General features: G+C 62.7%; 59 protein-coding genes and 1 pseudogene (1 of these 60 cut by a window edge). 35 read left to right on the forward strand and 25 right to left on the reverse strand.

Translation table 11 applies throughout. From position 1 onward, the window contains the following. Positions 1–791 (forward strand): transposase (locus NKJ35_RS07135; protein WP_352645855.1); only part of this gene is annotated, 791 nt, incomplete at its 5' end. A gap of 80 nt (positions 792–871) precedes the next feature. Here the strand turns inward: NKJ35_RS07135 and NKJ35_RS07140 are convergent. Continuing rightward, on the reverse strand, positions 872–1,045 hold the full coding sequence (locus tag NKJ35_RS07140; protein ID WP_023674088.1) for a hypothetical protein: 174 nt from the start codon (positions 1,043–1,045) through the stop codon (positions 872–874). 236 nt (positions 1,046–1,281) lie between these two features. Here NKJ35_RS07140 and glyS point away from each other — a divergent pair, with 236 nt between their 5' ends. After that, a complete protein-coding gene (gene glyS / locus NKJ35_RS07145; RefSeq protein WP_352645857.1) occupies positions 1,282–3,876 on the forward strand; it encodes a glycine--tRNA ligase subunit beta in 2,595 nt (864 codons plus the stop codon). A gap of 35 nt (positions 3,877–3,911) precedes the next feature. On the opposite strand, the gene NKJ35_RS07150 is transcribed toward glyS, so the two are convergent. Beyond that, entirely contained in the window at positions 3,912–4,301 is a 390-nt protein-coding gene (locus NKJ35_RS07150; RefSeq protein ID WP_352645859.1) for a hypothetical protein, read from the reverse strand. A gap of 201 nt (positions 4,302–4,502) precedes the next feature. On the opposite strand from NKJ35_RS07150, the gene NKJ35_RS07155 reads away from it, so the two are divergent. The 3 genes from NKJ35_RS07155 to NKJ35_RS07165 all read left to right on the forward strand — a co-directional run bounded on the left by NKJ35_RS07155 (position 4,503) and on the right by NKJ35_RS07165 (position 7,666). Next, on the forward strand, positions 4,503–5,474 hold the full coding sequence (locus NKJ35_RS07155) for an L-threonylcarbamoyladenylate synthase (protein ID WP_352645860.1): 972 nt from the start codon (positions 4,503–4,505) through the stop codon (positions 5,472–5,474). A 9-nt stretch (positions 5,475–5,483) separates the two neighbouring features. Continuing rightward, positions 5,484–6,914 carry an FAD-binding oxidoreductase gene (locus tag NKJ35_RS07160; RefSeq protein WP_352645862.1) on the forward strand — a complete coding sequence of 477 codons (1,431 nt, stop codon included), beginning with the start codon at positions 5,484–5,486 and terminating at the stop codon, positions 6,912–6,914. Between the two features lie 185 nt (positions 6,915–7,099). Then, entirely contained in the window at positions 7,100–7,666 is a 567-nt protein-coding gene (locus NKJ35_RS07165; RefSeq protein ID WP_352645864.1) for a DUF6101 family protein, read from the forward strand. On the opposite strand, the gene ubiA is transcribed toward NKJ35_RS07165, so the two are convergent. Beyond that, positions 7,667–8,650: a 4-hydroxybenzoate octaprenyltransferase gene (ubiA, locus tag NKJ35_RS07170; RefSeq protein WP_352646291.1), complete on the reverse strand. Its 984-nt coding sequence runs from the start codon at positions 8,648–8,650 to the stop codon at positions 7,667–7,669. A gap of 157 nt (positions 8,651–8,807) precedes the next feature. Between ubiA and purD the strand changes: the two genes are divergently transcribed. Next, the gene (gene purD, locus NKJ35_RS07175) at positions 8,808–10,085 is read left to right on the forward strand and encodes a phosphoribosylamine--glycine ligase (RefSeq protein WP_352645866.1); all 1,278 of its coding nucleotides are present in this window, start codon (positions 8,808–8,810) and stop codon (positions 10,083–10,085) included. Positions 10,086–10,106: 21 nt separating this feature from the next. On the opposite strand, the gene NKJ35_RS07180 is transcribed toward purD, so the two are convergent. Together NKJ35_RS07180 and NKJ35_RS07185 are read right to left on the reverse strand one after the other, a co-directional pair. Next, on the reverse strand, positions 10,107–11,267 hold the full coding sequence (locus NKJ35_RS07180; protein ID WP_502894245.1) for a glycoside hydrolase family 25 protein: 1,161 nt from the start codon (positions 11,265–11,267) through the stop codon (positions 10,107–10,109). Between the two features lie 121 nt (positions 11,268–11,388). Then, the gene (locus NKJ35_RS07185; protein ID WP_254818419.1) at positions 11,389–11,619 is read right to left on the reverse strand and encodes a hypothetical protein; all 231 of its coding nucleotides are present in this window, start codon (positions 11,617–11,619) and stop codon (positions 11,389–11,391) included. Positions 11,620–11,843: 224 nt separating this feature from the next. On the opposite strand from NKJ35_RS07185, the gene NKJ35_RS07190 reads away from it, so the two are divergent. Both NKJ35_RS07190 and NKJ35_RS07195 read left to right on the forward strand, forming a co-directional pair. Next, a complete protein-coding gene (locus NKJ35_RS07190) occupies positions 11,844–13,607 on the forward strand; it encodes an acyl-CoA dehydrogenase family protein (protein ID WP_352645868.1) in 1,764 nt (587 codons plus the stop codon). A gap of 52 nt (positions 13,608–13,659) precedes the next feature. Next, the gene (locus tag NKJ35_RS07195) at positions 13,660–14,412 is read left to right on the forward strand and encodes a crotonase/enoyl-CoA hydratase family protein (RefSeq protein ID WP_352645870.1); all 753 of its coding nucleotides are present in this window, start codon (positions 13,660–13,662) and stop codon (positions 14,410–14,412) included. Positions 14,413–14,484: 72 nt separating this feature from the next. Here the strand turns inward: NKJ35_RS07195 and NKJ35_RS07200 are convergent, their stop codons facing one another. The 4 genes from NKJ35_RS07200 to pdxH form a co-directional block, all read right to left on the reverse strand. Continuing rightward, the gene (locus NKJ35_RS07200; protein WP_352476647.1) at positions 14,485–14,700 is read right to left on the reverse strand and encodes a hypothetical protein; all 216 of its coding nucleotides are present in this window, start codon (positions 14,698–14,700) and stop codon (positions 14,485–14,487) included. 255 nt (positions 14,701–14,955) lie between these two features. Then, positions 14,956–15,249: a type II toxin-antitoxin system RelE/ParE family toxin gene (locus NKJ35_RS07205; protein ID WP_352645872.1), complete on the reverse strand. Its 294-nt coding sequence runs from the start codon at positions 15,247–15,249 to the stop codon at positions 14,956–14,958. Next, positions 15,246–15,491: a CopG family ribbon-helix-helix protein gene (locus tag NKJ35_RS07210; RefSeq protein ID WP_352645874.1), complete on the reverse strand. Its 246-nt coding sequence runs from the start codon at positions 15,489–15,491 to the stop codon at positions 15,246–15,248. Before NKJ35_RS07210 ends, NKJ35_RS07205 begins: the two co-directional genes overlap by 4 nt. Positions 15,492–15,563: 72 nt before the next feature. Then, the gene (pdxH, locus tag NKJ35_RS07215) at positions 15,564–16,181 is read right to left on the reverse strand and encodes a pyridoxamine 5'-phosphate oxidase (protein WP_352645876.1); all 618 of its coding nucleotides are present in this window, start codon (positions 16,179–16,181) and stop codon (positions 15,564–15,566) included. A 39-nt stretch (positions 16,182–16,220) separates the two neighbouring features. Between pdxH and NKJ35_RS07220 the strand changes: the two genes are divergently transcribed. Then, positions 16,221–16,682 carry an RT0821/Lpp0805 family surface protein gene (locus NKJ35_RS07220; RefSeq protein WP_352645878.1) on the forward strand — a complete coding sequence of 154 codons (462 nt, stop codon included), beginning with the start codon at positions 16,221–16,223 and terminating at the stop codon, positions 16,680–16,682. A 100-nt stretch (positions 16,683–16,782) separates the two neighbouring features. Beyond that, positions 16,783–17,709: a DnaJ C-terminal domain-containing protein gene (locus tag NKJ35_RS07225; RefSeq protein ID WP_352645880.1), complete on the forward strand. Its 927-nt coding sequence runs from the start codon at positions 16,783–16,785 to the stop codon at positions 17,707–17,709. A gap of 137 nt (positions 17,710–17,846) precedes the next feature. Here the strand turns inward: NKJ35_RS07225 and NKJ35_RS07230 are convergent, their stop codons facing one another. The 4 genes from NKJ35_RS07230 to NKJ35_RS07245 form a co-directional block, all read right to left on the reverse strand. After that, a complete protein-coding gene (locus NKJ35_RS07230) occupies positions 17,847–18,548 on the reverse strand; it encodes an adenylate/guanylate cyclase domain-containing protein (RefSeq protein ID WP_352645882.1) in 702 nt (233 codons plus the stop codon). Between the two features lie 165 nt (positions 18,549–18,713). After that, on the reverse strand, positions 18,714–20,261 hold the full coding sequence (locus tag NKJ35_RS07235) for a S8 family peptidase (RefSeq protein WP_352645884.1): 1,548 nt from the start codon (positions 20,259–20,261) through the stop codon (positions 18,714–18,716). Positions 20,262–20,270: 9 nt separating this feature from the next. Beyond that, positions 20,271–21,293 (reverse strand): phosphatase PAP2 family protein, encoded by a 1,023-nt coding sequence (locus tag NKJ35_RS07240; protein WP_352645886.1) that lies wholly within the window; start codon positions 21,291–21,293, stop codon positions 20,271–20,273. A gap of 84 nt (positions 21,294–21,377) precedes the next feature. Beyond that, positions 21,378–22,958, reverse strand: a complete 1,581-nt coding sequence (locus NKJ35_RS07245) for a hypothetical protein (protein ID WP_352645888.1) — start codon at positions 22,956–22,958, stop codon at positions 21,378–21,380. Between the two features lie 569 nt (positions 22,959–23,527). On the opposite strand from NKJ35_RS07245, the gene fabI reads away from it, so the two are divergent. After that, on the forward strand, positions 23,528–24,346 hold the full coding sequence (fabI, locus tag NKJ35_RS07250) for an enoyl-ACP reductase FabI (protein WP_352645890.1): 819 nt from the start codon (positions 23,528–23,530) through the stop codon (positions 24,344–24,346). A 31-nt stretch (positions 24,347–24,377) separates the two neighbouring features. After that, the gene (locus tag NKJ35_RS07255; protein WP_352476657.1) at positions 24,378–24,965 is read left to right on the forward strand and encodes a histidine phosphatase family protein; all 588 of its coding nucleotides are present in this window, start codon (positions 24,378–24,380) and stop codon (positions 24,963–24,965) included. Positions 24,966–25,028: 63 nt separating this feature from the next. Here the strand turns inward: NKJ35_RS07255 and NKJ35_RS07260 are convergent, their stop codons facing one another. Next, positions 25,029–25,292 carry a DUF1344 domain-containing protein gene (locus NKJ35_RS07260; RefSeq protein ID WP_023716902.1) on the reverse strand — a complete coding sequence of 88 codons (264 nt, stop codon included), beginning with the start codon at positions 25,290–25,292 and terminating at the stop codon, positions 25,029–25,031. Between the two features lie 275 nt (positions 25,293–25,567). Here NKJ35_RS07260 and aroC point away from each other — a divergent pair, with 275 nt between their 5' ends. Together aroC and ribB are read left to right on the forward strand one after the other, a co-directional pair. Next, on the forward strand, positions 25,568–26,668 hold the full coding sequence (gene aroC, locus NKJ35_RS07265) for a chorismate synthase (protein ID WP_352645892.1): 1,101 nt from the start codon (positions 25,568–25,570) through the stop codon (positions 26,666–26,668). 105 nt (positions 26,669–26,773) lie between these two features. Beyond that, positions 26,774–27,874 (forward strand): 3,4-dihydroxy-2-butanone-4-phosphate synthase, encoded by a 1,101-nt coding sequence (gene ribB, locus NKJ35_RS07270; RefSeq protein WP_352645894.1) that lies wholly within the window; start codon positions 26,774–26,776, stop codon positions 27,872–27,874. Positions 27,875–27,933: 59 nt separating this feature from the next. Here ribB and NKJ35_RS07275 read toward each other — a convergent pair whose 3' ends face one another. Further along, positions 27,934–29,157 (reverse strand): MFS transporter, encoded by a 1,224-nt coding sequence (locus NKJ35_RS07275; protein ID WP_352645896.1) that lies wholly within the window; start codon positions 29,155–29,157, stop codon positions 27,934–27,936. Positions 29,158–29,276: 119 nt separating this feature from the next. On the opposite strand from NKJ35_RS07275, the gene NKJ35_RS07280 reads away from it, so the two are divergent. The 6 genes from NKJ35_RS07280 (at position 29,277) to dxs (ending at position 34,545) form a co-directional block, all read left to right on the forward strand. Next, positions 29,277–29,930 (forward strand): TetR/AcrR family transcriptional regulator, encoded by a 654-nt coding sequence (locus tag NKJ35_RS07280; RefSeq protein ID WP_352645898.1) that lies wholly within the window; start codon positions 29,277–29,279, stop codon positions 29,928–29,930. A 132-nt stretch (positions 29,931–30,062) separates the two neighbouring features. Continuing rightward, a complete protein-coding gene (locus NKJ35_RS07285) occupies positions 30,063–30,989 on the forward strand; it encodes a histone deacetylase family protein (protein ID WP_352476662.1) in 927 nt (308 codons plus the stop codon). Between the two features lie 3 nt (positions 30,990–30,992). After that, on the forward strand, positions 30,993–31,244 hold the full coding sequence (locus NKJ35_RS07290) for an exodeoxyribonuclease VII small subunit (protein WP_031211056.1): 252 nt from the start codon (positions 30,993–30,995) through the stop codon (positions 31,242–31,244). A gap of 109 nt (positions 31,245–31,353) precedes the next feature. Continuing rightward, the gene (locus NKJ35_RS07295) at positions 31,354–31,620 is read left to right on the forward strand and encodes a DUF2277 domain-containing protein (RefSeq protein WP_352540105.1); all 267 of its coding nucleotides are present in this window, start codon (positions 31,354–31,356) and stop codon (positions 31,618–31,620) included. Between the two features lie 9 nt (positions 31,621–31,629). Further along, positions 31,630–32,550, forward strand: a complete 921-nt coding sequence (locus NKJ35_RS07300; RefSeq protein WP_352645901.1) for a pirin family protein — start codon at positions 31,630–31,632, stop codon at positions 32,548–32,550. 81 nt (positions 32,551–32,631) lie between these two features. Further along, a complete protein-coding gene (gene dxs / locus NKJ35_RS07305) occupies positions 32,632–34,545 on the forward strand; it encodes a 1-deoxy-D-xylulose-5-phosphate synthase (RefSeq protein WP_352645903.1) in 1,914 nt (637 codons plus the stop codon). Positions 34,546–34,790: 245 nt separating this feature from the next. On the opposite strand, the gene NKJ35_RS07310 is transcribed toward dxs, so the two are convergent. Next, complete coding sequence (locus NKJ35_RS07310) at positions 34,791–35,192, reverse strand: GFA family protein (RefSeq protein ID WP_352646295.1); 402 nt, start codon at positions 35,190–35,192, stop codon at positions 34,791–34,793. A gap of 174 nt (positions 35,193–35,366) precedes the next feature. Here NKJ35_RS07310 and NKJ35_RS07315 point away from each other — a divergent pair, with 174 nt between their 5' ends. The 3 genes and pseudogenes from NKJ35_RS07315 to NKJ35_RS07325 all read left to right on the forward strand — a co-directional run bounded on the left by NKJ35_RS07315 (position 35,367) and on the right by NKJ35_RS07325 (position 37,829). After that, on the forward strand, positions 35,367–36,146 hold the full coding sequence (locus NKJ35_RS07315) for a TlyA family RNA methyltransferase (RefSeq protein ID WP_352645905.1): 780 nt from the start codon (positions 35,367–35,369) through the stop codon (positions 36,144–36,146). Continuing rightward, positions 36,143–37,384 (forward strand): class I SAM-dependent RNA methyltransferase, encoded by a 1,242-nt coding sequence (locus tag NKJ35_RS07320; RefSeq protein ID WP_352645907.1) that lies wholly within the window; start codon positions 36,143–36,145, stop codon positions 37,382–37,384. The genes NKJ35_RS07315 and NKJ35_RS07320 overlap by 4 nt, the downstream gene beginning before the upstream one ends. 97 nt (positions 37,385–37,481) lie before the next feature. Then, positions 37,482–37,829 (forward strand): annotated as a pseudogene (locus tag NKJ35_RS07325) (DUF2384 domain-containing protein). Positions 37,830–37,868: 39 nt separating this feature from the next. Here the strand turns inward: NKJ35_RS07325 and NKJ35_RS07330 are convergent. The 5 genes from NKJ35_RS07330 to NKJ35_RS07350 all read right to left on the reverse strand — a co-directional run bounded on the left by NKJ35_RS07330 (position 37,869) and on the right by NKJ35_RS07350 (position 41,174). After that, positions 37,869–38,258, reverse strand: a complete 390-nt coding sequence (locus NKJ35_RS07330; RefSeq protein WP_352645909.1) for a type II toxin-antitoxin system VapC family toxin — start codon at positions 38,256–38,258, stop codon at positions 37,869–37,871. Further along, a complete protein-coding gene (locus NKJ35_RS07335) occupies positions 38,245–38,520 on the reverse strand; it encodes an AbrB/MazE/SpoVT family DNA-binding domain-containing protein (RefSeq protein WP_254818449.1) in 276 nt (91 codons plus the stop codon). The genes NKJ35_RS07330 and NKJ35_RS07335 overlap by 14 nt, the downstream gene beginning before the upstream one ends. Before the next feature lie 132 nt (positions 38,521–38,652). Continuing rightward, positions 38,653–40,065 carry a metalloprotease TldD gene (tldD, locus tag NKJ35_RS07340; protein WP_352645911.1) on the reverse strand — a complete coding sequence of 471 codons (1,413 nt, stop codon included), beginning with the start codon at positions 40,063–40,065 and terminating at the stop codon, positions 38,653–38,655. 82 nt (positions 40,066–40,147) lie between these two features. Beyond that, a complete protein-coding gene (locus NKJ35_RS07345) occupies positions 40,148–40,639 on the reverse strand; it encodes a GNAT family N-acetyltransferase (RefSeq protein WP_352645912.1) in 492 nt (163 codons plus the stop codon). Positions 40,640–40,649: 10 nt separating this feature from the next. Next, the gene (locus NKJ35_RS07350) at positions 40,650–41,174 is read right to left on the reverse strand and encodes an invasion associated locus B family protein (RefSeq protein ID WP_352645914.1); all 525 of its coding nucleotides are present in this window, start codon (positions 41,172–41,174) and stop codon (positions 40,650–40,652) included. A 371-nt stretch (positions 41,175–41,545) separates the two neighbouring features. Here NKJ35_RS07350 and coxB point away from each other — a divergent pair, with 371 nt between their 5' ends. The 11 genes from coxB (at position 41,546) to rnhA (ending at position 50,660) form a co-directional block, all read left to right on the forward strand. Further along, positions 41,546–42,424: a cytochrome c oxidase subunit II gene (gene coxB, locus NKJ35_RS07355; protein ID WP_352646297.1), complete on the forward strand. Its 879-nt coding sequence runs from the start codon at positions 41,546–41,548 to the stop codon at positions 42,422–42,424. A 38-nt stretch (positions 42,425–42,462) separates the two neighbouring features. Further along, the gene (ctaD, locus tag NKJ35_RS07360) at positions 42,463–44,115 is read left to right on the forward strand and encodes a cytochrome c oxidase subunit I (RefSeq protein ID WP_352645916.1); all 1,653 of its coding nucleotides are present in this window, start codon (positions 42,463–42,465) and stop codon (positions 44,113–44,115) included. A 76-nt stretch (positions 44,116–44,191) separates the two neighbouring features. Continuing rightward, positions 44,192–45,136, forward strand: a complete 945-nt coding sequence (locus NKJ35_RS07365; RefSeq protein WP_352645918.1) for a heme o synthase — start codon at positions 44,192–44,194, stop codon at positions 45,134–45,136. Further along, a complete protein-coding gene (locus tag NKJ35_RS07370; RefSeq protein WP_023674135.1) occupies positions 45,133–45,300 on the forward strand; it encodes a cytochrome c oxidase system small membrane protein in 168 nt (55 codons plus the stop codon). Before NKJ35_RS07365 ends, NKJ35_RS07370 begins: the two co-directional genes overlap by 4 nt. A 7-nt stretch (positions 45,301–45,307) precedes the next feature. Continuing rightward, positions 45,308–45,940 (forward strand): cytochrome c oxidase assembly protein, encoded by a 633-nt coding sequence (locus NKJ35_RS07375; protein WP_352476673.1) that lies wholly within the window; start codon positions 45,308–45,310, stop codon positions 45,938–45,940. Between the two features lies 1 nt (position 45,941). Then, complete coding sequence (locus NKJ35_RS07380; RefSeq protein ID WP_254818455.1) at positions 45,942–46,823, forward strand: cytochrome c oxidase subunit 3; 882 nt, start codon at positions 45,942–45,944, stop codon at positions 46,821–46,823. A gap of 82 nt (positions 46,824–46,905) precedes the next feature. Next, positions 46,906–47,292 carry a DUF983 domain-containing protein gene (locus NKJ35_RS07385; protein WP_352645920.1) on the forward strand — a complete coding sequence of 129 codons (387 nt, stop codon included), beginning with the start codon at positions 46,906–46,908 and terminating at the stop codon, positions 47,290–47,292. After that, positions 47,289–48,044 (forward strand): SURF1 family protein, encoded by a 756-nt coding sequence (locus tag NKJ35_RS07390; protein ID WP_352645922.1) that lies wholly within the window; start codon positions 47,289–47,291, stop codon positions 48,042–48,044. The genes NKJ35_RS07385 and NKJ35_RS07390 overlap by 4 nt, the downstream gene beginning before the upstream one ends. 107 nt (positions 48,045–48,151) lie before the next feature. Further along, positions 48,152–49,156: a 4-hydroxy-3-methylbut-2-enyl diphosphate reductase gene (gene ispH / locus NKJ35_RS07395; protein ID WP_254818458.1), complete on the forward strand. Its 1,005-nt coding sequence runs from the start codon at positions 48,152–48,154 to the stop codon at positions 49,154–49,156. A gap of 5 nt (positions 49,157–49,161) precedes the next feature. Next, complete coding sequence (locus tag NKJ35_RS07400) at positions 49,162–50,124, forward strand: homoserine kinase (protein WP_352645925.1); 963 nt, start codon at positions 49,162–49,164, stop codon at positions 50,122–50,124. Next, complete coding sequence (gene rnhA / locus NKJ35_RS07405) at positions 50,121–50,660, forward strand: ribonuclease HI (protein ID WP_352645927.1); 540 nt, start codon at positions 50,121–50,123, stop codon at positions 50,658–50,660. The genes NKJ35_RS07400 and rnhA overlap by 4 nt, the downstream gene beginning before the upstream one ends. Before the next feature lie 18 nt (positions 50,661–50,678). On the opposite strand, the gene NKJ35_RS07410 is transcribed toward rnhA, so the two are convergent. The 3 genes from NKJ35_RS07410 to NKJ35_RS07420 form a co-directional block, all read right to left on the reverse strand. Continuing rightward, positions 50,679–51,158, reverse strand: a complete 480-nt coding sequence (locus NKJ35_RS07410; protein ID WP_352645929.1) for a DUF2938 domain-containing protein — start codon at positions 51,156–51,158, stop codon at positions 50,679–50,681. A 148-nt stretch (positions 51,159–51,306) separates the two neighbouring features. Further along, positions 51,307–51,807, reverse strand: coding sequence for a peroxiredoxin (locus tag NKJ35_RS07415; protein WP_352645931.1), 501 nt, complete (start codon positions 51,805–51,807; stop codon positions 51,307–51,309). Between the two features lie 82 nt (positions 51,808–51,889). Beyond that, positions 51,890–52,696, reverse strand: a complete 807-nt coding sequence (locus NKJ35_RS07420; RefSeq protein WP_352645933.1) for a protein-disulfide reductase DsbD domain-containing protein — start codon at positions 52,694–52,696, stop codon at positions 51,890–51,892. Between the two features lie 147 nt (positions 52,697–52,843). Between NKJ35_RS07420 and NKJ35_RS07425 the strand changes: the two genes are divergently transcribed. Beyond that, positions 52,844–53,452, forward strand: a complete 609-nt coding sequence (locus tag NKJ35_RS07425; RefSeq protein WP_254818656.1) for a YqgE/AlgH family protein — start codon at positions 52,844–52,846, stop codon at positions 53,450–53,452. 24 nt (positions 53,453–53,476) lie between these two features. Here the strand turns inward: NKJ35_RS07425 and NKJ35_RS07430 are convergent, their stop codons facing one another. Then, positions 53,477–54,934 carry the 3' portion of an EAL domain-containing protein gene (locus NKJ35_RS07430; RefSeq protein WP_302895658.1) on the reverse strand. 1,431 nt of this gene lie beyond the right edge of the window, so 1,458 of the gene's 2,889 nt are visible here — the last part of the coding sequence; the start codon falls outside the window, past its right edge; it ends in the stop codon at positions 53,477–53,479.

A 54,934-nucleotide genomic window follows, 5' to 3' on the forward strand; every position in this document is an offset into this window, starting at 1 on the left:
TCGTCTATGAGCCGACCGGAGCTTACCATCGCGGGTTTGAGTGCCGGCTCGCCGAGGCCGGACTGCCACTGGTCAAGGTCAATCCGCGCCAGGCACGCCGCTTCGCGGAGGCGACCGGCAAGCTGGCCAAGACCGACCGATGCGACGCCGCCATGCTGGCGCGCATGGGGGCAGTGCTGGCGTTGACGGCGCGGTCGCCTCGCAGCGCCCTCCTCAATGAACTCAAGGATCTGCACATGGCCCGTGCGGCTCTGATCAAGGACCGCACCGCAGCCAGGAACAGAGCCAAGACCCTGACCCTTGCCCTGCTCAGGCGCCACAACGGCGAGCGGCTGAAGCAGATCCAACGTCAGCTCGCCGATATCGATCAGACGATCCTTACTCTCTTCAAAGCCGATCCCGACCTTGCCCAGCGCATCGACATCCTGACCAGCATACCCGGCGTCTCGCACGTCACCGCATTCGCGCTCATCATCGATATGCCGGAACTCGGAACCCTCGAGCCGCCAGAAGCCGCAAGCCTCGCCGGCCTCGCTCCGGTCGCCCGTCAATCGGGCAAATGGACCGGCCGCGCCTTCATTCGCGGCGGCCGGGCCAATGTTCGCCAGGCCCTCTACATGCCGGCCCTCGTCGCCATGCGCTTCAACCCCGACCTCAAGGCAAAATACCAGGCCCTAAAGGCGGCAGGAAAACCCTCCAAGGTCGCCATCACCGCATTGATGCGAAAGCTCATCATCCTCGCAAACGCTCTCCTCAAGGCGCAGCGAAAATGGGCCCCTCAAACCCCTTGATCAAAACGGATACTTTAAGTTCTTGTTTTGATGCATGTCGTTATCGCAAAACCGCTGCACACTTTTGCGCGACATGCACATTAGCTCCAGGCGATTTCGACAGGAGCGCTGATTGGCAACGTACCTTGGCCGCTTGCACCGGCTATCGTCCGCAGCGCTTGCCTGACGCCGGGCATCGAGAACGTGCCATGCACCTGTGCTGTAAAACAGGCGCTGAGCGCGAGGATCTGCAGGAATGTCGATGCCGTTTTCATTCGTTCAGCCAATAGTTCTCTGCCTGAGCGTTGGTCGCTTCAGCGCTGCGTTCGGTTGATGGAAATCTTTGACCCAAGGACGGGCGGACCGCTTCGTGTCCGACAGGCGGATGAATTTTTTCGGAAATCGCCGTTGGATGCCGCGATCGTGCAGGCCCGACTTTGCTGGGAAGGGTGACAGCGGCCGGCCGAGTTGCTATGCCCCGCCCGGACCATTTGCCGCGTGAGCACACTCAATGCCCGACCTGCTTTTAGAACTCCGTTCGGAAGAGATTCCTGCTCGTATGCAGAGAAAAGCTGCCGGCGACCTGAAGAAGCTGCTGACCGACGGTCTGGTCGAAGCCGGGCTGACTTATGAGGCGGCGCGCGAATATTGGACGCCGCGCCGGCTGGCGCTCGACATCCGCGGTCTGACCGCCCGCTCGAAGGACATAAACGAGGAGATCAAGGGCCCCTCGACCAAGGCGCCCGAGCAGGCGGTGCAAGGTTTTCTGCGCAAGGCCGGCCTTGCCTCGATTGCCGACGCGCATGTTCATTCCGATCCGAAGAAGGGCGACTTCTATGTCGCCCATATTGCCAGGCCGGGCCGGCCGGCCGAGCAGATCATCGCCGAGCTGGTGCCGGGCATCATCCGCAACTTTCCCTGGCCGAAATCGATGCGCTGGGGGCCGGCTTCGGCCAAGCCCGGCTCGTTGCGCTGGGTGCGGCCGCTGCAATCGATCCTGTGCACCTTCGGCCCCGAAACCGAGGAGCCGGTGGTGGTCGATTTCGAGATCGACGGCGTCCGCTCGGGCAATGTCACCTACGGCCACCGTTTTCATGCGCCGGGCGCCATCACGGTGCGCCGCTTCGACGATTATGTCGCCAAGCTTGAGGCGGCCAAGGTCGTGCTCGATGCCGACCGACGCAAGGAGATCATTCTTGCCGATGCCAGGAACCTCGCCTTCGCCAGCGGGCTCGACCTCGTCGAGGACGAGGGGCTGCTGGAGGAAGTGTCGGGCCTGGTCGAATGGCCGGTCGTGCTGATGGGCGAATTCGAGCAGGATTTTCTGACCATTCCGGCCGAGGTGATCAGGCTCACCATCCGCGCCAACCAGAAGTGTTTCGTGACGCGGCCGCACAGTACCGGCGAAGACCTCTCCAACCGCTTTATCCTGACCGCCAACATCGAGGCCAAGGACGGCGGCAAGGAGATCGCCCATGGCAACGGCAAGGTGGTACGCGCGCGCCTGTCCGACGCGCTCTATTTCTGGAAGACCGACCAGGGCGACCTGCCGGATCTCGACCAGCTGCAGGCATCGGCGCAAAAGTTCGGGCTCGATCTAACCAAACCGCTCGACCAGCGCATGGCCCGCCTCGACCATCTCGGCGTCACCTTCCACGCCAAGCTCGGCACGCAGGGCGAGCGGGTGGAGCGCATCAAGCGGCTGGCGGAAGAACTGGCGCCGGTCGTGGCGAGTTCAATCTCCCCCCTTGAGGGGGAGATGGCCGGCAGGCCAGGGGGGGTCGCTTCGCGTGAAGCGCCGGCATCCTCTGCCCAAAATAGGAAGCCGCGTCAGGACGTGCCGACCCCCTCTGTCGCCTTCGGCGACATCTCCCCCTCAAGGGGGGAGATTCCCGCGCTGGCGCGTCGCGCTGCCGTTCTGGCCAAGGCCGATCTCACCACCGAAGTCGTCGGCGAATTCCCGGAACTGCAAGGCGCCATGGGCCGCAAATACGCGCTGCTGCAGGGCGAGCATCCGTCGGTCGCCGCCGCGATCGAGGAGCATTATAAGCCGCAAGGCCCGTCCGATAACGTGCCGACCGATCCGGTTTCGATCGCAGTAGCGCTTGCCGACAAGCTGGATACGCTGGTTGGATTCTGGGCGATTGATGAAAAGCCGACGGGATCGAAGGACCCTTATGCGCTGCGGAGAGCGGCCCTGGGGGTAACGAGGATACTGATTGAGAACGGGATTAGGTTGTCCCTGAAATCTGTGGCCAATGTCGCGTCCGAAAATATTGCTGATCACATACGCGATCCCGAACTCGACCGACAGTTCGAAATTGCTGCGGAGCTAGAGCAGCAACTCGGGGGAGATTCGCTTACCGATCTCGTCATCGAACGCGATTCCGCAATCTCAAACAACACCTTTGAGCGTTCTGGAGAAAGGCAGCAGCAAGAGATCAACAACCTCCTGTCCTTCTTCCATGACCGCCTCAAAGTCTATCTCCGCGATCAGGGCGCCCGGCACGACCTGATCGACGCCGTACTCGCGGCAGGTTCGCGCCCAATCTCCCCCCTAGAGGGGGAGATGTCGGCGAAGCCGACAGAGGGGGGCGCTGTCCCGCCAGCCTCTCATTCTGTCGCGCCCCCCTCTGCCCTGCCGGGCATCTCCCCCTCTAGGGGGGAGAGTGGCCTATCGCAAAACGACGATCTCCTGCAGATCGTCCGCCGTGTCGAGGCGCTTGGCTCCTTCCTCGACACCGAGGACGGCAGGAACCTGCTTGCCGGCACCAAGCGCGCGGCCAACATTGTGGCTGCCGAAGAGAAGAAGGGGACGGCGATCGCAACCAGCGTTGAGCCGGCTCTGTTCCGGGAGAACGCCGAAAAAACCTTGTTCGCCGCGGTGAATCAGGCCGAGAGGCAAGCCGGCGAAGCAATTCAAAACGAAGACTTTTCCGCCGCCATGCTGGCGCTTAGCGTGTTGCGCGAGCCAGTTGATTCATTCTTTGAGAAAGTCCTGGTAAACGATGAGGACCAGGCGGTGCGCGCCAATCGCCTGGCATTGCTCGCCCGCATCCGCGCGGCGACGGACCGGGTCGCCGATTTCTCGAAAATAGCCGGCTGACATCCGCGAAAAAATCATCGCTTGTGCTTCAGGCCCTATTTGGGCTGGTCGGGAGCTGCTAGCGGCGCAGGCTGCGGCGCTGCCGGCTCAGGGGTTTTGCTGGCGACCTTTGGATCGGCCTTGCTGTTCGCGGCGGGCGCGGCAGCGGTGGCCGGCGCGGCTTTGGGCGCGGGCGTTGCAAAGGCATCGCCGACGATACCGCGGCGAATGATCATCGGGCTTCTGTCGAAGCCATGACTCGGCTGGCTCGGGATTGCCGCGACCTTTTCATCGGTGACGGTTTCATTAACGTCAGGCAAGTTCTCGCCGAGCGCGACGATCGACGGTGTTTTCGCCCGTTCGAGCGCGCCGGCACTTACCACCGACGGCGTTGCGGTCGGCTGCCCGACAAAAACCAGCGATGAAGCCTGCGCCGTGCCGGCCATAACCGCCAGACCAAGCGCGCCAACGATACGCATCGAAAACATGATAGTTCCCCTTGTCCAAGAAGACGGCACCATAGCCGAGGGCAATTGATGCCGGCTTGCGAGGAAACATAGCATTTTAGCGATTTGCGATTCGCCAACGCCTGGGCTTGCCCGCCCGGCGTCGCCGTATTAGGCACCCGCATCCGTGAGGTGACGACAGTGGCTGAAATTCGTGCCGTCGGCGAGGCGATGGAAAGGGCGTTGGCGCTGCTCGAGAGCGGCGATGTCGTCGCCATCCCGACCGAGACCGTCTACGGGCTGGCCGGCGACGCGACCAATGGCGTTGCCGTGGCCCGCATCTTCGAAGCCAAGGGCCGACCTCGCTTCAACCCGCTGATCGCCCATATAGCCGATCCGGCGATGGCCGGGCGCATCGCGCTGTTCGATCCGCTGTCGGAAAGATTGGCGCAGATATTCTGGCCGGGGCCGCTGACGCTGGTGCTGCCGCAACGGCCCGGCAACGGCATTCATCCGCTGGTCACCGCAGGGCTGGACACAATCGCGCTACGCATGCCGAAAGGCTTTGGCGGCGAGCTGATCGCCAGGTTCGGCCGCGCGCTTGCGGCGCCCAGCGCCAATTCGTCCGGCAGGATCAGCGCCACGACGGCGGAAGCCGTGGCCGCCGACCTCGGTCCCAGGATCAAGCTTGTGGTCGATGGTGGCGCGACGCCGGTCGGGCTGGAATCGACCATCGTCAAGGTCGAGAGTGGAAAGCTGCGGCTGCTGCGGCCGGGCGGCATTGCCGCCGAAGAGATCGAAACAGTGGCCGGGGTGAAGTTGCTGCGCGGCGCTTCGGCCATCGAGGCGCCCGGCATGCTCGCCTCGCACTATGCACCAGGTGCGGCGGTGCGGCTCAATGCTGCGGAGGTTGCACCGGGCGAAGCCTTGCTGGCCTTCGGCCGCAGCCGTGCCGAAGGCTGGCACGATGCAGCCGCACTGCGCAATCTGTCGGAGACCGGCGACCTGCGCGAGGCGGCAAGCAATCTCTTCGCTCATCTGCAGGATCTCGATCGCAGCGGCGCCAAAACCATCGCTGTCGAGCCGATCCCGTTCGACGGCTTGGGCGAGGCGATCAACGACAGGCTTTCGCGCGCCGCCGCCCCGCGTGACAAGATGGATTGGGCACCATAGTTTCCACCCATGAACGACATTTCCCCCGACCTCGACCCCGCTGTCGTCGCGCGCTTTGCGACAATCGTCGGCGACAAATATGCGCTGCGCGATCAGCAGGACATCGCGCCTTACCTCACCGAGCGGCGCGGACTTTGGCATGGCAGGACGGCTTTGGTGCTGAGGCCGGGGACCGTCGAGGAGGTCAGCCGCATCATGCGGCTGGCGACCGAAACCGGCACGCCCATCGTGCCGCAAAGCGGCAACACCGGGCTGGTCGGTGCCCAGGTGCCGGACGCTTCCGGCCGCGAGATCGTGCTGTCGCTGTCGCGGCTGAACCGCATCCGCGAGATCGATACGCTGTCAAACACGGTGACGGTCGAAACCGGCGTCATCCTGCAGACGCTGCAGGAAGCGGCCGATGCCGCCGACCGGCTGTTTCCGCTGTCGCTTGCCGCGCAAGGTTCCTGCCAGATCGGCGGCAATCTCTCCTCCAACGCCGGCGGCACCGGCGTGCTTGCCTACGGCAATGCGCGCGAACTGTGCCTCGGCGTCGAAGTGGTGCTGCCGACCGGCGAAGTGTTCGACGACCTGCGCAAGCTGAAAAAGGACAATACCGGTTACGATTTGAAGAACCTGTTCGTCGGCGCGGAAGGCACGCTCGGCATCATCACCGCCGCCGTGCTCAAGCTTTTCCCCAAGCCGAAGGGGCGCGAGGTGGCGTTTGCCGGCCTGTCATCGCCGGAGGCGGCACTGTCGCTGTTCAGCCTGGCGATGGATCGTGCCGGTGCAGCGCTCACCGCCTTCGAACTGATCGGCCAGAGGCCCTACGACTTTACGCTTGCCCACGCGCAAGGCGTGGTGCGGCCGCTGGCCGGCGATTGGCCGTGGTATGTGCTGATGCAGATCTCGTCGGGCCGTTCGGCCGACGATGCCAGGGCCCTGATCGAGGAGGTGCTGGAGGCAGGCCTCGAGCAAGGGATCGTCGGCGATGCGGTGATCGCGGCAAGCATGGCCCAGGGCGACGCGTTCTGGAATTTCCGCGAGGTGCTGCCCGAGGCGCAGAAATCGGAAGGTGCCTCGATCAAGCACGACATCTCGGTGCCGGTGGCGTCAATTCCGCCCTTCATCGAGAAGGCCGCCGGCGCCGTGCAGTCGGTCAGTCCCGGCGCACGGGTAGTCTGCTTCGGCCACATGGGCGACGGCAATCTGCACTACAACATCTCCCGGCCGGTCGACGGCGATGACGAGGCGTTTCTCGGCCTTTACCACGTCATGAACAAGGCCGTGCACGATGTCGTGCGCTCGTTTCATGGCTCCATCTCGGCCGAGCACGGCATCGGCCAGTTGAAGCGGGACGAATTGATCGCGACGGCACCGCCGATGACGATCGAGCTGATGCGCAGGGTGAAAGCCGCGTTCGACCCGGCCGGCATCATGAATCCCGGTAAGGTTATCTGATCCTTTCGCCGGCCTGCGCCGGTTCGCAATCCGATAACCATCCGCCCCGGATCAGCAAAATTTAACCGACTTTCTTAAGCGCGAGGATAAGAAGCTCGCGCTAATGTTTCTCCACAACGAGGCTGGGAAAACCGGCCCGGAGAACCGGAAACACCGGCTCTCAGGAGAAACAGGAAAGGCACGACATGAACACTGGACTGAAGCCAGTCTGGGCCGGCCGCAATATGCGTCTCGACCCATTCCGCCTGCCGCAGGTGGTGAGCTACGCCACGCGCGACGACTATGGCGACGTTACCTTCACCATCGACCAGCGCGGCGCGGTTATCCGCCGCACGCTGGAGATGAGCGGCGTGCCCGCGATCATCGCTCTGCCCGCCAACGCGTTTCGCGGCGTCGCCGCCCGCGCCATGGAGGATCCGGATGGCAATGTCACAGTGACGCTCGAGCTTCTGCACAACGACCCGATGCTGTCGGTGCCGCTGCTGGTCGCCGACGATCTCGACGATGTCGCCGCCGACTGGCGCGCCTGGGCCGACGCCTACCGGCTGCCGATGCTGCTGATCGAGGCCGACGGCATTGCCCGCACGCTGGAAGAATCGCTCGGCGCCGCCATCAAGGCGCTACCGGCGCAGGACCGCCGCAAGGGTCGCATTTCGACCATGCGCCGCCCGCGCTTCCTCGCCCGCCGCCGCGCCGGCGATCTCGGCCTCAGGCTGGTCATCGGCGGCGAGGAGCTTATTTCGCGGGAGTAGCTAAACCAGCGGCTTCAGCGTCACCCAGGCCGCGCCGCCGATCAGCCCGAGGAAGATCAGCCAGCCGACCTGGTTGTTCGATCTGAACAGCCTCAGGCACTGGTCCGGATTGTCGATGTCGAGCACGGCGATCTGCCGCGCCATATGCGCGCCGGCGGCGATCAGCCCGGCGAGCGCCGGCACCGGTGCCTGCGCCGAGGCAAAGGCAATGGCGAAGCAGACCAGCGCTCCGCCATAAAGCCCGGCCAGCCAGGTTTTGGTGTTATCGCCGAACAGGCGCGCCGTCGAGCGCACGCCGACGATGGCGTCGTCTTCCTTGTCCTGATGCGCATAGATCGTGTCGTAGCCGATCACCCACAGGATCGAGCCGATGTAGAGCATGATTGCCGGCCCATCGAGATCGCCGAACTCGACCGCCCATCCCATCAGCGCCCCCCAGGAAAAGGCAAGGCCGAGAACCAGTTGCGGCCAATTGGTATATCGCTTCATGAACGGATAGATGGCGACGATGACCAGCGAGCCGATGCCGAGCGAGATGGCAAAGCTGTTGAACTGCAAAAGAACGGCGAGGCCGACCAGTGCCTGCAGGACAACAAACATCCAGGCCTGTCGGCGCGTGACCTTGCCGGCCGGCAGCGGCCGCGAGCGCGTGCGTTCCACCTGGTTGTCGATGTCCTCGTCGACCAAATCATTGTAGGTGCAGCCGGCGCCACGCATGGCGAACGCACCGAGAAAAAACAGCAGCAGGTACCACGGCGACGGCAGCAGCGAGAGCAGCGGATCCGTCGGACGCGGATAGGCGCTCGCGGCAAGTGCAGCCGACCACCAGCATGGCCACAGCAGCAATTGCCAGCCGATCGGCCGGTCCCACCGGGCAAGCTGCGCATAGGGCCACAACCCCCGCGGCAGCGCGCGATAGACCCAGTGGCCGCTCGGCGCATCGGCGACGCGGCCTTGGGCCGCTTTCGACTGGACGGTTTCCATTTTGCTGAAGTGGCAGCAGAGACGAATGCCGTCAAGCGTCAAGCAGCCCCCGCCAGGGTCGCCACCCGCAATCGGCGCTTCGGCAGCCAAATGTCTTGACCCGTCGGGCGCGGCGCAATAGCGCAGTCCTGGTCTTGGAATGACGAGGAATCTGGGCATGCGTGTTTTACTGATCGGCTCCGGCGGACGAGAACATGCGCTGGCATGGAAGATGGCGGCGTCACCGCTGCTGACCAAACTCTATGCGGTGCCCGGCAATCCGGGGATCGGCCGCGAAGCCGAGCTGGTGAGGCTCGATATTGCGGATCACACGGCGGTGGCCCGGTTTTGCCGCGAGAATGAAATAGACCTCGTCGTGGTCGGGCCGGAAGGGCCGCTGGTCGCCGGCATTGCCGACGACCTGCGCGCCGAGGGCATCCGCGTCTTCGGCCCGTCAAAGGCGGCGGCACGGCTGGAAGGATCAAAGGGTTTCACCAAAGACCTCTGCGCCAAATACGGCATCCCGACCGCCGCCTATGGCCGCTTCGGCGATCTGGCTTCGGCCAGGGCGTATGTCGAGAAGACGGGTGCGCCGATCGTCATCAAGGCCGACGGCCTAGCTGCCGGCAAGGGCGTCACCGTCGCCATGACGCTTGACGAGGCGCGGACCGCGCTCGACGCCTGTTTTGATGGCTCCTTCGGCCAAGCCGGCACGGAAGTGGTGGTCGAGGAGTTTCTCGTCGGTGAAGAAGCAAGTTTCTTCTGCCTGTGCGACGGCACCACCGCGCTGCCCTTTGGCACGGCGCAGGACCATAAGCGCCTCAGTGACGGCGACACCGGCCCGAACACCGGCGGCATGGGCGCCTATTCGCCGGCGCCGGTGATGACGCCGGAGATGATCGACCGAACCATGCGCGAGATCGTCGAGCCGACCATGCGCGGCATGGCTGAAACAGGCGCTCCGTTTTCCGGCGTGCTGTTCGCCGGGCTGATGATTACTGACAAGGGGCCGAAGCTGATCGAATACAACACCCGCTTCGGCGACCCGGAATGCCAGGTGCTGATGATGCGGCTGAAGGACGATCTGCTCGTCCTGCTCAACGCCGCCGCTGACGGCCAACTGGCGCACACCTCGGTGCGCTGGCGCGACGACGCGGCGCTCACCGTGGTGATGGCGGCCAGGGGTTATCCCGGAGCGCCGGAAAAGGGCTCGGTCATCCGCGGCGTCGAGGCGGCGGCGGGCGAGGGCGTCGAGATATTTCATGCCGGCACCGCGATAAACGGCGGCGCACTCGTCGCCAATGGCGGTCGCGTGCTCAACATCACGGCGACCGGCCGCACCGTCGGCGAGGCGCAGAAGAAGGCTTACGCCGCGCTCGACAGGATCGACTGGCCGCAAGGCTTTTGCCGCCGTGATATTGGCTGGCTGGCACTGGCGCGCGAGCAGTCGAACTGACGCTTCAGGCGGCCTCCGGCCTCAGTGCAGGCCGCGGTAGAATTCGGTCGAGACGGTGCTGACCGCACCGGCGGCGGAGACAATTCCAGGGTCCGATGCCGCACGCTTTTCGTTTCGCATCCAGGCGACATATTCGGCAATCCCGCGGGGAAGGCTCGGCGCCGTCTTCGCAGCCGGCATTTGAAAGCCGCTGCTGAAGCTGGCCAAGCGCGCCCTGAATACCGCGACCAGTTGCTCGAGGCTCGGGGGTGCTGCCACGGTGGCGTAGGTCATGGCAGTGCCAGCCAGCCCCGCCTCGCGTGAGAGCGGCACCGGTATCAAGGCGAGATAATCCGGCTGCACGTCGATCAGGCCGCCGAACGGCCACTGCGCGCGCAATTCCGTCGCGTTCATCGGCGCGACGCTGACGTCGATATCGTTGGGTGTGCCCGCGACCCGGTAGGGACAGCGGAACCGGCCGCAATTTGCTCGCGCCGAAAACTGCCAGAGCGCATAGCCCTGCCAGTTGCCCATCGGAAAATGCAGGCCGATGTCTGGCTTGTAGCGCGCATACCACAGCGGCAGCCGGGACAGGAGCGGGTATTTATACTTGTTGTCGGCGATATGCCGGGCTGTCGTGCCGTTGGTGTAGAGCACCGGAAAGCGGCCAACCCGACGATGCACATGGCGCACGAATTCCTCGGCATCCTCGAGCGACATCCATTGGGTGGGGTCATCGTCCTCGATATCGAGGGCAAGCAGGTCATCCGGCCCGGGTTTCACGAAATTGATGAAATTATTGGCCTGTCCCACGGGGTTGCCGGGGCGGGCGAGATGATAGGCACCCCATTTCAGGCCCAGTGCCTTGGCCACCACCTTGCGCGTCTGGAACAGTTCCTGTGCCATCGCATGGCGTTTCCAAAGCGTCTTGCACAGCCGCAGCTCGGTCTCGTCGCCGAAACAGAAATAGGGTGGCGGCATTCCGTCCGATGCCTTGTTGATGAAGCCGACAAGACGCTTGTCGTCGGCTAGCCGGGTCCAGTCGATGGAATTGTATTCGTAGGCGTCGACGACCAGCGCCCGGTCCGCATCCTTCCAAGGTTCGGAGAAATCCGAGGCCTTTGCCGGCGTCAGCGCCAGCGTCATCGCGGCCGCGACAAGGAGGAGCGCTGAGCGGACAAGGGGGCGCGCCGGCGTTTTCAAACAGCAGATCCTTGCTGGCCAAAGCCAAATCCTGAACCGCCATGGTTAAGGAAATGCTCTCGATCGCGGCCCGGGGACGCCACGGCTCGGACAGCTTCTCCGTCGATGGTTTTGATGGTCGTCAATGTCGAGAGCGGGTTTGAAACGGGTCGGGCGCCGGCACTTGCGACAGCGTTCCCGCCGTCTCGCGCTTACGGTGATGGGCGAGCGAGCATTGCGGCGAGCACAATATGCCGCGATCAGACCAATAGGCTGCTCCGTTCTCCATCTTACCTTCATGATAGCAAAAACCGGCCGCCCGGTAGGGCAGGCCGCATTCGATGCAGCGATAGGCGTCAGGTCTGGCGAGCACGGACGGTCCGATCCGGTGTTCCTGATTCCGCCGGTCGAACTTATCCCGGCTTTTGCCGAATTTAGCCTGCGTCGCAGCAATTGGCAAAATCCGCGTGACAACGTTTGACGTTTACGTAAAAAGAAGATCGCCAGGGAAGCCGAAAGCAGATGATTTTGCCTCGGCACGGGTCTTAAGTAGACCTTTCGAACTGAGGGCGGCCGGACTGAGGAGGAGCGAGCGCCATGTATCGGGCACCGGTCGAGGAAATCGCCTTCACCCTGAAGCATGTCGCCGGCCTGAAGCCGGCGCTCGACGCCGGCAACTTTGGCGAACTCGGCGAGGACCTCGTCGACGCCATTCTGGCCGAGGCCGGCCGCTTCGCCAGCGAGGAGGTGGCGCCGCTTTACACGATCGGCGACCGGCACGGCGCGGTGCTCGACGGCGCTGCCGTCACTACCCCGCCCGGCTGGAAGGAACTTTATCGCCGCTGGATCGGCGGTGGCTGGAATGCGCTGTCGGCGCCGGAAGCGTATGGCGGCCAGGCGCTGCCGACCATGCTCGGCGTCGCCGCGCTTGAAATGTGGAACTCCGCCTCGATGGCGTTCGGCATCGCCCCGACGCTGACCATGGGCGCGGTCGAAGCACTCGACAAGCATGGCTCGCAGGCGCTCAAGGCCAGATATCTGGAAAAACTGGTCTCCGGCGAATGGATGGGCACCATGAACCTGACCGAGCCACAGGCAGGCTCGGACCTGAATGCCTTGCGAACCCGCGCCGAACCGGTCGGCGACGGCACCTACCGCATCTTCGGGCAAAAGATATTCATCACCTATGGCGAGCAGGATTTCACCGACAACATCATCCATCTGGTGCTGGCGCGGCTGCCGGACGCACCGCCCGGCACGCGCGGCCTGTCTTTGTTCCTGGTGCCGAAATTCCTCGTCGGCGACGATGGCGCGCTGGGCGCACGCAACGACGTCTTCTGCTCCGGGCTGGAGCACAAACTGGGCATCCACGCTTCGCCGACCTGCACGATGATCTATGGCGATGGCTTCGAAGGCGCTGCGCCCGGCGCGATCGGCTGGCTGGTCGGCGAGGAGAACAAGGGCCTCGCCTGCATGTTCACCATGATGAACAATGCGCGCCTTGCCGTCGGCATGCAGGGCGTCGCGGTCGCCGAGGCGGCGATGCAAAAGGCGCTCGCCTATGCAAACGACCGCCGGCAAGGCAAGGCGGCAAGCTATCGCGGTGCCGGCATGGCGCCGATCGTGCATCACCCCGACATCCAGCGCAGTCTTCTAACCATGAAGGCGCTGACCCAGATTGCCCGCGCCATCTGCTATTCCTGCGCCCACGCCATCGATCTCGCGTCGCGGAGCGAGGATGCAAAGCACTGGCAGGAGCGCGCCAATCTTTTGACGCCGCTGGCCAAGGCGTTTTCCACCGATGTTGGCGTCGAGGTCGCCTCGCTTGGGCTGCAGGTGCATGGCGGCATGGGGTTCATCGAGGAGACGGGGGCAGCAGCGCTTTATCGCGACGCGCGCATTGCACCCATTTACGAAGGCACCAATGGCATCCAAGCGATCGATCTGGTGACGCGCAAGCTGCCGCTCGGCGGCGGTCGGCATGTGCATGGCTACATCGCCGAGCTCAAGGCCGTCGCCGATGCGGTGCGAGCGTCGAACCTTGAAGGCTTTGGCCGCACCGCCGATCGCCTCGACCAGGCGCTTGATGACCTGTCAAAGGCGAGCCGTTTCCTGCAAGACCTGCAGGCCGAAGGCCGTCCGGACGAGGCGTTGGCGGGCGCCACACCTTATCTCAGGCTGATCTCACTTGCCGCTGGCGGCGCCTATCTGGCGCGCGGCGCGCTTGCCGACCAAAGCCGCATCGCGCTGTGTCGGTTCTTCGCCGAGAACCTGCTTGGCGAAGCGGGCGCACTCAAGGAGCGCGTCATCGGCGGCGCCGACAGCCTTGCCGTTGCCGGCAAAGCGCTGATTTCAGCCTGACGTTCGCACGCGCCGAAATTCACAAAGGCCCAAATTCACAAAGGACCAATCCGTGACAGACCACATCCTCGTCGAACGCCAGGGTGCCATCCAGATCATCCGCATGAACCGTCCGGACAAGAAGAACGCCCTGACCCGCGCCATGTACGCGACGATGTCGGCGGCTCTTGCCGGCGGCGACGCCGATCCGGCAATCCGCGTCCATGTCTTTCTCGGCGTGCCCGGTGCCTTCTCGTCCGGTAACGACCTTGCCGATTTCATGGTCGTCGCCTCGGGCGGCGAAAGCGGCACCGAAGTCTGGCATTTCCTGATGGCGCTGGCCAAAGCGGAGAAGCCGATGGTTTCCGGCGTCGACGGCATTGCGGTCGGTATCGGCACCACGCTCAACCTGCATTGCGACCTGACCTTCGCCACGCCGCGCACAATGTTCCGGACGCCCTTCGTCGATCTCGGCCTTGTGCCGGAGGCAGGATCGAGCCTGCTCGCACCGCAGATCCTTGGCCGGCAAGGCGCCTTCGCGCTGCTTGGCCTCGGCGAGGGCTTTTCGGCCGAGCGCGCCAAGGCCGCCGGGCTGATCTACGAGGTGGTCGAGGAAGAGGCACTCGAAGCATCGGTATTGGCGGCGGCGGGCCAGATCTCGGCCAAACCGCCGCAAGCGCTAAGGATCGCGCGCGACCTGATGCGTGGCTCGCGCGACGACCTTGTCGAGCGCATCGGCAAGGAAAGCCAGCATTTCCGCGAGCGGCTCACATCCGACGAGGCCCGCGCAGCCTTGACGGCCTTCATGGCCAGGAAAAAGGCCTAGACCATCTGGCCTTGTCTCGCATCGTGGACCCGCCGGCAGCAACCGGCGGGCGGTTTCGCCACGCTCTCTTTGTCACATCGCCATTTTTTTACATTCGGCCTGGGCCTTTGCCGAAGACGTGTCGATCATGAATGTCTTGCCTTTGGCGTCGGTCATCAACATCATGCAATGCTTGATCGGTTTCGCCATTTTCATCATTTCGGCGCTCATCTTCGCGTCTGGCATCATGGTGCCCATATGCCCATCGGGCATGATCGCCATGACCTCCCCACCCTTCATCATCGTCATTGTCCCCATCGCCTCCTCCGCAAAGGCTTGCGAAGCGAAAAAACCGGCAAGACCGGCTATCGTGACCAACCTGAGTGAATGCATTGCTTCCTCCTGAATTTGCGCCAGCGGCGCGTTGAGCCCTTTCCTGGTTCGTTCCGGCAAGCTGGAACGTTTCACGCACACGAGATCGTGATCGTGGGAATTGGAAACGCCAGGTCTCTTTAGCCCGGCATGGGTCGCGCAGGAGCCTGATCTCCTGTGTCTCGATGCGACTTACATGGTCTGCGGCCAGCGCTGCGCGGCGTGCATGACGGTGAGGATTTCGACAGTTTCGCCGTCGATGCGACAAGGGACGATATACGGCACATCGACCAAGACGAGTTCCCGTGTCCCCTTGATGCGCCCGATGCGCCCCGTCGCCGGCTGTTCGGTGAGATGTTCCGCCGCCGTTACGATACGCGCAATGATCCTCGCGGCCACCTCGGGATTGTCTTTCTCAACATGCGTGCCGATTTCATCAAGCCGCCGCAACGCCCGCTTGGTCCAGCGGATTCGCTTATGGCTCATGCCTGGCGGGTGGATTTAACGTATTTTCTAACGACAGCCTCTACGTCGCTGGCACCCGCAAAATCGCCTTGCGAGGCTTCAGCCAATCCTGCCTCTATCTCGGCGAGTTGCCATTCCTCACGGGCTACAAAATCCTCGATGGCCTTCGCAGCCACATAGGAGCGCGAGCGGTCGAGCTTCTCGGCAAGCCGGTCTAGCCGGTCTGCAGTTTCGTCACGAACGCGCACGGTAAAAGCCGTCATGGCCACATTCCTCTGGTTCACTATGATTATTAGTGAACCAAAGTGGTTCGTCATGGATTGCCGCATCGTCCTCTACGGATAAAGCCTCACCTTGTCCCAGCCGCCCTCGGCGTTGCGCGAAAAGACGACACGGTCGTGCAGCCGGAACGGACGGTCGTGCCAGAACTCGATGGTCTGCGGCACGATGCGGAAGCCCGACCAGTGTTTTGGCCGCGGGATGTCGCCGATCGCGTGGCGCGCCGTATATTCGGCGACCGCCTTTTCCAGCGCGAAGCGGCTTTCCAGCGGCCGCGACTGCTTGGACGCCCACGCGCCGATGCGGCTGCCGCGCGGGCGCGTCGCGTAATAGGCATCGGCTTCGGCGTCGGTGACGATCTGCACCGGGCCGCGCGCCCGCACCTGCCGGCGCAGCGATTTCCAGTGGAAGCACATCGCCGCTTTCATGCTGCCCAGAATCTCACGGCCCTTGGCGCTCTCGAAATTCGTGTAGAAGACAAAGCCGCCCTCATCGAACCCCTTGAGCAGCACCATGCGCACATTCGGCATGCCCTCGGCATCGACCGTCGCCAGCGCCACGCTGTTGGGGTCGTTGATCTCGCTCTTCGTCGCGTCGTCGAGCCACGCCGCAAAAAGCCGGAACGGTTCCGCCGCCTCGGTAAAGTCACCGCTTGTTAACCCGGTTTCGCTCATAGTTTTCTCAAATTTATCGCCGGCTGGGGAGATTGCCGATTGTCGCGTATCGCGCAAGCTTTTGACAGTGGGCAATGGAGCGTTATCGCTTCGGCCAGCGCCAAAGCCATGATCGTGACAATCATCCTGCCGCTTGCCGCCTGTGGCGGGGGCGGCTTCAGTCTGGAGCAGACGGAGGTCGACCGCTCGATACTCACCTCAAGCACACCGGCCTCGGTCACGCCTCTCGATCAGGACCGCGCCTCCGACCAGGCCACGATCCGCAACGCGGTGTCCTCCGCCGACGTCGAGCAACTGGCCGGGCAGGCCGTTCCGTGGGCGAATGCCGATACCGGCTCGCGCGGCTCCATCACCGAGCTCGCGGAATTCAGGGCCAACGGCGAGACATGCCGTCGCTTCACCGCTTCACGCGAGAGCTTCGACGGCGTCGCGCTGTTCAAAGGCGAAGTATGCCTGGCCGGCGGCAGCGCCTGGCGAATGCAGGATTTCAAGGCGCTCTGATTTTCCGCCGGAGACATAGTGGTAAGCCACTGGAATTTCTTCCTATGCAAGCGCATATAGGAGGCGATCATGGAACCACTCCTTCTCCAGGGCAGTAAGCATGCGCGACCCCTATGAGGTGCTGGGCGTTGCCAAGAACGCATCGGCCAAGGACATAAAATCGGCGTACCGGAAGCTCGCCAAGAAGTACCATCCGGACCAGAATCCGGATCCCAAGGCAAAGGAGCGTTTTGCCGCCGCCAACCAGGCTTACGAGATCGTCGGCGACGAGAAGAACCGGGCGGCTTTCGATCGCGGTGAGATCGACGCCGAAGGCAAACCGCGGTTCCAGGGTTTCGAGAGTGCGGCCGGCGGCGCCGATCCTTTCGCCGGTTTCCGCCGGCAGCAAGGGCCGGGCGGCGCGCATTTCGAATTCCGCACCGGCCGTCCCGGCGGTGATCCGTTCGACGGCAACAGCGACATCTTCAGCCAGATCTTCGGCGATGCTTTCAGCCAGCAGCGCGGAGCCGGCATGGGCGCCGGCCGCCGCATGCCGACTGCAGCCGACCTCAACGTCACGCTGGACGTCACCATCGAGGAGGCCGCAACCGCCCAGAAGGTGACGGCGATGTTCCCCGACGGCCGCAAGGTGGCGGTCAAGCTGCCGGCCTATGTCGAGGACGGCCAAACCATCCGGTTGAAAGGCCAGGGTGAGCAAGGACCGGGGCAGCCGGGCGATGCACTGGTCAAGATCCGTTTCCGCCGGCACCCGCGCTACCGCGTCGAGGGCCGCGACTTGCATGTCGACCTGCCGGTGGAACTGGCCGATGCGGTGCATGGCGCCAAAGTGGCTGTCGAAACCCCGACCGGCAGGATTGCGGTCAATGTTCCCCCTTGGTCGAGCTCGGACAAGGTTCTGCGGCTGAAGGGCAGGGGCCTGCCGGAAAAAGCCGGCGGTCACGGCGACCTCTACGCGCATGTGCGACTGATGCTGCCCGAAGGCGGCGACGCCGAGCTCGAGGCGCTGATGCGCCGGCGAAAGAGCTGACGGTCGAAAAGGCCGGCGCTGATATCATGTGTGAAAAGCGGGCATGAGTGGTTTCATGCCGTCGATTATCGACAGGAAACGAGCAACCAGCGCCAGGAGCCGCCATTTGGCCGAAGTAGGTTCAAAGTCAGCTAACCTCAAAGGCCGACATTTGCACGCGCCATAGTTCTGCTTCGCGAACACGGTCGACGCCAGTCGACCGACTGGCGATGAGCCAGTTCGGCGGGGGTTAGCCGCACAAGCTTGTAGGGGTCGATCGATGCAGTCGCCAGGCCAGCAAGGTGGAGAGTCGCACCGCTGACCATCACTAGCGCGTCGACGCCTGCGCCATTCTCCCTCTTGCCAGCCTGCTCGACGTGGCGGGCGAAATTTACCTCCGAGCCGACCAGAAAAGAGAAATCCCACTGGCGATCGTTGACGAACATCACCTCGCCGGAGTGTAAGCCGACCCTGATGCGGCGCGACAGGGAGCCCATTGAACGCTTCCAAGCGTTGCCGAGCGAGATTTCCGGAACCAGTTCCGCGACGGCGGCCAGCGCCTTTAGCGCCGTTTCGCTGGGCGTCATTTCGCTCCCCAGCCAGAGAGCTAGCACGCCGTCGCCTGTAAAGTTTTGAACGATCCCCCCGTGGGCCACCACGACCTGGCGGGTCAACGTGAAGTGCTCGATCATGAACCGCGTGGTTTCGACCAGGCCAAGCGCGCTCGCCAAGCCGGTCGAGTCCTCCACGTCGGTAAACATGATCGTGGCGATGGCGCGCTGGAATTTCGTTTCACCCATGCCGAATGACGGGAGCACGCGGTCAGTCTGTGAATTCGTATAGGCAGTGATCGGATGCATTGGAGTCCGGCCCCGAGCGGTTCAAACGTCGCTCGAATATGACTGGACGGCGTAGGCGGATCGTAAGCCCGCCGTGGCGGGCACGTCAGAATTACATCAGAAATCCATTCGGGCCTGCCTTTAGCGGCTTGCAGCCGACCTTTTTAGTCAAATTCGGCGGGACCCTCAGCTCAGCAACTTACGGAGGTCAAGCAGCCCCGCTCCAAACTGTTGATCGAACGAAGGCACCCTTCTCTCGCAATTAGGGCTGTCCGGTAGAATCGGAACGTCAGCTTTTTCAAGCCAAGGCCATGAAACCTCCTTTGCGCCCGACTGGGTCATCTTCGCCTTAACCTCTATGCCGTTGAGCGGCCTACCGGTGGAGCGATGTTTCGACTGCAACAAAGCGGCTGCTCCCGCGACGATGGCCGAGGCTGCAGATGTTCCGCCAAATACCGTGTAGAGCCCGGCGCGGTCTCTGCTTTCGACGCGCGGTGGCTGGATCCCTTCCAGCTGTCCGCCGGAATAGCCGTGGTAGCCCGGGATGTCGGTGGTGAGCACGCCCTGCGGCGCGTATTCAACCTGGGGGAGCTTCTCGTAGATCTCGAAATTGTGGTCACGTGAACGCGGCGACTCACGGTCCAGTCGTATTTGGCAGCGCGTACACACCTCCTGGTCGTCGGACGGCGCGGAAATGGTGACGGAATTGTCGGTCGGATCGCCGCTGTAGTTGGAATATGCTGAACGTCTCGCCAGATAAGTGGCGGCCGCCACCGCAATCACGCCGTTGCTTTCGCCGGCCTTGCTCGCCGGGTAAATCAGATGGTCGTAGCCATCGTTGCCGGCTGCGCAGATAATGGGGATTTCCTCGCTGATCGCCTCGAAAAGCTTCTCGAAATAATCCCAAATTGGCTTTGCCTGTTCGACCGAAGTATATCTGCTGTCGCCATATCCAGAATAGGAACGGTGCGCTCGCCATGGATCGGGTACTTCCCGGGGAAAGTGTATGACAGAAACCTTCTGGTCGCGGGCATAGAGGAACGCCAGAATGAGCTGCGCTGCGTCGGGCCGTGCTGAAATCTCGATCGGCAGAAGTTCAGCGCCGGGGGCGACCCCCCAATAAGGTATTGCGCCTTCACCGTCGCTAAATTGCCTCAACTTCGCGGGCGAGGGCGCAGGGGCGCCGACCATCAGCCCGGCGCAGGCGGTCCCGTGCGCTGAGTAGCGCATACGCGAGGTCTCAGCAGTCTCCTGAATTACGCCGCGTCCATCTTTCAGTGCTCGAAGCAGCGATTTCTGAACCTCGACTTCCTGCGCATTGTTTCTCGATTTGATCAGGCCTGCCGCCCATGCCCAGGTGTCGTCGCCCACAAAGCTCGTGCTCTGCTTTTTTTCCGGTCCTCGCAAGACGGGCGTTTGCTGCTTGGGTGTGGCGTAACTCAACCCGAAAGGGTGAGCGGCGAAGCTGACCGCAGCACGGATACGAGGCTCTAGATTGGGATGGCTTGAGTTCACCCCCGTATCGATCTGGGCAATGACTTCGCCGTAACCGGGCTTGTCAGTACCCAACAAATCCCAGGCGTCGGCCTCCAGCAGGTATGCGGCCTCGTGCGGCAACCGTGCTTCAGGGATGCGCGGACGATCACGTAAGGCGCCGATTGCGATCAGGTGCCACAGGTAGTGATACCAGTCATAACAAAGATGGCCTTCGCCCTTCTTGATGTCGTCTGTCATGGCACCCCCCTACCATTCGCTCTGGGCGCGTCGGATCGTTTCATCCATCGCGTCCACCAAGTACGGAGAAATGCGCGCAGCCAGTTCCTCGCCGGCATCGGTGTCGCTGGCGTAGTGCAGCCCGGCCCATTCCCTGTTCTCGGCCACCCGGCGGGCGCGCTCATAAAGCGCGGTTACGCCGGCGTGCTCGGGCAACATCCGTTGCAGAACGTTCGCCACCGCAAATGACTGAAATGAATGATTGGACGGGTAGGAAGCGTGCGAAGGAACCGGAAGCGCCGGCCGCAGCCTCGGTTCAATGATGTTGGGCCGTGGCCGATTGAATCGATCTTTGTAGTTGAGCCCGATCTCCTCCGTGAGTTCGAGGATCGCAACAATCAATGCGCATGTCCCCTCGAAGCCCGCGAGAGTGTCTATTCCGAGCGGTGCCGTGTAGTCCAAAATCCCGAACGATGCCTGGCGGACGATCTCCTCGCGCCGCAGCGGGTCACCTTCCCTCCTCTTCTGCAGATCGATAAGCGCTTCTGTCTCCCTGAGGCTCTCTGAAGGTCCGGGCGGGGGATCGATAAGAATGTCCTCCCAGATCGCGCCGAGATATTTGTTGGCGACGCTTAGTCCGATCCTGTGCAGGGCACGCTTGTCGTGCCACGCCGGCAAAGCCTCCTCGCCGGTTTCGAAAGCCGTTTGCCCTCTGCCGCGTCCCCGTCCTCGTCCGCGCCCTCTGCCCCTGCCTCGGCCTCGACCTGCGCTCGGCCCCGCCAGGAAGGCTGGCGAAAGGCGCATGACACCCTCCACAGGGTCATCAGAAATCGTTATCACGATCTGCTCTTCTTGAATCGACAAAACGCTGCTCTTGGTCATCATAGACACGAAAGGATGCAGTTTTTCGCCGCCTCTGTTTTTGATGTATTCCTCAAGAGATTTGTCAGGTTTTGCGTCACCCAATATCAGTGGATATTGCCTTATATCCGATCCACTGACCAAGAAGCGGGCGTTAAACAACTTGTTATTAAGGTCAATTGTCGACATCATGTCCACCCCTCAACTAAAGCTTCTAAATTCGATTCGCGCCAACTGGTGGTCGGAGCCTCGACGTAACGCCTGCGGTGCGCAACGCTAGGGTGCGTACCTTGGCAGCGTTATTCGCGACAGCCCGCTCTTGATAACCGAAACTCCGAGTACGCCTGCAATTGGATAATTCTCCTCCGAAAGCAGCTCGAGCGAGAAATCCGGCTCCCAGACGCGCAAGCGTTCGACAGTTCGAACTGCTTCCACGGTCTGCCCAAGATGTCCGTGGCAGGCAGCCGAGTATCTCAAAGCGGGTAGGTATGTGGGTTGCTGCGCAAGGACACGCTCGCCGTGACGTATCCCCTCCTCGAAGCGCCCGTTCAGAGTTGCCAAGATGCAGCACGTGGTATCGATGCAGTAACGATACAGGGGAGGCCCGCCCAGTGCACGTGCGCGCATCGCATCCTCATAGCCACGCTTCACCTCGCCGAGATAGCCGAGCGTCAAGGCACGCATGTCCCAGCAAATGGCTTGTAGCGGGTTAGCGGCTATCGCTCGATCGGCGAGTTCCAGTGCCTGCGCGTATTCACGAAAGACGAACGAATGGGCATGAGCGGCCAACGCCAGGGTGATAGGATTGAAGGGGGCCACTTCGACGGCGCGACTGGCGCATTCCCGAACCTGATCGTGAAAGGTGCCCGAGCGGCCGACCCGTCTCTCGCCAAAGCGGGTGACAAACACAAACAGCTGCCAACCCAGATACGTGCTACGCGGGTCGAGCTCATATGCTTCGGCGAGCATGCGCTCAGCCGAATCCAGGTCCGTATCGCGCATGCGGAATACCTGTCGCAGCGCTGTCAATGCAAGCCGAGACGCCCGGTGTCGGGGCTCGTCGCGGATGGACTTAGGATCGAGAACGAATTCGAGGATCGAAAACACGATCTGATTGACCAATGACATCAGCTTCAGGCTCGCCGGGCCAGTCAGGTCGGCCAGCTCGAGAAAATCCGTATGAGACCACAAGAGCCGGCTGTCACCGGGCGCAATTAATGCAAATGTCAAGCCCACTCTGTCGCCCACCACCGTTGCCCTGGTTTGCAACAGCCAGTCTGGTAGCGCAGTGTCAGGCGCTTGGGTCAGCGGTCCCTGCGCTTGAAAATCCACGACGTCGACCACTTCAAAATTCAGGATCGATCGAACCACCAGATCCACGACAAGGTCGCTGACGGCCCTGTTAGCGGAGCCCTCCGTCCACCTAGCATCGCGAAGCAGGCCCAAGCATAGCCGCGACGAATTCAGAAGTGAGGCGCTTCGCTGTCCGGACAACTGATCTGCCGCGGCAACATGAGAGACTTTTGCTGGCACTGTGCGAGGCCGGGGCCATTGGCTTCTTTGCTCACGAAGCCAATCCTCGAACTCTGGATCGCGAATATCGAGGCCCTCAAGCAGATCACGCGTGGCAGAGCCTTCGGGCGGATCGTTCAAATCGATGCCGATCGAAGCGACGTCGAGTCGAACCACATCACGATCGGTCGAGATGAGATCAAGGCCGGCGCTGCGGAGCGACTTCCGAACCTCGGACAGTTCCTGCCGCAAGCTTGCTGCACCCTGCTCCTCGCCGCGAGTGCTCCAGAGCTTGCTTTGCAGCCATTTTCGGCTCCGCGTACCGGTGGGTGCCAGGGCGAGCATGGCCAAGAGCGCTTTAGACCGTCTGCCATGCGGCGTGACGTCCGCGCCATCCGCGCTCTCAATCGCGAATGGCCCGATCAATCTAAGGAAAGGACGGCCATCCGAGTACACTAGCGGCCCCTCGCGTCCCCGTATCCTAATATATCATCTGCTAATATAAGTCTAACTATAATTCTCGGCTTCCGTAAGGTCAAACCTACGCGTGGCAAAGGATTCGAGACGGAATTTCTGCTGTGACGGAAGGACTCGGTAGCGACATCAAGCGGTCGTTCGATGTAAGCGGTCCCATTGTCGGCTCGGGGTCATGAGCGTGACTTCGGCCACTGGCCAACGAACTTCCGCCAAAGGGTCATCTTCCGCCGTGCCACACCGATACCAGTGTCGGATTTTTCCACGGCCCACGGCTGCAAGGTCAAAGCGCTATAGCGTCCTTTGCGCGCCCAAAAGGACGCGCGGCTCTGTACACCAGCGGCTTTGTCCCCGAACTGTCCGCTTTGAACGCTTGAAGGGGCACTGTGGCTGTGCGATAGGCACTCCACAAAGCAGAGAACCTTGCGGAGAGCGCTGACATGGCGGGTGAACGGGGCCTTATGGCCGGCAAGCGCGGCCTTATCCTTGGCATCGCCAACAATCGCTCGATCGCTTACGGCATCGCCAGGGCCTGTGTCGATCACGGCGCCGAGATCGCGCTGACCTATCAGGGCGAGGCGTTCAAGAAACGTGTCGAGCCGCTCGCGGCGGAACTGGGCGCGCATGTCGCGGGCCATTGCGATGTGACCGACCCGGCCAGCCTCGATGCGGTGTTCGCCGATATCGCCAACCATTGGGGCAAGCTCGATTTCCTCGTCCACGCTATCGCCTTTTCCGACAAGGACGAGCTGACCGGCCGCTATGTCGAGACGACGCGCGATAATTTCCTGCGCACCATGGATATTTCGGTCTATTCCTTCACGACCATTGCCAAACGTGCCGAGGCGCTGATGACCGACGGCGGCTCGCTGCTGACGCTGACCTATTACGGCGCGGAAAAGGTGATGCCGCACTACAACGTCATGGGTGTCGCCAAGGCGGCACTCGAAGCCAGCGTGCGCTATCTGGCCGTCGATCTCGGCGCCAAGAAGATCCGTGTCAACGCGATCTCCGCCGGCCCGATCAAGACGCTTGCCGCATCCGGCATCGGCGATTTCCGCTATATCCTGAAATGGAACGAATACAATTCGCCGTTGAAGCAGACGGTCACGCAGGAGGAGGTTGGCGATTCCGGCGTCTATTTCCTGTCCGACCTTTCGCGTGGCGTCACCGGCGAGATCCATCATGTCGATTCCGGCTATCATGTCGTCGGCATGAAGGCGGTCGACGCGCCGGATATTTCGACGGTCAAGGACTGACGCCACCGCCTGACCTCTTCCGGAAGACCTGATGTACCCGCTCGTCTATATCGTGCGCCACGGCCAGACGGCGTGGAACGCCGAGGCCCGGCTGCAGGGGCAGGCCGATACCGACCTCGACGAGCTTGGCCGCGAGCAGGCTAGCCGCAACGGGCGCAGGCTGGCCGAACTCATCGACAAGCCCGAAGATTTCGACTTTGTCGCCAGCCCGATGCGGCGCACGCGCGAGACGATGGAGCGCCTGCGCGCGGCAATGAAGCTCGATCCGCACGCCTATCGTACCGAGCCGCTGCTCGTGGAATTGAGCTTTGGCGACTGGCAGGGTTTCACCTTTGCCGAACTCGAGGCGAACAATCCTGGTTCGACCAGGCGCCGCCGGCTCGATAAATGGAATTTCCAGCCGCCCGGCGAAGGCGCCGAAAGCTATCAGATGCTGCTCGAACGGGTGAAGCCGTGGTTCGACGCGCTCGATCGCCAGACGGTCTGCGTGACCCATGGTGGCGTCATGCGCGTAATGTTCCGCTTGGTACTGGGGATGTCCGAACAAGATGCGGTCAGCATGGACGTGCCGCAGGACCGCGTGCTCAGACTGGACGGCCGGCGCCTGGAGTGGCTTTGAGACCGATGACGCAGCGTATGTTGAGATCAGGTCGGGCCGGCATCAGCTGAATGTCGACGCGTCCTACTCGGTCGATCCGGTGTCCGGCAGTTCCATATCGGTGACGACATTCTCGCCATTCGTCACGTCATAGGCGAGGACGATGTCCATGCCTGGCTTCAGCGCATCGAGGTCGGTTTCGGCGTTCAGCTTGTAGGACTTGCCGTCGTCCAGCGTCAGCGTCAGCGCATCCTTGTCGACCTTCTTGATCAGGCCTTCGGTCTGGCCGGCGAAGGCGGCGGTGGAGATCAACAGCGTGGCGGCAACAGCGCCAATCAGGATACGCATCATCGTCCTCTTTAATCATTGCCGGTACAGCGGCTCGGTCCAACGGAACGGAACTGAGCAGAAACCAATCGAATGTGTCAAAACTAAATCCGCCGGATCACAGTTTGACCACTGTGGAAAACGCCAATAGAAGGCAGGCGACAGCGCCGCGCGTCCTCCTGGACGCGCAAAGGACGCTGTAGCACTTTTGATTTTGTGCATGATCCTTTCCGAAAATCGCTCCGATTTTCGGGGTTATGCGCTAGGCCGGCTCCGACGCCGGCAGGGCTGGTTCCATGTCGCACAACACGTTCGGCCATCTTTTCCGCGTCACCACCTGGGGCGAAAGCCACGGGCCAGCGCTGGGCTGCGTCGTCGACGGCTGTCCGCCAGGCATCCGCTTCACTCGCGACGAGATCCAGGCCGAACTCGACAAGCGCCGCCCCGGCCAGTCACGTTTTGTGACGCAACGTCGCGAACCGGATGAGGTGAAGGTCCTGTCCGGCTTCGTCCTCGATGAGGACGGCGAGACGATGATCACCACCGGCACGCCGGTGTCGATGCTGATCGAGAATGTCGACCAGCGCTCGAAGGATTATGGCGACATCGCCCGCCAGTTCCGGCCGGGCCATGCCGATTACACGTACGAGGTCAAATACGGCCTGCGCGATTACCGCGGCGGCGGCCGCTCCTCGGCGCGTGAGACGGCGGCGCGGGTGGCGGCCGGAGCGCTTGCCCGCAAGGTCGTGCCCGGCATGGTGGTGCGCGGCGCGCTGGTGTCGATGGGCGATAAATCGATCGATCGCGCCAATTGGAACTGGAATTTCGTCGGCGACGCCGAAAACCCGTTCTTCACACCTGATCCGGCGTCCGTCGCCGTCTTCACCAAATATCTGGACGACATCCGCAAGGCGGGCTCCTCGGTCGGTGCGGTCATCGAGATCGTCGCCGACGGCGTTCCGGCGGGGCTTGGCGCGCCGATCTATGCCAAGCTCGACCAGGACATCGCCGCCGGCCTGATGTCGATCAACGCCGTCAAGGGTGTCGAGATCGGCAACGGTTTCGAGGCCGCCCGCATCACCGGCGAGGAGAATGCCGATGAGATGCGCATGGGCAATGACGGCAAGCCGGTCTTCCTGTCCAACAATGCCGGCGGCATCCTCGGCGGCATCTCGACCGGCCAGGCGATCGTCGCGCGTTTCGCCGTCAAGCCGACCTCGTCGATCCTGACGTCGCGAAAGTCGATCGACAAGGACGGTAACGACGTCGAGATCATGACCAAGGGCCGGCACGATCCATGCGTCGGCATCCGCGCCGTACCGATCGGCGAGGCGATGGTTGCCTGCGCCATTGCCGATCATTATCTGCGTCATCGGGGACAAACGGGAAGGGAGTAGGGAGTAGAGTAGGGGAGCAGGTTATGCAGCTCCCACGACAGCATTTTTTCCTTTTACTCCCATACTACCCTACTCCCCTATTCCCTGCGAGCGAAGCGAGCACTTATGCCTTACGACCAGAAGAAGATCGTCGAAGCCCTGCGCGCCTTCGAGCGCGGCGAGATCGTCGTCGTTATGGACGATGACGGCCGCGAGAACGAGGGCGACCTGATCGTAGCCGCCGTCCATTGCACGCCGGAAAAGATGGCGTTCATCGTTCGCAACACGTCGGGTATCGTCTGCACGCCGATGCCGCGCGAGGAAGCCAAGCGGCTCAACCTGTCGCCGATGGTCGCCGACAATGATTCGGCCCACACCACCGCCTTCACCGTCAGCGTCGATTTTAAGCACGGCACCACGACGGGCATTTCAGCGGACGACCGCACACTGACGGTGCGCAATCTCGCCAACGGCAATGTCGGCGCCTCCGATTTCGTCCGGCCCGGCCACATCTTTCCGCTGATCGCGCGCGAAGGCGGCGTGCTGATGCGTTCGGGCCATACCGAGGCCGCTGTCGACCTCTGCAAGCTCGCCGGCCTGCCGCCGGTCGGCGTCATTTCCGAGCTGGTCAACGATGACGGCACCGTCATGCGTGGCCCGCAGGTGCAGGCCTTCGCCGAACAGCACGGGTTGAAGCAGATCTCGGTTGCCGACCTCATCGCCTACCGGCAGCGCAAGGAAACGCTGGTCGAGCGTGTCGCCTGTTCCGACATCGAGACAGCAGGCGGCAAGGCACAGGTCTTCACCTACACGCTGCCCTGGGATTCGATGCATCATGTAGCGATCGTCTTCGGCGACATCCGCGACGGCGAGGAGGTGCCGGTGCGCCTTCATTCCGAGGACGTGGTCAGCGACGTGTTCGGCACCAGCCACAGACTGGACGCCATCATGAAGACGATGGGCGAGCGTAAGCGCGGCGTCATCGTCTATCTGCGCGAAGGCTCGGTCGGCGTCGCCCATCAGGAGCGCAAGCGCCCGGCTGCCGGCGACCGCGAGGATCACGAAGAGGCTCGCCGCCGTGAAAACGAATGGCGCGAGATCGGCCTCGGCGCGCAAATCCTCAAGGATCTAGGCATTTCCTCGATCAATCTGATCGCCTCGCGCGAGCGTCATTATGTCGGCCTCGAAGGTTTTGGCATCCACATCGCCAAGACCGAGATTCTTTAGGCCATTCTCACGGTGCTGGTATGCGTCCGGCCCCGGCTGGGGGCCGGACGCACCGGAAACTATTCCGCAGCGACCGCGGCTGCGTCGCATGCAGCCATGTCGCAGTTCGGCGCGGCAAGGCTGCGCTGGCCGGCGAGCACGATGGCCAAAGCGATTGTGCCCGATGCCACCGATACCCAGAACCCGTTCTGCGCGCCGAAAGCGTCCACCACCCAGCCGGCGGCGAAGGAGCCGAGCGCCATGCCGATGCCGATGCCGGTCATCACCCAGGTCACGCCCTCGGTCAGCACCGCCTCCGGCACGCGCCGCTCGATCAGGCCGAATGCCGTGATGAAGGTCGGCGAGATTGCCACGCCGCTGACGAAGACGGCCAGTGCCAGCAGCGGCACGGTGTCGGCGACGAGCAGCGGCAGCGTGGTAAGCGCAATGATGGCGATTGCGATGGCAAGCTGAATCTGCAGCGGCACTTTCAGGTTCAGGGCACCGATGACGATGCCGACGACGAACGATCCGAGCGCGTAGACGCCGATGACGAAGCTGGCGGCGCCCGGCTGGCCAAGCTCCTTGGTGATCGCCACGGTGCTCACCTCCGTGGTGGCGAAGGTCGCGCCGATGAAGATCAGGGCCAAGGTAATGATCTGGACCGGCCGCAGGCGGATTGCCGAGCCGCCCGAACCGTGTTCCACCGGTCGCGCTCGCGGTTCGGTCGAGCGCTGCAGGATGAAGGCCGTCGAACCGAAGGCCAGGAACAATGTGCTCGCGAGCACTCCCGCTTCCGGGAAAAGCGCGACACTCAGTCCGACCGACAGCGATGCGCCGGCGATGTAGACCAGTTCGTCCGCCGCCGACTCGAAGGCGAACGCCGTGTTCAACTCGGGGCGGTTGCGAAAAATCTCGGTCCAGCGTGCGCGCACCATTGCCGGGATGCTGGGCATGACAGCGGCGAGCAGCGCCGAGACGAATAGCGTCCATATCGGCCAATGCTGATTGGCCGCTGCAATCAGGATGGCGAAAGCGAGCGTGGAAATCATGGTGGTCGGCACCACAATCCGCGTCTGGCCGAGGCGGTCCACCAGTCGCGATACCTGCGGGGCGACGAAAGCGTTGGCCAGCGCATATGTCGCGGAAACGGCACCGGCCAGCCAGTATTCGCCATCGGTTTGCGACAGCATTGCGACGATCCCGATCGGAGCCATGGCCATCGGCAGCCGGGCAACGAACCCGGCCGCAGCAAAGCCCTTGGCGCCCGGCGCGCGAAAGATCTGCGAATAGGGATTTTGCATGGTCTGGCTCCTCGACAACGGCCGGTTCGGCGATTACATACGTAGCGTATGAGTTTAAATAGATCATACGCGGCGTATGTCAATTGGCATACGAGGCGTATGTTAATAGGGCCAGGGCAATGCACAGACCACGCAGGGAGATGATTGCCGAGACCCGCGCCAAACTGATTGCCGCGGCGCGCCAGGCCTTCGGCACGCTCGGCTATGCCGAAGCCTCGATGGATGACTTCACGGCATCGGCCGGGCTGACGCGCGGTGCGCTCTATCATCACTTCGGCGACAAGAAGGGCTTGCTCCAGGCGGTTATCGCCGAGATCGACGCCGAAATGGCAGCCCGGCTGAAGGTCGTTTCGGCCAAGCCGGACAATCTCTGGCAGGGCTTTGTCGACGAATGCACCGCCTATATCGAGATGGCGCTGGAGCCGGAGATCCAGCGTATCGTGCTTCGCGACGGGCCGGCGGTGCTCGGCGATCCATCGCAATGGCCAAGCCAGAGCACATGCATCCGCTCGATGACAGAGAGCCTGCAAAGACTGAGCGACGAGGGGACAATTCTCGCCGTCGATCCCGAAGCCGCGGCAAGGCTGGTCAGCGGCGCCTCGCTGCATGCGGCGCAGTGGATCGCAAATTCGAACGATCCCGAAGCGACGTCGAAGAAGGCAGTGAAGGCGTTTAAGGTTCTTCTGGAAGGGCTGCTCAATAGCACCGGCAGGCTGCATCAACCTGATCGACCGTCAGCGATGCAGCCCGAGGTTGACCGATCACCGGCCTGAGATCATCTTTTCGCCAATCCCAGGCGGCTCGCGGTGGGCTCAGCCGACGCCGGTTGCCTAAACCCTGTTGGACATCGCGTCACCAGCGCGCGAAAACATGGCCAAAGCGGTAAGGCGCGCCTATATCGGGGCATGGTCACGAGACTTTACACCCATCCGATTTTCCTCGAGCACATAACACCGCCCGGTCATCCGGAGCGGCCGGACCGTCTGCGCGCCATAGAGCGTGTGCTTGACGACGAGGCCTTCGCGGCGCTCGATCGCGTCCAGGCGCCTGAAGGCGACGAGGCAACCATCCTCTACGCGCATCCGCCCGAATTCGTCGAACGTGTCCGCGCAGCGATACCGGACACCGGCATCGCCCGTATCGACGCCGATACCACCGCCAGCCCGAAGAGCTGGCAGGCGGCCGTGACCGCGATCGGCGCTGCCAACGCCGCGGTCGATGACGTCTTCACCGGCCGTGCCGAGAACGTCTTCGTCGCCGCTCGGCCGCCCGGCCATCATGCCGAGAAGACCACCTCCATGGGTTTTTGCCTGTTCAACACCGCGGCGATCGCGGCACGCTACGCGCAGAAGAACCATGGCGCCGGCCGCGTCGCCGTCGTGGACTGGGATGTGCATCACGGCAACGGCACGCAGGACATCTTCTGGGACGATCCGTCGGTGCTCTATTGCTCGACACACCAGATGCCGCTTTACCCGGGAACCGGGGCTGCGAGCGAAACCGGCGCCGGCAACATCGTCAACGCGCCGCTGGCGCCGCAGAGCGGCAGCGATGTTTTCCGTGACGCCTTTCTGTCACGCATCCTGCCGGCGCTCGACAATTTTGCGCCCGATCTCATCATCATCTCCGCCGGTTTCGACGCCCATCACCGCGATCCGCTGGCCGAGATCAACCTGACCGAGGATGATTTCGACTGGGCGACCGGCCAGTTGCTCGAACGAGCCGGGCGGCATAGCCGCAACCGGCTCGTCAGCGTTCTTGAGGGCGGCTACGATCTGCAGGGATTGGCATTTTCGGTCGCCGCCCATGTCGGGCGGCTGATGAAGGGATAGACGATGGCTGGTGAGACCAACGAGGACGTCAAGGCGATGAGCTTCGAGCAGGCGCTCGAGGCGCTGGAACGGATCGTCGACGATCTGGAGCGCGGCGACGTGCCGCTCGACCAGTCGATCCGCATTTACGAGCGCGGCGAGGCGCTGAAGGCGCATTGCGACCGGCTGCTGAAAGCGGCCGAGGACAAAGTCGAGAAAATCAGGCTGTCGCGCGACGGCAAGCCGGTGGGGACAGAGCCGCTGGATGCGGATTGAGGCGCGGCCTCGAACGACGATTGTGCTTGCCGGCTTTGGACATCATCACGATTGAGGGTAAAACTCATCCCGTTTGAAACGGCTCCAGGACGAGAGGAGATTGCGAACGATGTGCAGAAACATCAAAACCCTGTTCAATTTCGATCCGCCGGCAACCAATGACGAGGTACGCGATGCCGCACTTCAGTTTGTCCGTAAGCTAAGCGGAACGACACGGCCGTCGAAACAGAACCAGCATGCGTTCGACCATGCCGTCGAAGCCATTGCCGCCTCGGCGCGTGAATTGCTCGACAGCCTCGAGGCGACGCAGCATCCGCGCAATCGCGAAGAGGTGGCGGCCAAGGCGAAGGCCAAATCTGCACTTCGCTTCGCCTGAGGGGACCGCGTGAGCTTCTTTCCCGGAAACGATCCGCAGATGGGCGATGCCTTCGCCAGCGATCAGATCGAACTGATGGTCATTCCGAATGCCAAGGACATCGGCGGATTTCAGGTTCGCCGCGCCTTGCCGACGGCCAGGCGCCGGCTAGTCGGACCCTTCATCTTCTTCGACCGCATGGGTCCAGCCGTTCTGCGGGCCGGCCAGGCGCTCGACGTGCGCCCGCATCCGCATATCGGTCTGTCGACGGTGACTTACCTGTTCGACGGTAAGATCAGGCACCGCGATTCGCTCGGCACTGAGATGGTGATCCAGCCCGGCGACGTGAATTTAATGACCGCCGGCCGCGGCATCGTCCATTCGGAGCGCACGCCGGAAGAACTGCGCGGCGCGCCGATGTCGGTTTCCGGCCTGCAGACATGGCTGGCGCTGCCGGACGGCAAGGAAGAAGTCGCGCCGGTCTTCGAAAACACCGCGGCGCTGCGCCTGCCCGAAATCGATGCAGAGGGTGTCAGCGGCCGTGTCGTCATCGGTGCATTGTCCGGACTGCGCTCCCCGGTCGCCACCGCTTCGGACACGCTTTATGCCGATCTCAGGCTGGCGCCGGGTGCCAGCGTGAAGATCCCTGCCGATGCCGAGGAGCGCGCCATCTATACGCTGGAAGGCGAGGTTTCGATATCCGGTGACCGCTTCCCGGCCGAGCGGCTGCTGGTTTTCCGGCCCGGCGATGAGATCGTTGTTTCATCGGAGGGCGGCGCCCACTTCATGCTGTTTGGCGGCGCTTCCCTCGGTTCGAAACGTTATATCTGGTGGAATTTCGTATCGTCCTCAAAGGAACGCATCGAGCAGGCGAAAGAAGAATGGAAGACGGGCCGCTTCGATATCGTTCCTGGAGACGAGCAAGAGTTCATCCCGCTGCCCGAAAGCTGATGCGCGTTACCGCCACATTTACATTCGCCGGCCAGCGGCATATCTCACGATGAACAGAAAATCTGACCAGGCTCGCAAACAGTGAACGCAAAGCCCGATACGCCGCTTCTCGACAAAGTCCGCGTCCCAGCCGATTTGCGCACGCTTGCCGAAGCCGACCTGCCGCAGCTGGCGTCCGAGCTTCGCGCCGAGCTGATCGACGTCGTTTCCCACACCGGCGGGCATCTCGGCGCCGGCCTCGGCGTGGTCGAACTGACCGTCGCGCTGCACTACGTCTTCAACACGCCGGACGACCGGCTGATCTGGGACGTCGGCCACCAGGCCTATCCGCACAAGATCCTGACCGGCCGCCGCGACCGCATCCGCACGCTGCGGCAGGAGGGCGGCCTGTCCGGCTTCACGCGTCGCGTCGAGAGCGAATACGATCCGTTCGGCGCAGCCCACTCCTCAACCTCGATTTCAGCCGGCCTCGGCATGGCGATGGCGCGCGATCTGTCTGATGGCCGCAACAATGTCATTGCCGTCATCGGCGACGGTGCCATGTCGGCCGGCATGGCCTATGAGGCGATGAACAATGCCGGCGCACTCGATGCCCGGCTGATCGTTATCTTGAACGACAACGACATGTCGATCGCTCCGCCGACCGGCGCGATGAGCGCCTATCTGGCGCGGCTCGCCTCAGGCAAGACCTATCTTGGGTTGCGCGATTTCGGCAAGAAGCTGACGTCCTATCTCGGCGAGCGCGCGGATCGCGCCATCAAGCGCGCGGTCGAGCACGCGCGCGGTTACGTCACCGGCGGCACGCTGTTCGAGGAGATGGGTTTCTACCACATCGGCCCGATCGACGGTCACAACCTCGAGCACCTGATCCCGGTGCTGAAGAACGTCCGCGACAATGCCGACGGCCCGGTGCTGATCCATGTCGTGACCCAGAAGGGCAAGGGCTACGCCCCGGCCGAGGCGGCGGCCGACAAATATCATGGCGTCAACAAATTCGACGTCATCACCGGCGCCCAGGCCAAGGCGCCCGCCAATGCGCCGAGCTATACGAAGGTGTTTGCCGAAAGTCTGATCCAGGAGGCCCGAGAGGACGACCGCATCGTCGCCATCACCGCCGCCATGCCGACCGGCACCGGGCTTGATCTGTTCGGCGAAGCGTTTCCGGCGAGGACCTTCGATGTCGGCATTGCCGAGCAGCATGCGGTGACCTTCGCCGCCGGCCTTGCCACGGAAGGCTTCAAGCCTTTCGCGGCGATCTACTCGACCTTTCTCCAGCGCGCCTACGACCAGGTCGTTCACGACGTGGCGATCCAGAAATTGCCGGTGCGCTTTCCGATCGACCGCGCCGGCTTCGTCGGCGCCGATGGTGCCACCCATTGCGGCGCCTTCGACACGACCTTCCTGGCGACGCTGCCCGGTTTCGTCGTCATGGCCGCGGCCGATGAGGCCGAGCTGCGCCACATGGTACGCACCGCTGCAAGCTTCGATGACGGCCCGATCGCCTTCCGCTACCCGCGCGGCAACGGCGTTGGCGTCGAGATGCCGCAACGCGGCTCGGTATTGGAGATCGGCAAGGGCCGGATCGTCAGGGAAGGCACCAAGGTTGCGCTGCTTTCCTTCGGCACCAGACTGCAGGATTGCCTTGCCGCGGCCGAGGAGCTTGGCGCGGCCGGGCTTTCGACCACGGTCGCCGATGCCCGTTTTGCCAAGCCGCTCGACGAGGACCTGATCCGGCGGCTGGCCCGTTCGCACGAGATCCTGGTCACGGTGGAAGAGGGCGCGGTCGGCGGCTTCGCCAGCCATGTGCTGCAGTTCCTGGCCCATGAAGGGCTGCTGGAGAGCGGCTTGAAGGTGCGCCCGCTCGTGCTGCCCGACGCCTTCGTCGACCATGCCAAGCCGGAAAAGATGTATGCCGATGCCGGGCTGGACAGCGCCGGCATCGTGCGCACAGTGTTCGTGGCGTTGGGGCATACCGCGCAGGCCCAGCGCGCCTAGTTTTTAGACACATTTCCCGCGACGCCGAAGCGATTCAACTTGGCTGCAAGATGCCGGTCTGAATCAAAATCTCAACTGCTTGAATCAAATTGCCGGCGAACAGTCGCAACATGCTGTTTACGCTGCTGTTTCCGGTCGCGCACACGGGTGTCCGGCTTTACAACAGCGACGGTCTGACGCCGGCCGTCGAACGGCGGGTTTCGCGGACGATATTCAAAAGCATGATCCCGAAGAGACTCTAGGAACTAGAACCACATATCCCGCACACAGCGACCATCTCTCGGCAAATCTTCGAATGTGTCGAGACCATCGAAATGGTCGATCGGGAGATCGGCGACGGCCTCGGGCGGCGCAAGCCTCAAATTGACGGCGATGCGGTAGCGCCCAGCCGCATCCGGATGCAAACCGCGCCAGGCCAGGACGCAAGCGCACGTTGGACAGAAGAGAATCTCAAGTGAAGGATGAGCCTTTCCGACGCGGCTATAGGCGCTTACGGGCCCGGCAAGGCGGATGCGTTCGTCGACATAGTCGTAAGCCCAGAGCGTGCCGTAGCGGCGGCAAAGTGTGCAGTTGCAGGCAGTGACCGAACCGGGATCGCCCTCCAGGGTCCAGCGGGCGGCACCGCAGTGGCAGGTTCCCGTCAGCATTTCCTCCTCCGCGTTTCGACCACAAGACGGCATCTCGTTCTTAGCATTGCGTCGCGCCTGGCGCGAGGTTCGACTGGTAGCGGAGCGGCTTGATGCGTTCACCGCTTTTCCAGCCATGCCTTGTCTCATCGCCAATATCCTTGCCATCATCGTTGGCATTCGCCATGAAGGCCGATGACTTCCCTTCCGCCAGCCAGCATACGCCAGAGGCTCGACGAATTGCTCGTCCAGCGCGGCCTGTTTGCCAGCCGCTCGCGTGCCCGCGATGCCGTGGCGCGCGGCACCGTGACGGTCGATGGCATCGTCGCCCGCAAGCCAAGCCAGGCCGTTCTGCCTGAGTGCAACATCGTCGTTGACGATCCGGCGCAAGGTTACGTGTCGCGCGCCGCACTGAAGCTGAAGGCTGGTCTCGACCATTTCGGCCTCGACCCCACCGGCAGCGAAGCCCTCGATGTCGGCGCCTCGACCGGCGGCTTCACGCAGGTGCTGCTCGAACGCGGCGCGGCGCATGTCACGGCGATCGATGTCGGGCACGGCCAGATGCACCCCGACATTGCCGGCGATCCGCGCGTGACGGTAATTGAGGGCCTGAATGCGCGCGAACTGTCGGCAGCCGATCTCGGCGGCCGTGTGCCGGATTTCATCGTCTCGGACGTCAGCTTCATCTCGCTGAAACTGGCGCTGCCGCCGGCGCTTGCCTTGGCCGGGAACGGCGCAAAGGCTGTGTTTCTGGTCAAGCCGCAGTTCGAGGCCGGCCGCGAGGCGATCGGCAAGGGCGGGCTGCTGAAGGACCCCTATGATGCGGCGCGTATTGCCGGCCTGATGCAGGACTGGCTCGATACCATTCCCGGCTGGCGCTCGCTGGGGCTGCATCTGTCGCCGATAGAGGGCGGCGACGGCAACCGCGAGTTCCTGCTCGGCGGCATCAAGAACGTCGAGACCCAGAAGCGATGAGCACCCGTTTCACGATCGCAAGGTTGGGCTCGCAGGGCGACGGCATCGCCGAGACGGAAACCGGCGAGGTTTTCATTCCGTTCGCGCTGCCGGGAGAGGTCGTCACCGCCGCGCGGGGAAAAGACCGCGCCACGCTGATGTCGGTCCTTGAGGCTTCGCCGTTGCGGGTCGATCCGCCGTGCCGGCATTTCGGCGCATGCGGCGGCTGCGCCGTCCAGCATCTCGAGACTGAAGCCTATCACCGGTGGAAGCATGAAAAAGTCGTGCATGCGCTGAAGAGCAGGGGCATCGCTTGCGATGTCGGCGCGATGGTGCCGTGCGCGCCGCACACGCGCCGCCGCGTCGTCTTCACCGCCCGGCGGAGCGAGGCGGGAATGCAGTTCGGCTTTGTTCGCGCGCTGTCATCCGAGATCATCTCGATCGAGGAATGCCCGATCTCGCTGCCGCAGATCGTCGCTGCGCTCGACCGTTTGAGGATGCTTGCCGGACTGATCTGCACCACGACCAAATCGTTCCACATGGCGGTGACAGTGACCGGTTCCGGCCTTGATGTCGCGGTTCACGATTCCGGCAAGCTCGGCGAGAACCAGCGCCGCGTCGCGTCCAACTTCGTCATCGCCGAGGGGCTAGCCAGGCTGTCGATCGACGGCGAGATTATTATCGAACCAAAGAAACCGGTCGTCCTGTTTGATGGCGTCGCCGTCGCAGTGCCTCCGGGCGCTTTCCTGCAGGCAACCGAGGCTGCCGAACAGGCGATGGCCAACATTGTCGGCCAGCATTTCGCGCGCGCCAAAAAGGTCGCCGATCTCTTCGCCGGCTGCGGCAGCTTCGCGCTGCGCCTGGCCGCAAGATCGGAGGTTCACGCGGTGGAAGGCGATGCGGCAGCACTCGCGGCGCTCGACCGGGCATTCCGTTTCGCCAGCGGCCTGAAGCGGGTGACCGGCGAACGTCGCGACCTGTTCCGGAGGCCGCTCACATTCAAGGAGTTGAATGCCTTTGACGGCGTAGTCTTCGACCCGCCCCGCGCCGGCGCCGAGGATCAGTCGAAGCAGATCGCGCGCTCCGACGTGCCGCTCGTCGCCGCGGTGTCCTGCAATCCGGCAACGCTGGCCCGGGATCTTCGCATCCTCCTCGATGGCGGTTACGCCTTGAAGAGCGTAATCCCGATCGACCAGTTCCTGTGGTCGCCACATGTCGAGGCAGTGGCATTGCTGGAGAAGCCCAAGAGAAGGCGCTAGCAGCATTTATCGGGCGTGAAATGCGCACTAAAAAAGCGCATTTGAGCGTACGCCGGCCAAATATTCTAGGAAATTATAATAAGCCAAAGCCTTTGATATTTCGGCATCGCGCTGCGGCGAGGAGCGGACGCCGTTTCTCTCGTCGAAGCGGATGGCTGAAACCGCTGGGGGTCACTATGACGGAACTGGCGGGCCTGAGCGGCATCGCCCGCAACACGTTTGCCGCTAAGACCGGAGCGCGCAAGGTCGACGCCGCATTGAGCCCCATCATTCGTATTCTGGCGACGGCCGGCGAGATGACCGATCAAGTGCGTGCAGCGATCTGGTTCAAACATCAGCCGATCCCGGCTGGGTCGGAAAGACCGCCTATGATCTGGTTCGCGAAGGCAAGACGGATAAGGTTCTCGCTTACCTGAGGGCCGCTCGTTCCGGTATCTATGCCTGAACGGCGCGCCTTCATGCCAGGCTGGGTGGCCATAAACTGCTATGCTTCTTGCACGCCGTCATATCCAGCCGCCTGCGCTGCCATGACGAACTTACGATCAAAAGTCGCGAAGCCAACGCAGTGAGCAGATTTGCCCAGATGCAGCGCATCAGCGAAATCCAATCCCCTTTCCGAGAGGTCGAGCGCGGACGACACGACCGTCCCGTCTTCCACCTCTACCGTAGGGAGCCCGCTAAACGCCCGTAGCGTGCGGGCGATTTCGAGCGGTGCCAAACCGTAGGCGCTGCGCAACACCCACTCAACCTCCAGCATTACCGTGACGGCGACAAAGACTGGCTGGCTATCGATCAACGCGCGGGCGCGGGAAGACTGAGTCGGGTGATCGTCCGTCAGGTAGCGGACGATCAGGTTGGTATCAATCGCGAGCATGGCGCCGCCGCGCTTCGGCGAGCACGCCCGCGTCCATTTCTTCCAACGTCTTCGGCCTGCCGCTATAGCGCAGCGATCCAAACACGTCCTCTGGCCGCGTCTCGGCGAAGACTGGCGCAGGCTTCAGTAGCACGCCCTCCGGGGTATCTTCGACCAGAAGGCGTGTGCCGGCGTCCCATTCTCTCCGTTTCCGGATCGAACTGGGCAGGATGACCTGTCCCTTGGTCGAGACGGTGGTCACGAGCTTTTCCGCGGCAGCCATGATGGCGCTCCTCTGGATGTAAGACGAACGTAAGATAAGTGAAGATCGCGCCCAATTCAAGGCTCGAATAGCTCAATGGGACGACAGGACGGACAGGGTGTTAGAAACAGCGATGCCGGACCGCCGGCCGTATCAAACCCTGGTGCCGCCGACCGTCATCTGGTTCATCCTGAGATGCGGCTGGCCGACGCCGACCGGCACGCCCTGTCCGGCCTTGCCGCACATGCCGATGCCGGTGTCGAGCTTCATGTCGTTACCGATCATCGCCACACGATGCATGGCATCCGGCCCGTTGCCGATCAGCATGGCGCCCTTGATCGGCTGCGTTACCTTGCCGTTCTCGATCATGTAGGCCTCGGTGCAGCCGAACACGAACTTGCCCGAAGTGATGTCGACCTGGCCGCCGCCGAACGACACGGCATAGATGCCATTCTTGACCGAGGCAATGATTTCCTCCGGCTCCATGTCGCCTGCGGTCATGTAGGTATTGGTCATGCGCGGCATCGGCTCGTGTGCGTAACCTTGGCGCCGCCCGTTGCCGGTGGCTTTCATGCCCATCAGACGCGCGTTCTGGCGGTCCTGCATGTAACCGACCAGCTTGCCATCATCGATCAACACGTTGTGGGCAGAAGGCGTGCCTTCATCGTCGACGGTCAGCGAACCACGCCGTTCGGGAATGGTGCCGTCGTCGACAACGGTGACGCCTTTCGCCGCCACCTGCTGGCCAAGCAGGCCGGCGAAGGCAGATGTCTTCTTGCGGTTGAAATCGCCTTCCAGCCCGTGGCCGACGGCCTCGTGCAGCATGACGCCCGGCCAGCCGCTCGACAGCACGATATCGAAAGTGCCGGCAGGCGCGGGAACCGCTTCGAGATTGACCAGTGCTTGCCGCAGCGCCTCCTTGGCCGCATGCTTCCAGCTGTCCTCGATCAGGAATTCGCCAAAATCCTTGCGCCCGCCCATGCCGTAGGAGCCGCTCTCCTGGCGGTCACCGTCGCCGACCACCACCGACACGTTGATCCTGACCAGCGGGCGGATGTCGCGGACCATCTGGCCATCAGCGCGCACGATCTCGACATGCTGCCAGGAGGCGGCGAGCGACGCCGTCACCTGTCGGACGCGCGAATCCTCGGCCCTTAGCCAGGCATCGATTTCCTGGAGCAGCTTGGCCTTGGTCTCGAAGGAAGGCGAGGGGATAGGGTTTCCGTCACCGTAGAGATGGCGGTTGGTGCGGGCGGGAGCCGCAGCAAGCGTGCCGGAATAGCCGCTCTTCGCCGTCGAAACCGCATCGGCGGCGCGCAGCAGCGAGGCTTCGGAGAGATCACTGGAATGGGCGTAGCCGCTGGCCTCGCCGGCGACTGCGCGCAGGCCAAAACCCTGGTCGGTGTTGAAATTGGCGGTCTTCAGCTTGCCATTGTCGAACATTAGCGCTTCGCTTTCGCTGTATTCGAGAAACAGTTCACCGTCGTCGGCGCCGTTTATAGTCTCGGCGACGATCTGCTTGATGCGATCGTCGGAAATGTCGAATTGGCCGATCAGGCTGTTCATGGCGCTGGCCTCTTGATAAGTGATTTTACGGCATGTAGGCGCCTGGGCGCCGTTCGGCAACTTCACGGTGGAACACCACGACCTAAGTCACGCGGCGTGCCATCATGATTTCGTCGATCTCCCTGCCTTCATGAAGAAAGGCGGCCGGTATGCAGCCTATTTCGTGAAAACCTTCTCGTTGATAGAATCGTATGGCCGCTGGATTTTCAGCACTTACAGCCAGCTCGACCTGCCTTATGCCCAATGCTCGGGCGTGATCGAGCAGCAGATTGAGCATCTTGACGGCGTATCCGCCGCCACGCTCGCTGCCGCGCAAATAGACCATGACGATCGTCGCGCGGTGCGCCATCTTGCTGGCCGGCTGGCGCATCAGGCCCATTATGCCGACAGGTTCCCCGCTCCGAAAGCTGACGACAACCAGGTTGTTCGTCAGGCGCCGCCGCCATTCCTCGTCGGGAAGTTGCTCCCATTCCGCTGCGCTGCTGGCGAAGGCTTCGGGCGCAGCGCGCAAAGCCTCCAGGCGGATTCGCTTGAATATCTCGAAGTCGCCCGCGTCGAGCAGTTTCAGCGTCAAACGCGCAGCCTCAAGGCAGGGCGGCAAAGCCGTCGGCGAAACCCTTGAGGTCGACGGGAATGCCGATGCCCTCTTCCGGCGTCTGGAAGACGATGAAGGTGGCGGACGTACCGGTCTTCAGCGTGTCGAGCAGCGGCTTTTCCAGGATGACCTCGGCGTAGCAGCCGTCCTGGAAACAGCGCACGAAATAGGCGCGGCCGATATCCTTGCCGTCGACATTGAGGCCGAGCCCGTTGGGCAACAGCACGCCGAGCGGCGCCAGTACGCGAAGGATTTCGGCCTTGTTGTCGGCTGTACGCAGCACGACGACGGAAAGACCCATTTCCGGGCGGTCCTCGGCGACGACGTTCTGCATCATCACGCATTGTTCGGACGCAGCACCGGCCGGCGTATCGCAGATGATCGACCACGCCCCATGCGTCGACTTCACCGTGCCGCTTGGCTGCGCGGCATTGGCCAGGCCGGCGCCGGGCAAGGCTATTGCGGCGGCAACAAGGATGACCTTCGCCAAGGTTCTCGAAAGCCAAGGGTTCATGACGGCTCCATTGCGAATCACGGCACTTTAAGCCGCACTAAACCCAAGTAAAGGACGAGACCCCGGCGATCTGCCCCGACACAGGCGACAATGCGCTTTTCCGTGCCAATTTCGCCCTAATTGCGACGGTTCCGCGTGCCGCGCGGCTCATTCTACTCGGATGTCGCTCTGGTGATTCGCGGCGAGCCGTCACCGCACGAAGCCAGCGCCGCGCTTGCGCGCAAAAATGCCGCACGGGTTCCGGCGCTCCTTTCTTGCGGAGGCAAATAGAGTATGGTTTGAACCAGCCTTGAATTGTCCGGGATTCCCGTCCCGGCATTGTTCGACATTCTTGCGGTCCGATCGCGAGGAACTGGGAGATGACGAGGGCGATGAGAAAATTCCTGGCAACCGCCAAAATCGTAGCTAGTGCCGCCGCCACGTTGTTTGCTGCTGCATCGGCTCGTGCAGCCCAGCCCCAGCCTTGGGAAACCAGTTTTCAGCCTGCGGCGACCGACATTATGAGGCAGATCGAGTGGTTCGGGAACTACTCGTTCGCGTTCATCATTGTGATCACCGCCTTGGTGCTTTTCCTGATCGCCTACTGCATTTTGCGGTTCCGGGCGAGCGTTAACCCGACCCCGTCGCGCACCAGCCACAACACGCTGATCGAGGTCATCTGGACTGTCGGTCCCGTCGTCATCCTGCTCTGTCTCGCCATTCCCTCGTTCCAGCTGCTGACCGCGCAGTACACGCCGCCGGAAGAAGCCAAGCTGACCGTCAAGGCGACCGGCAATCAGTGGAACTGGGACTACGAATACCAGGTCGACAATACGCTTTCCTTCAATTCCGCGATCCTTCAGGATGCCGACAGGGCTGCTGCCGGTAAGGAAGATCGCGCCGAGTATCCGCGCCTGCTCGCCGTCGACAATGAGATGGTGGTGCCGGTCAACACCATGACCCGGGTGCTGGTGACGGCGACCGACGTCATTCACGCCTTTGCCATGCCGTCCTTCGGCATCAAGACCGATGCGGTGCCGGGCCGCATCAACGAGGTGTGGTTCAAGGCCGACAAGGAAGGCCTCTATTATGGCCAGTGTTCCGAACTCTGCGGCAAGGACCACGCCTTCATGCCGATCGCTATTCGCGTCGTCTCCGATGCGCAATACAAGACCTGGCTGGCGGCAGCCAAGACCGACCTTCCCGGCGCCAACAAGGCGCTGATGGCCGAGGTCGATGGCACGAACAAGGTAGCGGCCGCCGGCAACTGATGCCGCGACCAGAAAAGATTCAGGGAACGGAGCCGATCATGGCAGACGCTGCAGTTCACGACGACCACGACCACAAGCCGTATCATGGCTTGGTCCGGTGGGTGTATTCGACCAACCACAAGGACATTGGCACGCTTTATCTGATCTTCGCGATCATGGCGGGCTGCATCGGTGGCGCCTTGTCGGTCGTCATGCGCATGGAATTGCAGGAGCCGGGCATCCAGATATTCACTGGCCTGGCGCAGATGGTCTACGGCATGAATGGTGACGCCGCCATCGACGGCGGCAAGAGCATGTACAATGCTTTCACCACCGCGCATGCGCTGATCATGATCTTCTTCATGGTGATGCCGGCGCTGATAGGCGGTTTTGCCAACTGGATGGTGCCGATCATGATCGGCGCGCCGGACATGGCCTTCCCGCGCATGAACAACGTCTCGTTCTGGCTGCTGCCGCCGGCTTTCATCCTGCTGATTATCTCGGCCTTCGTCCCGAGTGCGCCCGGCGCCTACGGCGTCGGCGGCGGCTGGACGCTTTATCCGCCGCTATCGACATCGGGCCAGCCCGGACCGGCCATGGACCTGGCGATCCTTTCCATCCACATCGCCGGCGCCTCCTCGATTCTTGGCGCCATCAACTTCATCACCACCATCTTCAACATGCGCGCGCCCGGCATGACCATGCACAAGATGCCGCTGTTCGCCTGGTCGGTGTTGATCACCGCCTTCCTGCTGCTTCTGTCGCTTCCAGTGTTGGCTGGCGGCATCACCATGCTGTTGACCGACCGTAATTTCGGCACCACCTTCTTCGCCCCGGACGGCGGCGGCGATCCGATCCTGTTCCAGCACCTGTTCTGGTTCTTCGGCCATCCGGAGGTCTACATTCTGATCCTCCCGGGTTTCGGCATCATCAGCCACATCATCTCGACCTTTTCGAGGAAGCCGGTGTTCGGCTATCTAGGCATGGCCTATGCGATGGTTGCCATCGGCGCGGTGGGCTTCATCGTCTGGGCCCACCACATGTACACGACGGGCCTGTCGCTCGACACCCAGCGCTATTTCGTCTTTGCCACCATGGTCATCGCGGTGCCGACGGGTGTGAAGATCTTCTCGTGGATCGCCACCATGTGGGGCGGGTCGATTTCGCTCAAGACGCCGATGCTGTGGGCGATCGGCTTCATCTTCCTGTTCACTGTTGGCGGCGTCACCGGCGTGCAGCTGGCCAATGCCGGCCTCGACCGCCCGCTGCACGACACCTATTTCGTGGTCGCGCACTTCCACTACGTGTTGTCGCTGGGCGCGGTCTTCGCCATCTTCGCCGGCTGGTACTACTGGTTCCCGAAAATGACCGGCTACATGTATTCGCCGGTGATCGCCAACACCCACTTCTGGGTCACTTTCGTCGGCGTCAACCTGGTCTTTTTCCCGCAGCACTTCCTCGGTCTTTCCGGTATGCCGCGTCGCTATATCGACTATCCGGATGCCTTCGCCGGCTGGAATATGGTGTCGTCCTACGGCTCGTACATCTCGGCTGTCGGCGTCGTCATCTTCCTGTTCGGCGTCTTCGAGGCGTTCCAGAAGAAGCGTGTCGCCGGCGCCAATCCTTGGGGCGAGGGTGCGACCACGCTGGAATGGCAACTGCCTTCGCCGCCGCCGTTCCACCAGTGGGAACAGTTGCCGAAGATCAAGTAGGCGGTTGCCTCCTTTAATACGGAACCGCCGGCCGACCGGCGGTTTTGGCCAACGGAATGATGGACTTTAAGTACGCATGGCCCTTGCCGAAGACAGACTGATTGACGAGCCAGGCTTCCGCATGTCGGAAGCGACGGCGGGCGATTTTTTCGCCCTGCTGAAGCCGCGCGTCATGTCGCTGGTGGTGTTCACCGCGTTTGTCGGCATGGTCGCCGCCCCGGTAACCATCAATCCGCTGCTGGCGGTGATCGCGATCCTGGCTATTGCCATTGGAGCTGGCGCGTCCGGTGCGCTCAACATGTGGTACGACGCAGACATCGATGCGGTGATGACGCGCACCGCCGGCCGTCCCGTGCCGGCCGGCCGCATCCGGCCAGGCGAGGCATTGAGTTTCGGGCTGGTGCTGTCGGTTCTGTCGGTGATGACGCTCGGCGTGCTGGTCAACTGGTTGGCCGCATCGCTTCTGGCCTTCACCATCTTTTTCTATGCCGTCATCTATACGATGTGGCTGAAGCGCTGGACGCCGCAGAACATCGTCATCGGCGGTGCTGCCGGCGCCATTCCGCCGGTCATCGGCTGGGCGGCGGTAACCGGATCGGTCAGCCTCGAAAGCTTGGTGCTGTTCCTGATCATCTTCCTGTGGACGCCGCCGCATTTCTGGGCGCTCGCGCTGTTCAAGTCGGAGGACTACGCCAAGGCAGGCATTCCGATGATGCCGAATGTCGCCGGCCATCCCGCGACCAGGCGCCAGATCTTTGCCTATGCGCTGGTCCTCGCGCCGGTTGGCGTGCTGCCATGGGTTCTTGGCTTCACCACGCCGGCCTATGGCATCGTTGCGTTGCTGCTCGGCGTCGGCTTCCTATGGTATGCGTGGAAGGTGCTGCAAATGGCCGATGACGACAGGGCGATGAAGCCGGCCAAGGCCTTGTTCGGCTATTCGCTGCTTTATCTCTTCGCCATCTTCGCCACCTACCTTGGCGATTGCGTCGTCGCGCGCGCGCTGACCGTCGGCGGAGCATGAGCATGGCCGAAAAGAAGCTTGAACTGGTCACGCTGACCGAACGTCAGCAGAAGGCGCGCCGCAATCGCTCGGCCGCAATCGGTTTCGCGCTGGCGGCGCTGGTCGTCATATTCTACGTCGCGACCATCGTGAAATTTGGCCACAGTTTCCCTGGCTCGATGTGAGCTGACGATGACCAGGCAAACAGTCACCGATCCTACGAAGAAGAATACGAACCGCGTCGTCGCTGCCGTCTGCATCGCGTTCTTCGGCGGCATGATCGGCATGGCCTACGCCGCAGTGCCGCTCTATGCGATGTTCTGCCAGGCGACAGGCTACGGCGGCACCGTCAAACGGGCGACCCAGCAATATGCCGATAGGGTGCTCGACCGCGACATCACCATCCGCTTCGATGCCAACACCGCCGGCGTTCCCTGGCAATTCCAGCCGGTCGACCGCTCGATCACCATCAAGATCGGCGAGACCGCCGAGGCGCATTTCAGCGCGACGAACAAATTCAGCCGGCCCATCACCGGACGCGCCACCTTCAACGTGCAGCCGGAACTGGCTGGGCCTTACTTCAACAAGGTCGAGTGTTTCTGCTTCACCGACACGACGCTGAAGCCGGGCGAGACGCTGGACATGCCGGTCGTGTTCTATGTCGATCCCGACATCGTCAACGCGCCGGAATTGAAGGATTTGAGGACGATTACCCTGTCCTACACGATGTTCCCGGTCGACAAGACCAAGCCGGTCGCATCATCGGTGCCGGCCGACGGCCGCCGCAACAAGATTTCAGATACCGAAGCAAGCCTCGGGGGTTGATATGGCAGACGCACACGCAAAACCACAGCATGACTATCATCTCGTCGACCCGAGCCCGTGGCCTTTCCTGGGCTCCGTCGGGGCACTGGTGACCGCGATCGGCGGCGTCTGTTACATGCAGTATCTCAAGGGCGGCGATTTCCCGATCTTCGGTTTCAACATTGCCAATCCGTGGCTGTTCTTCATTGGCCTTTTGATCGTCATCTACACGATGTTCGCTTGGTGGTCTGACACCATCAAGGAGGCGCATGAGGGTCGCCACACCCGCGTCGTGTCGCTGCATCTGCGCTACGGCATGATCATGTTCATTGCCTCCGAGGTGATGTTCTTCGTCGCCTGGTTCTGGGCCTTCTTCGACGCCAGCCTGTTTCCGGGCGAGGTCCATCAATACGCCCGCACCGCCTTCACCGGCGGCGTCTGGCCGCCCAAGGGCATCGAAGTTCTCGACCCCTTCCATCTGCCGCTCTACAACACCGTCATCCTGCTTCTGTCGGGCACCACGGTGACATGGGCGCATCACTCGCTCATCCACGGCGACCGCAAAGGCCTGATCAATGGCTTGGTGCTGACCGTCGGCCTCGGCATGCTGTTCACCATGGTGCAGGCCTACGAGTACATGCACGCGCCGTTCGGCTTCAGGGATTCGATCTACGGCGCCACCTTCTTCATGGCGACCGGCTTCCACGGCTTCCACGTCATCATCGGCACGATCTTCCTGTTGGTCTGCCTGATCCGCGCCATGAAGGGCGACTTCACGCCCAAGCAGCATTTCGGCTTCGAGGCCGCCGCCTGGTACTGGCACTTCGTCGACGTGGTGTGGCTGTTCCTGTTTGCCTCGATCTACGTCTGGGCATCGAACGGCGCGATGATCGAACCGCATTGAGATCGACCTGAGGAAGTCGACAAGGCGGCTGCGGCGACGTGGCCGCCTTATCTTTTGCGGCAAATGCTCCTAGGATGATCCGATGAGCGACGACAAGGCGATCTGGCCACCAATCGACCCGATCTCGGCCGGCCTGCATGGCCGCTGCCCGCGCTGCGGCGAGGGCAAGCTGTTTTCTGGATTCCTCACGGTTGGCAATCGCTGCACCAATTGCGGCCTCGATTATTCCTTCGCCGATGCCGGCGACGGGCCGGCGGTGTTCGTTATCCTGATCATCGGCTTCATCGTCGTCGGCCTGGCGTTGTGGACGGAGGTGACGCTCAATCCGCCGCTCTGGCTGCATCTGTTGCTGTGGATTCCGCTGACGCTGGTGCTTTGCCTGGCGGCGCTCCGGCTGATCAAGGGCGTGCTGCTGACGCTGCAATACCGCAACAAGGCGGCCGAGGGCCGACTGGACCGCGGCGAATGAGCGAGGCATCAGGTTTGGTGGCCGGCCGGTCGCGGCCCAAGCGCGCATTGGCGCTCGGCCTGGGTATCATCGTGTTTTTGATCCTGCTGGCGCTCGGCACCTGGCAGGTTCAGCGCCTGCACTGGAAAGAGGGCCTTCTCGAGACGATAGACCAGCGCACGCATTCGGCGCCCGTGCCATTGGCCGAGGTCGAAAAGCGGTTTGCTGCCACCCGCGACGTGGACTACACGCCGGTAACGGTGACCGGCACTTTCCTGCATCAAGGCGAGCGGCATTTCCTCGCCACCTGGGAAGGCCAGTCCGGTTTCGATGTCTTCACGCCGCTGCAACTCGACGATGGCCGTTTCGTACTGATCAACCGCGGCTTCGTGCCTTACGATTTCAAGGACTCAGCCAAGCGGCCGCAGGGGCAGGTAACGGGCGAAGTGACGGTGACGGGGCTCGCCCGCAACCCGCTGCCGGCCAGGCCCTCGATGATGCTTCCCGACAATGATCCGCAGAAGAACATCTTCTACTGGAAGGATCGTGATGCGATGGCCTCGAGCGCCGGCCTGCCGGCAGGTGCGGCGCTGGTGCCGATCTTCATCGATGCGAACGCCACGCCCAACCCCGGCGGGCTGCCGGTCGGCGGCGTCACCGTCATCGACCTGCCGAACAGCCATCTGCAATATGCGATAACCTGGTACGGCCTTGCCGCCGCCCTTGCCGGTGTCCTTATCTCCTGGCTCCGCCGCCCGGCGAAAGACCAATGATCGCCGCCACTACCCTTGACAGGGCAGGGCCGCGCACCTCATTTCGCGCCTAGAGCTCAGAAGTCACAGTCCGATCAACCGGCCTACAATCAGCGTAAGATGCAATCATGCTTCACACAAAGCCACCGCTGACCATCCGGCTTTGCCAGCCGCGCGGTTTCTGTGCCGGCGTCGACCGTGCCATCCAGATCGTCGTGCTGGCGCTGAAGAAATACGGCGCGCCGGTCTATGTCCGCCACGAGATCGTGCACAACCGCTACGTCGTCGAAGGGCTGCAAAGCCTCGGCGCGGTGTTCATCGAGGAGCTCTCCGAAATCCCGCCCGAGCATCGCCAGAGCCCGGTCGTCTTTTCGGCGCATGGCGTGCCGAAATCGGTGCCGGCCGACGCCCAGTCGCGCAACCTCTTCTATCTCGACGCGACTTGCCCGCTGGTTTCGAAAGTCCACAAGCAGGCAATGCGTCATCAGCGGCTTGGCCGCCACGTGCTTTTGATCGGCCATGCCGGGCATCCCGAGGTGATCGGCACAATGGGCCAGTTGCCGGATGGCGCGGTCACTCTGATCGAGACCGAAGCCGACGCCGCAAGCTTCGTGCCTGCAGACCCGCAGGCGCTCGGCTTCGTGACCCAGACGACGCTGTCGGTCGAGGACACCGCCGGTATCATTCGCGCCCTGCAGCAGCGTTTTCCCGAGCTGCACGCGCCGGCGGCGGAATCGATCTGTTATGCCACCACCAATCGCCAGGAAGCGGTCAAGGAAACAGCGGCCGGCGCCGATCTCTTCCTCGTTGTCGGCGCACCTAACTCCTCCAACTCGCGGCGCCTGGTCGAAGTGGCCGAGCGCGCCGGCGCCTCGATGTCGCTTCTCGTGCAGCGCGCGTCCGAAATTCCGTGGAATGAGATTGCCGGCATTTCGACGCTCGGCCTGTCGGCGGGCGCCTCGGCGCCGGAGATCATCGTCGACGAGATCGTCGATGCGTTCAGGCAGCGCTTCGACGTGACCATCGAGCTGGCCGTAACGGCGACGGAGACGGAGGACTTTCCGGTGATGCGGGTGTTGCGCGATGTCGAACTGACGGCTGCCGACATGGCCTTCGTCAACGGGGCCGCGTAACAACGATGGCGGTCTATACCGACGTCAACGAGGGCGAGCTCGGCGCATTCCTCAAGAACTATCCGGTCGGCGACCTCCTGTCCTACAAGGGCATCGCCGAAGGCACCGAAAACTCGAATTTTCTGCTGCACACCAGCAGCGGCTCCTACATCCTGACGCTTTACGAGAAGCGCGTCGACAAGGCTGACCTGCCGTTCTTTCTCGGCCTTATGGCTCACCTCGCCAGAAAGGGCATTTCGTGTCCGCTCCCGGTCACCGCACATGATGGCGGTGTGATCGGAACACTTGCCGGTCGGCCGGCGGTCATCATCACCTTTCTCGAAGGCCTGTCGCTGCGGCGGCCGACGGCTGCGCATTGCGGCGAGGTCGGCAAGGCGCTGGCGGCACTGCATCTCGCCGGCGCGGATTTTCCGATGACCCGCCCCAACGCGCTTGCCATCGATGGCTGGCGCAAGCTGTGGAATGCCGCCCGCGCCCGCGCCGACGAGGTCGAGCCGGGACTGGCGGCCGAGGTCGATGCCGATTTCGCCGATTTCGAGCGGAACTGGCCGGACGGTCTGCCGCAAGGCATCATCCATGCCGATCTTTTCCCGGACAATGTGTTCTTCCTCGGCGAGAAACTGTCCGGGCTGATCGACTTCTATTTCGCCTGCAACGACCTCTACGCCTATGACGTTGCCACGTGCCTGAACGCCTGGTGCTTCGAGAAGGATTTTTCCTTCAATCTGACCAAGGGCACGGCGCTGCTTGCCGGCTACCAAAGCGTGCGGCCGTTGAGCAGTGACGAGAAAGCTGCGCTGCCGATGCTGGCGCGCGGCTCCGCGCTGCGCTTCATGCTGACCCGGCTCTACGACTGGCTGACGGTTCCGGACGGCGGGCTGGTGATGAAACGCGACCCGACCGAGTATATTCGCCGGATGCGCTTCCACCGGGCGATCAACTCTCCTTCCGAATATGGACTGACATGACCAAGCGCGTTGAAATCTTCACCGATGGTGCCTGTTCGGGCAATCCCGGGCCTGGCGGCTGGGGCGCAATCCTGCGCTTCAACGGCGCCATCAAGGAGCTCCATGGTGGCGAGGCTCTGACCACCAACAACCGCATGGAGTTGTTGGCGGCGATCTCGGCGCTCAACGCGCTCAAGGAGCCTTGCGTCGTCGACCTTTATACCGACAGCAACTACGTCAAGGACGGCATTTTCGGTTGGATCGATGGCTGGAAGCGCAACGGCTGGAAGACCGCCGCCCGGCAGCCGGTGAAGAATGCCGAGCTGTGGCAGCAGCTCGACGCGGCGCGCAACCGCCATCAGGTCACCTGGCATTGGGTCAAGGGCCATGCCGGCCATCCTGAGAACGAGCGCGCCGACGAATTGGCGCGGCTCGGCATGGCGCCATTCAAGACGAAGTCGGCGAAAGCCGTGCTCGCGTCCGTGCCGCCGAAGGAAGGCACCCAGTCCAGGCAATCGGCGGCCAAGAAGGTTCGGCGCTCGACCCAGAGTTATTGATCCGGTTGAATTGGCGTGTCAGCGGATCAGGAGGGCGGTGCCGAACAGTCCGATGGCAAACACCGTATGCGACACAAGATTGAGGGCGCGGACCTGCATCGGATTGGGCCGCTTCGAAGCGGCCCAGCCGGCACCCATGCCGGGCGCCAGCAGAAACCACCCGGCGCCGACGGTGACGATGCCGAGGATAAAGGCCGGCAGGAAGGTCGGCGCGGTGAGCCAGGCCGTCCCGGCCAGCACGACCAGTATGATGCCGTAGACGATACCGACAGCATAATGAAAGGTCCAGCCAAGTACTGATTCATGCAGGTAGGGCGAGGCCTTGCCAATGTCGTCATGGAAGACCTTGCCTTCCCTGAGATGCCAGACCCAGCGGCCGACCAGCCCCCAGTTCGGCCGCGGTTGGGCAAAGGCCTTGTTCAGGAAAATCGCCCAGACATCCATAAGCGCGGTTGCGCCGATGCCGATCGCGACGCTGCGCCACAAGATGTCAGACATAATCGAGGTCCTCAAAAGCAAGCAGTCCCGAAGGGCCGACACATGGCCCCGAAAACCGGGTCGGCTTTCGGAAGGATCATGCGCCGATGCAAAAGTCAGCGTCCTTTGGACGTTGAGCGCTCGAAGGCGCCCCGCCGCCGTCCCAGGCCTAAGCTGTCGCCAGGACGGAAAGCTGTCCGAGAATGTGAGCCGCACCGGATTCGTCGACGCCGGGCTTTGTCTCGACATTGAGTGCGGTGACCCTGCCGTCCTCGACGATCATCGAAAAACGCTTCGAGCGCAGCCCCATGCCGCCGCTGGAGAGGTCGGCGTCGAGGCCGACCGATTTGGCGAAATCGCCATTGCCATCGGCAAGATAAAGGATTTTGCCTTCACCGCCGCTGAAGCGGGCCCAAGCCCCCATGACGTGAACATCGTTGACCGAGACAACGGCGATAGTGTCGACGCCGCGCGCCAGGATGGCGTCGTAATTGTCCAGGTAGCCGGGCAGATGATTGTTGCTGCAGGTCGGCGTGAAAGCGCCTGGAACGCCAAACAGCACGACCGTCTTTCCTGAGAATATCTCGCCCGTCGTGATCGGCTTTGCACCATCGGCGGTCATTGTCTTGAAGGTCGCATTGGGCAGTTTGTCGCCAACGGAGATCGTCATGATGGTCCTCGTTTGGAAATGGAAGGGAGTGTCCTTGCGATAGCGAATTAAGGCGCGCCCGGCAACCGTCCAGACGTTGGCATCACGGGAATGGCAACAGGCCTTCGACCGCGCCTGCGGCACTTGTCAGTGTGTAGTGCAGGCCGCCATCCGTTGGCGTGGTCGACGGCCTGTCGAGGATCGGCACAGTAAAGATCAGCTTGCCATCCTTTTCAATGCGTGCCGGGGCACCGAACATGTAGTCGCGTTCGCCGGCAACGAAGAAGTCGGCGCCCTCGGGGCTGCCCGGAACGCTCGCTTCGACAATCAGCGTTTCGTGATCGCCCGGCAGTACATTTATGCCGAAATCGGGCGTTGCCGTGGCGGGCAGGGTGGCAAGGCCTGCCTTGACCAGTGCCGCGTCCTCGGCGTTGTCCGGATCGGCGCCGGGATCGACGGTCAGTCTTGTTTGCACCGGGATGCAGATGGTTTCGCAGATGCCGAGGAAAATGTCCGCATCGATGACGGCCGGCTGGCCGGGCGCGGCAAGCGTGAACGTCACCGGCAACGAAACCGGGTGGTCGTAGCCGGCCCATTTGCCATAGCCGTCGTCATGGCGCTGCGGCGGCGGAAATAAAAGCGTCGCGTCGGCAATGTTGGTGCTGGCCGAGACGTCGATCTGTGGCGGCACGCCCGCATCGCCCGGATCGCGCCAATAGGTTTTCCAGCCAGGCTTCAGCGCAATGTCGAGGACGCCCTGGAGACGTCCGGCCTCGTCGGCTTTGCCGCTCGTCACCAGCCTCACCCTGCCGCCTTCGCTGTTATACCAGGCCGACGAGGAGGCTGCGGCTGGGAGGCCAGTCGCCGATCCAATGGCCACACCAAGCAGCAGGATTTTCAAGCTTTGCATGACGGTGATTTGATCGTCCGTTGATGGCCGCACAATGATTTCATGACGCGGCCGGCATCATATTTGCGTGACCTTCGATTTACGAGCCTGATCAAATCGAGCGCCGCCCATCTTTTCGAGGCTTCGGAAACGCGTTACGCTGTGGCCATGGATTTGTTGCGCCATAAAAGGACGGCCACAGGACCCGGCTTTCTCGACGACCAGTTCCTGATCGCCATGCCCGGCATGAAGGACGACCGCTTCACGCGCTCTGTCATCTACATTTGCGCGCACAGCGACGAAGGCGCGATGGGGCTGATCATCAACCAGACGCAGCAGATGCTGTTTCCGGACCTGCTCGTGCAACTTGGCATCATGAATGAGATGGAGGCGATCCGACTGCCGGCGCCGGCGCGCGACTTCGTCGTGCGCAATGGCGGACCGGTGGATCGCAGCCGCGGCTTCGTCCTGCATTCGGGCGACTACCGGGTGGAATCCTCGCTCGCCGTTTCCGACGACGTCTGCCTGACCGCGACCGTCGACATATTGCGCGCCATCTCCTCCGGCCGCGGACCCCGGCGGGCTCTGATGGCTCTCGGCTATGCCGGCTGGGGCGCGGGCCAGCTTGAAAACGAGATCGCCGAGAATGGATGGCTGACTTGCCCGGCAAGTGCCGAGCTTCTGTTCGACGCCGACATCGACCGCAAATACGACCGGATCCTTGCCTCGATCGGCATCGATCTCGCGCATCTCAGCCTGGCTGCCGGTCACGCCTGAGCCTCATCACGTCCCCGAAACTTGTCACGCTTGAGTGAGCGGATACTGTTCCTTCAGCGTCTTCAGCACCTGGTCGCCGGGCATCGGCGCGCCGAACATGAAGCTCTGCACGTATTCGCAGCCCATCTGCCGCAGCTCCAGCGCATCGCTCTCGTCCGAAATGCCTTCGGCAACGACCGACAGGCCGAGCTCATGTGCCATGTTGACCATGGACTTGAGCAGCACCGCGCGTTTCGGCGTCGCGTCGTCGACGAAGCTCTTGTCGATCTTGATGGTGTCGAACGGAAAGCGCGTCAGATAGGCCAGCGATGAATAGCCGGTGCCGAAATCATCCAGCGACAGGCCGATGCCAAGCTGCTTCAGCTTGGTCAGCACATGGGCGGTCTGCTCGGGATTGTCCATCACCAGCGATTCGGTGAGTTCGAGCCGGAAGCAGCGCGGTTTCAGGTTGGCTCGCGCGATCACCGAGCGGACGTCGCTGACCAGGTCGCGGCGGATGAGCTGGCGGCTGGACAGATTGACCGAGACCGACAGCGGCGCATCGCCGATCTGCTTTTGCCATCCCGCCAGGTCTTCGGCAGCCTGCTGCATGGCGAACAGCCCAAGCTGCACGATCAGGCCGCAGTTTTCGGCAACCGGAATGAAATCCGCCGGCGGGATCATGCCGCGCCGCGGATGGTCCCAGCGCAGCAACGCTTCGAAGCCGGCAACGCTGCCGTCCTCGAGCCGCACGATCGGCTGATAGGCAAGCGTGAATTCGCGTCGCTCGATGGCGCGGCGCAGGTCGGACTCGAACTGCAGCCGGTCGGTGCCGACCGTGCGGAAGGCGGGCCGGAACGGCTCGATCCTGTCGCCGCCGAAGCGCTTGGCCTGATGCATGGCAAGCTCGGCATCCTTGACCATGTCCTCGGCCGAGGTCTGCGTGGACGTCCAGGTGATCAGCCCGATCGAGGCGGTCAGCACGATCTCGCGCTTGGCGAAGGTGATCGGGTTGTTGATGGCGTGCTTGATGGCATCGGCGATGGCCGCGATGCGAGCCGGATCCTGCTCCGACAAAAGCATCAGCGCGAACTGGTCGCCGGCAAAGCGCGACAGCGAATCCTTCGGCTTGAGCAGCCGGTGCAGCCGCCGCGCTATGGTCAAAAGGATGGTATCGCCGGCCGAGATGCCGAGCCCGTCATTGACCTGCTTGAAGCGATCGATGTCGATGACGAAGACGGTCGGGCGCACCTTCTCTTCGGTGCGGGCGATCGAAATGATCGCCTCCAGCCGGTTCATGAACAGCTCGCGGTTGGGCAAGCCGGTCAGATTGTCGTGCACGGCGTCGTGCAGCAGCCGTTCCTCGGACTTCTTCTGCTCCGTCACATCGACCATGGTGCCGACGCAGCGGATGACCTCGCCGTCCGAGCCGATCACCGGCCGGGCGCGCAGCGCAAACCAGTGATAGTGCCCGTCGGCGCCGCGCAGGCGGAAGTTTTGCGA

Origin of the sequence: Mesorhizobium sp. M0136, assembly GCF_040322515.1 — a bacterium.
In the GTDB taxonomy this organism is placed as follows: domain Bacteria; phylum Pseudomonadota; class Alphaproteobacteria; order Rhizobiales; family Rhizobiaceae; genus Mesorhizobium.

Excerpts from the sequence above, each read along its gene's own strand:
- NKJ35_RS07140 (WP_023674088.1), bottom strand. The coding sequence starts at position 1,045 with ATGAAAACGGCATCGACATTCCTGCAGATCCTCGCGCTCAGCGCCTGT.
- glyS (WP_352645857.1), top strand. The coding sequence starts at position 1,282 with ATGCCCGACCTGCTTTTAGAACTCCGTTCGGAAGAGATTCCTGCTCGT.
- NKJ35_RS07150 (WP_352645859.1), bottom strand. The coding sequence starts at position 4,301 with ATGGCCGGCACGGCGCAGGCTTCATCGCTGGTTTTTGTCGGGCAGCCG.
- NKJ35_RS07160 (WP_352645862.1), top strand. The coding sequence starts at position 5,484 with ATGAACGACATTTCCCCCGACCTCGACCCCGCTGTCGTCGCGCGCTTT.
- NKJ35_RS07165 (WP_352645864.1), top strand. The coding sequence starts at position 7,100 with ATGAACACTGGACTGAAGCCAGTCTGGGCCGGCCGCAATATGCGTCTC.
- ubiA (WP_352646291.1), bottom strand. The coding sequence starts at position 8,650 with ATGGAAACCGTCCAGTCGAAAGCGGCCCAAGGCCGCGTCGCCGATGCG.
- purD (WP_352645866.1), top strand. The coding sequence starts at position 8,808 with ATGCGTGTTTTACTGATCGGCTCCGGCGGACGAGAACATGCGCTGGCA.
- NKJ35_RS07190 (WP_352645868.1), top strand. The coding sequence starts at position 11,844 with ATGTATCGGGCACCGGTCGAGGAAATCGCCTTCACCCTGAAGCATGTC.
- NKJ35_RS07200 (WP_352476647.1), bottom strand. The coding sequence starts at position 14,700 with ATGACGATGATGAAGGGTGGGGAGGTCATGGCGATCATGCCCGATGGG.
- NKJ35_RS07205 (WP_352645872.1), bottom strand. The coding sequence starts at position 15,249 with ATGAGCCATAAGCGAATCCGCTGGACCAAGCGGGCGTTGCGGCGGCTT.
- NKJ35_RS07210 (WP_352645874.1), bottom strand. The coding sequence starts at position 15,491 with ATGACGGCTTTTACCGTGCGCGTTCGTGACGAAACTGCAGACCGGCTA.
- pdxH (WP_352645876.1), bottom strand. The coding sequence starts at position 16,181 with ATGAGCGAAACCGGGTTAACAAGCGGTGACTTTACCGAGGCGGCGGAA.
- NKJ35_RS07225 (WP_352645880.1), top strand. The coding sequence starts at position 16,783 with ATGCGCGACCCCTATGAGGTGCTGGGCGTTGCCAAGAACGCATCGGCC.
- NKJ35_RS07230 (WP_352645882.1), bottom strand. The coding sequence starts at position 18,548 with ATGCATCCGATCACTGCCTATACGAATTCACAGACTGACCGCGTGCTC.
- NKJ35_RS07235 (WP_352645884.1), bottom strand. The coding sequence starts at position 20,261 with ATGACAGACGACATCAAGAAGGGCGAAGGCCATCTTTGTTATGACTGG.
- NKJ35_RS07240 (WP_352645886.1), bottom strand. The coding sequence starts at position 21,293 with ATGATGTCGACAATTGACCTTAATAACAAGTTGTTTAACGCCCGCTTC.
- NKJ35_RS07245 (WP_352645888.1), bottom strand. The coding sequence starts at position 22,958 with ATGCTCGCCCTGGCACCCACCGGTACGCGGAGCCGAAAATGGCTGCAA.
- fabI (WP_352645890.1), top strand. The coding sequence starts at position 23,528 with ATGGCGGGTGAACGGGGCCTTATGGCCGGCAAGCGCGGCCTTATCCTT.
- NKJ35_RS07255 (WP_352476657.1), top strand. The coding sequence starts at position 24,378 with ATGTACCCGCTCGTCTATATCGTGCGCCACGGCCAGACGGCGTGGAAC.
- NKJ35_RS07260 (WP_023716902.1), bottom strand. The coding sequence starts at position 25,292 with ATGCGTATCCTGATTGGCGCTGTTGCCGCCACGCTGTTGATCTCCACC.
- aroC (WP_352645892.1), top strand. The coding sequence starts at position 25,568 with ATGTCGCACAACACGTTCGGCCATCTTTTCCGCGTCACCACCTGGGGC.
- ribB (WP_352645894.1), top strand. The coding sequence starts at position 26,774 with ATGCCTTACGACCAGAAGAAGATCGTCGAAGCCCTGCGCGCCTTCGAG.
- NKJ35_RS07275 (WP_352645896.1), bottom strand. The coding sequence starts at position 29,157 with ATGCAAAATCCCTATTCGCAGATCTTTCGCGCGCCGGGCGCCAAGGGC.
- NKJ35_RS07280 (WP_352645898.1), top strand. The coding sequence starts at position 29,277 with ATGCACAGACCACGCAGGGAGATGATTGCCGAGACCCGCGCCAAACTG.
- NKJ35_RS07285 (WP_352476662.1), top strand. The coding sequence starts at position 30,063 with ATGGTCACGAGACTTTACACCCATCCGATTTTCCTCGAGCACATAACA.
- NKJ35_RS07290 (WP_031211056.1), top strand. The coding sequence starts at position 30,993 with ATGGCTGGTGAGACCAACGAGGACGTCAAGGCGATGAGCTTCGAGCAG.
- NKJ35_RS07295 (WP_352540105.1), top strand. The coding sequence starts at position 31,354 with ATGTGCAGAAACATCAAAACCCTGTTCAATTTCGATCCGCCGGCAACC.
- NKJ35_RS07310 (WP_352646295.1), bottom strand. The coding sequence starts at position 35,192 with ATGCTGACGGGAACCTGCCACTGCGGTGCCGCCCGCTGGACCCTGGAG.
- NKJ35_RS07315 (WP_352645905.1), top strand. The coding sequence starts at position 35,367 with ATGACTTCCCTTCCGCCAGCCAGCATACGCCAGAGGCTCGACGAATTG.
- NKJ35_RS07320 (WP_352645907.1), top strand. The coding sequence starts at position 36,143 with ATGAGCACCCGTTTCACGATCGCAAGGTTGGGCTCGCAGGGCGACGGC.
- NKJ35_RS07330 (WP_352645909.1), bottom strand. The coding sequence starts at position 38,258 with ATGCTCGCGATTGATACCAACCTGATCGTCCGCTACCTGACGGACGAT.
- NKJ35_RS07335 (WP_254818449.1), bottom strand. The coding sequence starts at position 38,520 with ATGGCTGCCGCGGAAAAGCTCGTGACCACCGTCTCGACCAAGGGACAG.
- tldD (WP_352645911.1), bottom strand. The coding sequence starts at position 40,065 with ATGAACAGCCTGATCGGCCAATTCGACATTTCCGACGATCGCATCAAG.
- NKJ35_RS07350 (WP_352645914.1), bottom strand. The coding sequence starts at position 41,174 with ATGAACCCTTGGCTTTCGAGAACCTTGGCGAAGGTCATCCTTGTTGCC.
- coxB (WP_352646297.1), top strand. The coding sequence starts at position 41,546 with ATGAGAAAATTCCTGGCAACCGCCAAAATCGTAGCTAGTGCCGCCGCC.
- ctaD (WP_352645916.1), top strand. The coding sequence starts at position 42,463 with ATGGCAGACGCTGCAGTTCACGACGACCACGACCACAAGCCGTATCAT.
- NKJ35_RS07365 (WP_352645918.1), top strand. The coding sequence starts at position 44,192 with ATGGCCCTTGCCGAAGACAGACTGATTGACGAGCCAGGCTTCCGCATG.
- NKJ35_RS07370 (WP_023674135.1), top strand. The coding sequence starts at position 45,133 with ATGAGCATGGCCGAAAAGAAGCTTGAACTGGTCACGCTGACCGAACGT.
- NKJ35_RS07375 (WP_352476673.1), top strand. The coding sequence starts at position 45,308 with ATGACCAGGCAAACAGTCACCGATCCTACGAAGAAGAATACGAACCGC.
- NKJ35_RS07380 (WP_254818455.1), top strand. The coding sequence starts at position 45,942 with ATGGCAGACGCACACGCAAAACCACAGCATGACTATCATCTCGTCGAC.
- NKJ35_RS07385 (WP_352645920.1), top strand. The coding sequence starts at position 46,906 with ATGAGCGACGACAAGGCGATCTGGCCACCAATCGACCCGATCTCGGCC.
- NKJ35_RS07390 (WP_352645922.1), top strand. The coding sequence starts at position 47,289 with ATGAGCGAGGCATCAGGTTTGGTGGCCGGCCGGTCGCGGCCCAAGCGC.
- ispH (WP_254818458.1), top strand. The coding sequence starts at position 48,152 with ATGCTTCACACAAAGCCACCGCTGACCATCCGGCTTTGCCAGCCGCGC.
- NKJ35_RS07400 (WP_352645925.1), top strand. The coding sequence starts at position 49,162 with ATGGCGGTCTATACCGACGTCAACGAGGGCGAGCTCGGCGCATTCCTC.
- rnhA (WP_352645927.1), top strand. The coding sequence starts at position 50,121 with ATGACCAAGCGCGTTGAAATCTTCACCGATGGTGCCTGTTCGGGCAAT.
- NKJ35_RS07410 (WP_352645929.1), bottom strand. The coding sequence starts at position 51,158 with ATGTCTGACATCTTGTGGCGCAGCGTCGCGATCGGCATCGGCGCAACC.
- NKJ35_RS07415 (WP_352645931.1), bottom strand. The coding sequence starts at position 51,807 with ATGACGATCTCCGTTGGCGACAAACTGCCCAATGCGACCTTCAAGACA.
- NKJ35_RS07420 (WP_352645933.1), bottom strand. The coding sequence starts at position 52,696 with ATGCAAAGCTTGAAAATCCTGCTGCTTGGTGTGGCCATTGGATCGGCG.
- NKJ35_RS07425 (WP_254818656.1), top strand. The coding sequence starts at position 52,844 with ATGGATTTGTTGCGCCATAAAAGGACGGCCACAGGACCCGGCTTTCTC.